General features: G+C 61.8%; 54 protein-coding genes and 6 pseudogenes. 41 read left to right on the top strand and 19 right to left on the bottom strand.

The annotated features are described in order from the left end of the window. Positions 1-425: S46 family peptidase (locus NKI08_RS22665; protein WP_352772241.1), on the top strand; the 425-nt coding region annotated here is incomplete at its 5' end. An 801-nt stretch (positions 426-1,226) separates the two neighbouring features. Here NKI08_RS22665 and NKI08_RS34730 read toward each other — a convergent pair. The 11 genes and pseudogenes from NKI08_RS34730 to NKI08_RS22720 form a co-directional block, all read right to left on the bottom strand. After that, positions 1,227-1,391: pseudogene (locus NKI08_RS34730) on the bottom strand (NrtR DNA-binding winged helix domain-containing protein); the annotation flags it as partial. A gap of 103 nt (positions 1,392-1,494) precedes the next feature. Then, positions 1,495-1,761 carry an aspartate 1-decarboxylase gene (locus NKI08_RS22675; protein WP_352772439.1) on the bottom strand — a complete coding sequence of 89 codons (267 nt, stop codon included), beginning with the start codon at positions 1,759-1,761 and terminating at the stop codon, positions 1,495-1,497. 68 nt (positions 1,762-1,829) lie between these two features. Next, complete coding sequence (bioZ, locus tag NKI08_RS22680) at positions 1,830-2,813, bottom strand: 3-oxopimeloyl-[acyl-carrier-protein] synthase BioZ (RefSeq protein WP_352772243.1); 984 nt, start codon at positions 2,811-2,813, stop codon at positions 1,830-1,832. After that, a complete protein-coding gene (locus NKI08_RS22685; protein ID WP_352772246.1) occupies positions 2,810-4,075 on the bottom strand; it encodes an adenosylmethionine--8-amino-7-oxononanoate transaminase in 1,266 nt (421 codons plus the stop codon). The genes bioZ and NKI08_RS22685 overlap by 4 nt, the downstream gene beginning before the upstream one ends. Further along, on the bottom strand, positions 4,075-4,710 hold the full coding sequence (bioD, locus tag NKI08_RS22690) for a dethiobiotin synthase (protein WP_023679599.1): 636 nt from the start codon (positions 4,708-4,710) through the stop codon (positions 4,075-4,077). Before bioD ends, NKI08_RS22685 begins: the two co-directional genes overlap by 1 nt. Before the next feature lie 11 nt (positions 4,711-4,721). After that, a complete protein-coding gene (locus NKI08_RS22695) occupies positions 4,722-5,861 on the bottom strand; it encodes an 8-amino-7-oxononanoate synthase (protein ID WP_352772249.1) in 1,140 nt (379 codons plus the stop codon). Continuing rightward, positions 5,858-6,856 (bottom strand): biotin synthase BioB, encoded by a 999-nt coding sequence (bioB, locus tag NKI08_RS22700; RefSeq protein WP_352772442.1) that lies wholly within the window; start codon positions 6,854-6,856, stop codon positions 5,858-5,860. Before bioB ends, NKI08_RS22695 begins: the two co-directional genes overlap by 4 nt. A gap of 95 nt (positions 6,857-6,951) precedes the next feature. Beyond that, a complete protein-coding gene (gene nadC, locus NKI08_RS22705; protein ID WP_352458523.1) occupies positions 6,952-7,806 on the bottom strand; it encodes a carboxylating nicotinate-nucleotide diphosphorylase in 855 nt (284 codons plus the stop codon). Beyond that, complete coding sequence (locus NKI08_RS22710; RefSeq protein ID WP_352772254.1) at positions 7,806-9,347, bottom strand: L-aspartate oxidase; 1,542 nt, start codon at positions 9,345-9,347, stop codon at positions 7,806-7,808. Before NKI08_RS22710 ends, nadC begins: the two co-directional genes overlap by 1 nt. After that, positions 9,344-10,318 carry a quinolinate synthase NadA gene (nadA, locus tag NKI08_RS22715; RefSeq protein ID WP_352610560.1) on the bottom strand — a complete coding sequence of 325 codons (975 nt, stop codon included), beginning with the start codon at positions 10,316-10,318 and terminating at the stop codon, positions 9,344-9,346. The genes NKI08_RS22710 and nadA overlap by 4 nt, the downstream gene beginning before the upstream one ends. Positions 10,319-10,384: 66 nt before the next feature. After that, complete coding sequence (locus tag NKI08_RS22720) at positions 10,385-11,353, bottom strand: NUDIX hydrolase (RefSeq protein ID WP_023722073.1); 969 nt, start codon at positions 11,351-11,353, stop codon at positions 10,385-10,387. 173 nt (positions 11,354-11,526) lie between these two features. Between NKI08_RS22720 and panB the strand changes: the two genes are divergently transcribed. The 8 genes from panB (at position 11,527) to NKI08_RS22760 (ending at position 18,964) form a co-directional block, all read left to right on the top strand. Next, a complete protein-coding gene (gene panB, locus NKI08_RS22725; RefSeq protein ID WP_352772257.1) occupies positions 11,527-12,387 on the top strand; it encodes a 3-methyl-2-oxobutanoate hydroxymethyltransferase in 861 nt (286 codons plus the stop codon). After that, positions 12,384-13,244: a pantoate--beta-alanine ligase gene (gene panC / locus NKI08_RS22730; RefSeq protein ID WP_352772260.1), complete on the top strand. Its 861-nt coding sequence runs from the start codon at positions 12,384-12,386 to the stop codon at positions 13,242-13,244. Before panB ends, panC begins: the two co-directional genes overlap by 4 nt. Before the next feature lie 94 nt (positions 13,245-13,338). Beyond that, positions 13,339-14,064, top strand: a complete 726-nt coding sequence (locus tag NKI08_RS22735) for a LuxR family transcriptional regulator (protein WP_352496586.1) — start codon at positions 13,339-13,341, stop codon at positions 14,062-14,064. A 93-nt stretch (positions 14,065-14,157) separates the two neighbouring features. Continuing rightward, entirely contained in the window at positions 14,158-14,802 is a 645-nt protein-coding gene (locus tag NKI08_RS22740) for an acyl-homoserine-lactone synthase (protein WP_352764637.1), read from the top strand. A gap of 3 nt (positions 14,803-14,805) precedes the next feature. Further along, positions 14,806-15,180: a transcriptional regulator domain-containing protein gene (locus NKI08_RS22745; RefSeq protein ID WP_352496584.1), complete on the top strand. Its 375-nt coding sequence runs from the start codon at positions 14,806-14,808 to the stop codon at positions 15,178-15,180. A 157-nt stretch (positions 15,181-15,337) separates the two neighbouring features. After that, the gene (locus NKI08_RS22750; RefSeq protein ID WP_245278728.1) at positions 15,338-15,649 is read left to right on the top strand and encodes a DUF2285 domain-containing protein; all 312 of its coding nucleotides are present in this window, start codon (positions 15,338-15,340) and stop codon (positions 15,647-15,649) included. Between the two features lie 815 nt (positions 15,650-16,464). Further along, positions 16,465-18,288 carry a glutamine--fructose-6-phosphate transaminase (isomerizing) gene (glmS, locus tag NKI08_RS22755; protein WP_352772263.1) on the top strand — a complete coding sequence of 608 codons (1,824 nt, stop codon included), beginning with the start codon at positions 16,465-16,467 and terminating at the stop codon, positions 18,286-18,288. A gap of 460 nt (positions 18,289-18,748) precedes the next feature. After that, the gene (locus tag NKI08_RS22760; RefSeq protein WP_352453550.1) at positions 18,749-18,964 is read left to right on the top strand and encodes a helix-turn-helix domain-containing protein; all 216 of its coding nucleotides are present in this window, start codon (positions 18,749-18,751) and stop codon (positions 18,962-18,964) included. 694 nt (positions 18,965-19,658) lie between these two features. Here the strand turns inward: NKI08_RS22760 and NKI08_RS22765 are convergent. After that, a pseudogene (locus NKI08_RS22765) lies at positions 19,659-20,997 on the bottom strand (IS1380 family transposase). A gap of 764 nt (positions 20,998-21,761) precedes the next feature. Between NKI08_RS22765 and NKI08_RS22770 the strand changes: the two are divergent. Both NKI08_RS22770 and NKI08_RS22775 read left to right on the top strand, forming a co-directional pair. Then, positions 21,762-22,037, top strand: a complete 276-nt coding sequence (locus NKI08_RS22770; protein WP_352458906.1) for an acyl carrier protein — start codon at positions 21,762-21,764, stop codon at positions 22,035-22,037. Beyond that, positions 22,038-23,243 carry a beta-ketoacyl-[acyl-carrier-protein] synthase family protein gene (locus NKI08_RS22775; RefSeq protein ID WP_352453892.1) on the top strand — a complete coding sequence of 402 codons (1,206 nt, stop codon included), beginning with the start codon at positions 22,038-22,040 and terminating at the stop codon, positions 23,241-23,243. Here the strand turns inward: NKI08_RS22775 and NKI08_RS22780 are convergent. The 3 pseudogenes from NKI08_RS22780 to NKI08_RS22790 form a co-directional block, all read right to left on the bottom strand. Then, positions 23,230-23,394: pseudogene (locus NKI08_RS22780) on the bottom strand (LysR family transcriptional regulator); the annotation flags it as partial. The gene NKI08_RS22775 and the pseudogene NKI08_RS22780 sit on opposite strands and share 14 nt — an antisense overlap. Positions 23,395-23,562: 168 nt before the next feature. Beyond that, positions 23,563-24,447 (bottom strand): annotated as a pseudogene (locus tag NKI08_RS22785) (IS1380 family transposase); the annotation flags it as partial. A gap of 674 nt (positions 24,448-25,121) precedes the next feature. Further along, a pseudogene (locus NKI08_RS22790) lies at positions 25,122-25,510 on the bottom strand (hypothetical protein). A gap of 611 nt (positions 25,511-26,121) precedes the next feature. On the opposite strand from NKI08_RS22790, the gene queC reads away from it, so the two are divergent. From queC to queE, 3 genes are read left to right on the top strand one after another with little or no spacing between them, the layout of a single operon-like run. Next, entirely contained in the window at positions 26,122-26,820 is a 699-nt protein-coding gene (queC, locus tag NKI08_RS22795) for a 7-cyano-7-deazaguanine synthase QueC (RefSeq protein ID WP_031194962.1), read from the top strand. Further along, the gene (queD, locus tag NKI08_RS22800) at positions 26,820-27,176 is read left to right on the top strand and encodes a 6-carboxytetrahydropterin synthase QueD (protein ID WP_023722053.1); all 357 of its coding nucleotides are present in this window, start codon (positions 26,820-26,822) and stop codon (positions 27,174-27,176) included. Before queC ends, queD begins: the two co-directional genes overlap by 1 nt. Further along, positions 27,173-27,907 (top strand): 7-carboxy-7-deazaguanine synthase QueE, encoded by a 735-nt coding sequence (gene queE, locus NKI08_RS22805; RefSeq protein ID WP_352453860.1) that lies wholly within the window; start codon positions 27,173-27,175, stop codon positions 27,905-27,907. The genes queD and queE overlap by 4 nt, the downstream gene beginning before the upstream one ends. Positions 27,908-28,468: 561 nt before the next feature. Here the strand turns inward: queE and hemN are convergent. After that, positions 28,469-29,818 (bottom strand): oxygen-independent coproporphyrinogen III oxidase, encoded by a 1,350-nt coding sequence (gene hemN / locus NKI08_RS22810; RefSeq protein WP_352772269.1) that lies wholly within the window; start codon positions 29,816-29,818, stop codon positions 28,469-28,471. Positions 29,819-29,972: 154 nt separating this feature from the next. Between hemN and NKI08_RS22815 the strand changes: the two genes are divergently transcribed. The 12 genes from NKI08_RS22815 to NKI08_RS22870 all read left to right on the top strand — a co-directional run bounded on the left by NKI08_RS22815 (position 29,973) and on the right by NKI08_RS22870 (position 43,139). After that, a complete protein-coding gene (locus NKI08_RS22815) occupies positions 29,973-30,719 on the top strand; it encodes a Crp/Fnr family transcriptional regulator (RefSeq protein WP_352453609.1) in 747 nt (248 codons plus the stop codon). A 256-nt stretch (positions 30,720-30,975) separates the two neighbouring features. After that, positions 30,976-31,278 carry a hypothetical protein gene (locus NKI08_RS22820; protein ID WP_352772271.1) on the top strand — a complete coding sequence of 101 codons (303 nt, stop codon included), beginning with the start codon at positions 30,976-30,978 and terminating at the stop codon, positions 31,276-31,278. Positions 31,279-31,323: 45 nt separating this feature from the next. Continuing rightward, positions 31,324-32,955 carry a cytochrome-c oxidase, cbb3-type subunit I gene (gene ccoN / locus NKI08_RS22825; protein ID WP_352772274.1) on the top strand — a complete coding sequence of 544 codons (1,632 nt, stop codon included), beginning with the start codon at positions 31,324-31,326 and terminating at the stop codon, positions 32,953-32,955. After that, positions 32,946-33,677, top strand: coding sequence for a cytochrome-c oxidase, cbb3-type subunit II (gene ccoO, locus NKI08_RS22830; RefSeq protein ID WP_352772277.1), 732 nt, complete (start codon positions 32,946-32,948; stop codon positions 33,675-33,677). Before ccoN ends, ccoO begins: the two co-directional genes overlap by 10 nt. A gap of 11 nt (positions 33,678-33,688) precedes the next feature. Then, complete coding sequence (locus NKI08_RS22835; protein WP_023679629.1) at positions 33,689-33,838, top strand: cbb3-type cytochrome c oxidase subunit 3; 150 nt, start codon at positions 33,689-33,691, stop codon at positions 33,836-33,838. Between the two features lie 2 nt (positions 33,839-33,840). Then, positions 33,841-34,704, top strand: a complete 864-nt coding sequence (gene ccoP / locus NKI08_RS22840) for a cytochrome-c oxidase, cbb3-type subunit III (RefSeq protein WP_352772280.1) — start codon at positions 33,841-33,843, stop codon at positions 34,702-34,704. A gap of 132 nt (positions 34,705-34,836) precedes the next feature. Further along, a complete protein-coding gene (gene ccoG / locus NKI08_RS22845; RefSeq protein ID WP_352772282.1) occupies positions 34,837-36,396 on the top strand; it encodes a cytochrome c oxidase accessory protein CcoG in 1,560 nt (519 codons plus the stop codon). Beyond that, complete coding sequence (locus NKI08_RS22850; RefSeq protein WP_352772285.1) at positions 36,393-36,890, top strand: FixH family protein; 498 nt, start codon at positions 36,393-36,395, stop codon at positions 36,888-36,890. The genes ccoG and NKI08_RS22850 overlap by 4 nt, the downstream gene beginning before the upstream one ends. Next, positions 36,887-39,175, top strand: coding sequence for a cation-translocating P-type ATPase (locus tag NKI08_RS22855; protein WP_352772288.1), 2,289 nt, complete (start codon positions 36,887-36,889; stop codon positions 39,173-39,175). The genes NKI08_RS22850 and NKI08_RS22855 overlap by 4 nt, the downstream gene beginning before the upstream one ends. Continuing rightward, positions 39,172-39,324 (top strand): cbb3-type cytochrome oxidase assembly protein CcoS, encoded by a 153-nt coding sequence (ccoS, locus tag NKI08_RS22860; protein WP_023679633.1) that lies wholly within the window; start codon positions 39,172-39,174, stop codon positions 39,322-39,324. Before NKI08_RS22855 ends, ccoS begins: the two co-directional genes overlap by 4 nt. Positions 39,325-39,746: 422 nt before the next feature. After that, positions 39,747-40,928 (top strand): 5-demethoxyubiquinol-8 5-hydroxylase UbiM, encoded by a 1,182-nt coding sequence (ubiM, locus tag NKI08_RS22865; RefSeq protein WP_352772445.1) that lies wholly within the window; start codon positions 39,747-39,749, stop codon positions 40,926-40,928. 303 nt (positions 40,929-41,231) lie between these two features. After that, the gene (locus NKI08_RS22870; RefSeq protein WP_352772291.1) at positions 41,232-43,139 is read left to right on the top strand and encodes a putative bifunctional diguanylate cyclase/phosphodiesterase; all 1,908 of its coding nucleotides are present in this window, start codon (positions 41,232-41,234) and stop codon (positions 43,137-43,139) included. 95 nt (positions 43,140-43,234) lie between these two features. On the opposite strand, the gene NKI08_RS22875 is transcribed toward NKI08_RS22870, so the two are convergent. Then, a complete protein-coding gene (locus NKI08_RS22875) occupies positions 43,235-43,504 on the bottom strand; it encodes a DNA -binding domain-containing protein (protein WP_352643034.1) in 270 nt (89 codons plus the stop codon). Between the two features lie 128 nt (positions 43,505-43,632). On the opposite strand from NKI08_RS22875, the gene NKI08_RS22880 reads away from it, so the two are divergent. The 15 genes and pseudogenes from NKI08_RS22880 (at position 43,633) to NKI08_RS22950 (ending at position 55,542) form a co-directional block, all read left to right on the top strand. Then, positions 43,633-43,884, top strand: a complete 252-nt coding sequence (locus NKI08_RS22880) for a helix-turn-helix domain-containing protein (RefSeq protein ID WP_023722035.1) — start codon at positions 43,633-43,635, stop codon at positions 43,882-43,884. A gap of 135 nt (positions 43,885-44,019) precedes the next feature. Continuing rightward, complete coding sequence (locus tag NKI08_RS22885; protein WP_352453620.1) at positions 44,020-44,247, top strand: hypothetical protein; 228 nt, start codon at positions 44,020-44,022, stop codon at positions 44,245-44,247. 138 nt (positions 44,248-44,385) lie between these two features. After that, the gene (locus NKI08_RS22890; protein WP_352772295.1) at positions 44,386-44,625 is read left to right on the top strand and encodes a sunset domain-containing protein; all 240 of its coding nucleotides are present in this window, start codon (positions 44,386-44,388) and stop codon (positions 44,623-44,625) included. A 487-nt stretch (positions 44,626-45,112) separates the two neighbouring features. Further along, entirely contained in the window at positions 45,113-46,075 is a 963-nt protein-coding gene (locus NKI08_RS22895; RefSeq protein ID WP_352772298.1) for an ArdC family protein, read from the top strand. After that, entirely contained in the window at positions 46,072-46,242 is a 171-nt protein-coding gene (locus NKI08_RS22900) for a hypothetical protein (protein ID WP_352706928.1), read from the top strand. The genes NKI08_RS22895 and NKI08_RS22900 overlap by 4 nt, the downstream gene beginning before the upstream one ends. Before the next feature lie 45 nt (positions 46,243-46,287). Beyond that, positions 46,288-46,695: a DUF2958 domain-containing protein gene (locus NKI08_RS22905; RefSeq protein ID WP_352772301.1), complete on the top strand. Its 408-nt coding sequence runs from the start codon at positions 46,288-46,290 to the stop codon at positions 46,693-46,695. Between the two features lie 177 nt (positions 46,696-46,872). Beyond that, positions 46,873-48,507, top strand: a complete 1,635-nt coding sequence (locus NKI08_RS22910) for a ParB/RepB/Spo0J family partition protein (protein ID WP_502899658.1) — start codon at positions 46,873-46,875, stop codon at positions 48,505-48,507. Positions 48,508-49,052: 545 nt separating this feature from the next. Beyond that, the gene (locus tag NKI08_RS22915) at positions 49,053-49,376 is read left to right on the top strand and encodes a DUF736 domain-containing protein (RefSeq protein WP_023672372.1); all 324 of its coding nucleotides are present in this window, start codon (positions 49,053-49,055) and stop codon (positions 49,374-49,376) included. Between the two features lie 151 nt (positions 49,377-49,527). Continuing rightward, complete coding sequence (locus NKI08_RS22920) at positions 49,528-49,797, top strand: helix-turn-helix transcriptional regulator (RefSeq protein ID WP_352468501.1); 270 nt, start codon at positions 49,528-49,530, stop codon at positions 49,795-49,797. Continuing rightward, positions 49,794-50,342 carry a signal peptidase I gene (gene lepB, locus NKI08_RS22925; RefSeq protein ID WP_352772305.1) on the top strand — a complete coding sequence of 183 codons (549 nt, stop codon included), beginning with the start codon at positions 49,794-49,796 and terminating at the stop codon, positions 50,340-50,342. The genes NKI08_RS22920 and lepB overlap by 4 nt, the downstream gene beginning before the upstream one ends. Beyond that, positions 50,330-51,016, top strand: a complete 687-nt coding sequence (locus NKI08_RS22930; protein ID WP_352772309.1) for a lytic transglycosylase domain-containing protein — start codon at positions 50,330-50,332, stop codon at positions 51,014-51,016. Before lepB ends, NKI08_RS22930 begins: the two co-directional genes overlap by 13 nt. Before the next feature lie 193 nt (positions 51,017-51,209). After that, positions 51,210-53,180, top strand: a complete 1,971-nt coding sequence (rlxS, locus tag NKI08_RS22935) for a relaxase/mobilization nuclease RlxS (protein ID WP_352772312.1) — start codon at positions 51,210-51,212, stop codon at positions 53,178-53,180. Positions 53,181-53,262: 82 nt separating this feature from the next. Then, positions 53,263-54,064: pseudogene (locus NKI08_RS22940) on the top strand (class I tRNA ligase family protein); the annotation flags it as partial. A 45-nt stretch (positions 54,065-54,109) separates the two neighbouring features. Then, on the top strand, positions 54,110-54,505 hold the full coding sequence (locus tag NKI08_RS22945; RefSeq protein ID WP_352453596.1) for an FMN-binding negative transcriptional regulator: 396 nt from the start codon (positions 54,110-54,112) through the stop codon (positions 54,503-54,505). Between the two features lie 893 nt (positions 54,506-55,398). Next, a complete protein-coding gene (locus NKI08_RS22950; RefSeq protein ID WP_352502718.1) occupies positions 55,399-55,542 on the top strand; it encodes a hypothetical protein in 144 nt (47 codons plus the stop codon). Positions 55,543-55,757: 215 nt separating this feature from the next. Here the strand turns inward: NKI08_RS22950 and NKI08_RS22955 are convergent, their stop codons facing one another. Together NKI08_RS22955 and NKI08_RS22960 are read right to left on the bottom strand one after the other, a co-directional pair. After that, complete coding sequence (locus NKI08_RS22955; RefSeq protein WP_352772317.1) at positions 55,758-56,267, bottom strand: GNAT family N-acetyltransferase; 510 nt, start codon at positions 56,265-56,267, stop codon at positions 55,758-55,760. Further along, positions 56,268-56,552 carry a type II toxin-antitoxin system TacA family antitoxin gene (locus NKI08_RS22960; protein ID WP_352453587.1) on the bottom strand — a complete coding sequence of 95 codons (285 nt, stop codon included), beginning with the start codon at positions 56,550-56,552 and terminating at the stop codon, positions 56,268-56,270. It abuts the gene before it with no gap. Positions 56,553-56,787 lie beyond the last annotated feature (235 nt).

Below are 56,787 nucleotides of genomic sequence, written 5' to 3' on the forward strand. Positions count from 1 at the left end.
ATGGCGGCGTCTCCTACTATCTCCTCCAGAAGCTCGAAATTGAGGACGTGCGCCTCGTCTATGCGCCCGCGCTCGGCATCGGCAACTTCGGCGGCCAAACGGACAACTGGATGTGGCTGCGCCACACGGGCCACTTCGGCTTTTATCGCGCCTATGTCGCTCCTGATGGTTCCTCCCGGCCATATGCGCGCGACAATGTGCCTTACCGGCCGAAGAGTTGGCTACCCATAGCCTGTGAAGGCGTCAAGGAAGGCGACCTTGTGATGGTCGCCGGCTTTCCCGGCGCAACCCACCAGTTCCTGACCGCGGATGAAGTCCGGTTCAACTTCGCGCAATTCGAACCGCGGTTGCAGCGTTCGCTCTCAGATTATCCCGCCCAGATCAATCAGGCAACGGCAGGCAATCGCGAGGCGCAGATCCATTGACCGCCCGCTTCACAAATTGGCTCGGCCTAAAACGCATGGGAAAAGCAGAAAAGGCAACAGATCGGCACCAGAATGAATATGGCCGCGCGAACTGACAGACGCGCCAACAATCGGCATCTCGCATGGTCGGTGGCACTGGACGTGGCTCCCACCCTGCTGGCGCGACTCCCCATCAGGTCGTCGGGGTTTCGCTGGCGAAAAAACTTCCGCGTGTCTCTGCGCGATCCATCCCGCTTGCGCGTGCCTAGTCAACCAAAAAACTGACCATCTGCAGGATCAGGATCAGCAAAAAAAGCCAAAGGCAGACGCCAAAACAGCTGCCAGCAGGACGATGCGTTGTTTCTTCACCCACAGTTCCCCCGGGAGAGAGTCTAATGATAATCCTTAAAAAAGGCGCCCTGGAACAGGGCGCCCCACGCTCAATTGTGCAAGTTTAAAGTTTAGCTTGCCAGCTTTATATAATTAGACGTTTCTTTTATGCAGCACTTTTCCAAGTGTTACTTGCACAAATCGAACGTATTGCACATTTATACGAACTGTACATTCGACAGAGACTTTGACGCACGCGTTTACTGGCGGTATACATCCTTCACCGTTGCCGCAAGGCATTGGCCCAGGCGCGCGGCACCTCCTTCACGACAAAGGTTGAAAGCCCGTCCTCGGGCGTTTCATTTCCAAGATCACTTCGATCCACCCATACGGGCTTCCCGAGCGAGACCGTGGGTTCGGACGGTGCGAATGAATTTCTCGTTATAATCGAATTGATTATAAGGGATATTTCTACGTTGAGTATAAAGGATGTCAAGCCCGCGCCAGCGGCAATTTTGTCCGGGCGACCTCCGTTTCGTCGAGGACATGGTGGCGGAAGCGATAAAGCTTCGCCGGCCGACCGCCGGTATCAAATGCACTTTCGCCGGTCTCCTCCACCAGTTCCTGCTGCTCCATCAACCGGCGAAAGTTCTGCTGAAGCGCCCCTGCCGATGTAATCGTCAACGCCGTCCGCGTCAGCGCATTGCCATCGGCGAGAAGCCGACGACATTGTTGATGACGAACGTAACGATCCGCGGCTTCAGACAGGAATGTGCGCTTCGTCCAGATGGATGGAGTGGGCTGGCAGGTTCCGGGCGGCCGCGCCGTTGAGGATGCAGCATCGAGAGCCGCGCTCGCCGAGGATGACATAGGTCGAGATTCGTGCGCCGGAAGTCTTGCTCCATGTCTCCACGAATCCATTGGCAGGATCCCGGGTTCTTCGCGTGGTCAGGGTCGAGCAGTATCGAACCGTGGTAGTTGAGCTTTGCTCGGTGACGTGGATGCCGTGCAGCTTGCCGGCGACTATTTTCGCATTGGTCCCGTTGTCCTATTCATCTCACAAAGTCAGTCCTGATGTTGAGCAGCTTCGCTGGGCTAAATCCCGACGACGAGCGCCCCGCCGCTGAGTCCCGCACCTGCCGCCGCCAGGAGTATTTTCTCGCCCGGCCGAAACGGCTCCGCTTGATTGGCGATCGACAGTGAGAGCGGGATCGTCGCGGCGGAAGAGTTGCCATATTCGGCGATCGTTTTGACGATCAGGTGATCGGCAACGCCGAGGTTTCGCCCGACCGCATCGAAAATGCGAGCATTGGCCTGATGCGGCACGAACCGGTCGACATCCTGCGGTCGCACTCCGGCAGCGGCTAGCGCGCTTGTCGAGCAATCGGTCATCATCTCGACGGCCTTTGCGAACACTTCGCGGCCGTCGGTCATCGTCATTCGGGTTTGCGCGAGGTCGAGGTTACCGTGGAACGGCTTGTTGCTTCCTCCTGCGGGAATCTGGATCAGGCCGTATCGCGAGCCGTCCGAATCCACGGAGGCACCGAGAATCCCCCGATCAGTATCCTCGCACGGACCGATCACGAGGGCGCCGGCGGCATCGGCAAACAGCACGGCGCTGGCGCGCTCAGAGGGATTGATGCGGCGGCTGAGGATATTGGCGGCGATAACAAGGCTCGCTTTGCCGTGCAGGCGGGTAAATCCGTCCGCAAACATCAGCGCATAGATGAAGCCGGCGCAGGCGCCGGTCAGATCGACAGCGCCGGCGCGGCCGAGCCCCAGCCGATGTGCGACCAGGGGCGCGCTGGGCGGCAGGAGGTGATCGGGCGTCGAGGTGGCAAGCAGCAGCAGACCGATGTCGTGGCGCGCAATGCCGGCGCTGGCCAGCGCCATGGCGCCGGCCTGCGCAGCAAGACCAGACAGCGTGTCTTCGTCCGTTGCCCAGAAGCGCGACCGGATTCCAGTACGCCGCTCGATCCAGCCCGGTTCGAGGCCGAGATTGTTCTCAATTTCGGCATTCGCCACCTTTCGGCCAGGCGCATGATGGCCAAACCCGAGAAGGCGCGACAACCTGCTCATGGCTTTGAGCCGAAGCGTTCGCCGGCCTCCTCGATCGCGTCATGGAGCCGATCGAGCTCGGCGCCGGTGACGCAATAGGGCGGCAGGAGATAAAGGACATTGCCGAGCGGGCGCACAAGCAGGCCGAGCTCGAGGAAAAAGGCCCGCAGCTTAGGTCCGATCTCGGCCAGATAGCCGGCAGAGCCGGCGCGCAGGTCGAGAGCCAGGATCGTGCCGATCGCGCGGCTGTCGGTGAAGTTGGCATTGTCGCGAAAGCGTCGAAACCCGGCGGCCTGTCTCTCGCTCAAGGCCGCGATCCGCTCGGCCACCGGCTCGTCACGCCAGATCTCGACATTGGCGAGTGCTGCCGCGCAGGCAATCGGATTGGCCGTGTAGGAACTCGAGTGGAAAAACGTCTTCTTGCGATCCGCTGAATAATGAGCCTGGAAGATCGCATCGGTGGCAAGCGTGGCCGCCAGCGGGATCACGCCGCCGGTCAAGCCTTTGGAGGTGCACAGGATATCTGGAGAAATCGATGCCTGCTCGCAGGCGAACATGCTCCCGGTGCGGCCCCAGCCGGTCATCACCTCGTCGGCAATCAGCAGCGTGCCGGAGGCTTCGGCAATCTTCTTCAATCCGGTCAGAACCGAGGCCGGATACATCAGCATGCCGCCGGCGCCAAGCACGAGCGGTTCGACGATCAGCGCGGCGGCGCGCCGGTCGCGGGAGACTGCCTCGAATCTATCCAGCGTTTCCTGCTCGCGGCCGGCGGCCGGGAAGGGAATGGTGTCGACCTCGAACAGCAAGGGTTCGTAGGCGGCGTTGAACACGCCACGCGCACCGACGCTCATCGTGCCGATCGTGTCGCCGTGATAGCTGTGCTCCATGACGACGATGCGCGAGCGGGGCGCGCCGATGTTGCGGAAATAGCCGAGGGCCATCTTCAGCGCGACTTCGACGCTGGTCGAGCCGCTGTCGGAATAGAACACCCAGTCGAGTCCGGCGGGAGCGAGCCCGACAAGCGCCTTGGCCAAGCATTCGGCAGGCTCGTGCGTGAAACCTGCGAAGATGATCTGGTCGAGGCTCGAGGCGGTCGTCTCGATTGCCTTCATAATGCTGGGGTGGCGGTGGCCATGTGTGACGACCCACCAGGAGGAAATGGCGTCCAGAATGCGCGCGCCATTGGCTTTGTGGAGGTAGGCGCCTTCAGTCAGGACGATTTCAGGGATCGCCGGCTCGAGCGCGTGCTGGGTGAAGGGATGCCACACACGGGATTGCGTCATCATTCGCCTCCGGCAATCAAAGCGAGGTCGAAGCCGGCAATCATCGCTTGTCTCAGCGTTTTGTCCGTCAGCGGATCGAGGTGCGGCAGCCTGCCGAGTTGCGGCACGTCGCCGAATTCCACGATCGTCCGTTGCGTATCGGTCATCTCATCGCCGATGAAGGCGATGCCAGCCAGCGGGATAGCGCGCGCCCGCAGGGCTTCGATCGACAGCAGGGTGTGATTGATTGTTCCGAGCGCGGTGCGGGCGCACAGAATGACGGGCAACTGCCATTGCTCGAATATGTCGATGAACCTTGTCCGGCGGTTCAGCGGCACCATCAGCCCGCCGGCGCCTTCGATGACGAGCGGTGTCGGCAGGACCGGAAACGAAAGATCGGCAGCCTCGATCGAAACGTCGTCGATTTCGGCCGAACGATGCGGCGAAAGCGGGCTCTTCAAGCGGTAGGCTTCCGGCAGCACGCGCCCCGACGGCAGCCCGGCAAGTCGCGCAACCGCCTCGCTGTCGGTCTCGCCGTCGAGGCCCGATTGCACCGGCTTCCAGTAGAAACCGTCAAGCAGGCCGGCAAGCCCGGCCGAAAACACCGTCTTGCCAATTCCGGTGTCTGTTCCGGTGATGACGATGCGCTTGGTCATGTCGCCTCCGGTCATGTGTGGGCCAACACCTCGACGAGCGCCTCGACCATGGCGGAAATGTCGGCTTCGCCGATATTGAGCGTCAGTGAGATGCGCAGCCGCGACGTGCCCTCGGGCACGGTCGGCGGACGAATGCCGCGTATGTCGAAGCCGCGGGCCTGCAGGCGCGCCGCCACTGCCATGGTGCGCCTGACATCGCCGATCACCAAGGGCTGGATCTGAGAGCCACTTGGTATCACGCCGCAGCGATCGACCAATTGGCGGGCTGCGAGGGCGACGCGTTCATGCAGCTGAAAACGCCGCATAGGCTCGTCGGCGAGCATTGCGAGCGCTTCGCGCGCCGCGACCGCCATCAGCGGCGAGGGCGCGGTGGCGTAGATGAATGGCCGGCAACGGTTGATCAGATACTGGCACAGTGTCCTCGGCCCGGTCACGAGCCCACCAGATGCGCCGAGCGCCTTGCCGCAGGTGTGGAGCGCGACGATGTTGTCGCGGCCCTCGAAAGCGGCGGCCAGCCCCCGGCCGTCCGGTCCCCAGACGCCGGTCGCGTGCGCCTCGTCAATGACCATGAATGCGTTGTGCCGATCGGCAAGCGCGGCCAGGCTCTCCAAAGGCGCGCAGTCGCCATCCATGCTGTATAGGCTTTCCACCGCAATCCAGACGCATCCCATGCCGCCTTCGGCGCGCCAACGCTTGATCGCGTCCTCGACAGCATCGACGTCGTTGTGCGCGGCCAGCTTGAACTCGGCACGTCCGGCCTGTGCCCCCTCATGCATGCTGGCATGGGCGAGCTCATCGAGGACCAAAAGGTCGCCCTTCTGCGGCAGCGCAGTCAGCAGAGCGAAGTTGGCGATGTAGCCGCTGCCGAAGAACAGCGCGCGGTCGGCTCCAAAGAATGCCGCCGCGTCTGCCTCGAGCTGTTCGTGTTCCGGTGCATTGCCGCGCAACAGCCGCGACCCGGTGGCGCCAACCGACGTGCCCCGCGCAATCGCCGCCGCAACCGCTTCGCCAAGTCTTTTGGAGGCGGCAAGCCCGAGATAGTCGTTCGACGAGAAGTCGCGCCCGGCGCGCGGCTTCAGCGTCCGCAGCCGGTCCTTGCGCGCCAGTCCCTGCAAGGTCGCCTCATAGCGGGCAAGCGGTGCCCCGTTCATTGCGCCTCGAGTTCCATCGGCTCGATGCCAAGGCGCCGGAACAGCAGGGTATCCTTGTCCTCACCGGGATTGTCCGCCGTCAGCAGCGTGTCGCCGACGAAGATCGAGTTGGCGCCGGCAAAAAAGCACAGCGCCTGCATCTCGTCGGTCATGGCCGTACGGCCGGCGGAAAGACGGATATGCGATTTCGGCATCATGATGCGCGCCAGCGCGATCACGCGCACGAATTCGATCGGCTCGATGGGCTTGGCGTCGGCAAGCGGGGTGCCGGGGATCGGGATCAGCATGTTGATCGGAACGCTTTGCGGATGTTCCGGCAGGTTGGCCAGCGTCACCAGCATGCCGATCCGGTCCACCGGCTCCTCGCCCATGCCGACAATGCCGCCGCAGCAGACCTTGATGCCGGATTGGCGAACGTGCTCGAGCGTCTCGAGCCGCTCGGCAAAGCTCCGCGTGCTGATGATCTCGCTATAGTAGCGTTCCGACGTATCGATGTTGTGGTTGTAAAAGTCGAGACCAGCCTGCTTCAGTCGAGCGGCTTGCTCACGATCGAGCATGCCGAGCGTCATGCAGGTCTCCATGCCCAGCGCCTTGACGCCTTCGACCATCGCCACCACCGCATCCATGTCGCGCGCCTTGGGGTTTCGCCAGGCCGCGCCCATGCAATAGCGGGTTGCGCCGGCGTCACGCGCTTTCTTCGCCTCGGCGACGACGCGCCGGACCTCCATCAGCTTCGACGCCTTCAGGCCGGTCTCGTGATGCGCCGACTGGCTGCAATAGCCGCAATCCTCCGGGCATCCGCCCGTCTTGATGCTGAGCAGCCGGCTGAGCTGGACCTTGTTGGGATCGAAATTCTGGCGGTGCACGGTTTGCGCGAGGAAGAGGAGATTGTTGAAGGGGGCATCGTGAAGTGCCTGAGCCTTCTCCAGGGTCCACGCTCCAGGGTCAGGGGATTGAGCCTGTGGCGATGTCTGCGTTGGACTGGCTGTTTGCATGTCCATGCTGTTCCTCCGGTTCTGCCTTGCTTTGCTGTCTGATTGACGACGATCGGAAAGGACAGTTGATTCGATCCTGTTCGTTCCTCAGACAATCATGAGCCCCAATAGTCGAGGCCGATATCCAGGATCGGCGCGCTGTGGGTCAGTCGGCCGACCGAAATCAGATCGACGCCGGTCGCGGCAATCGCTCGCGCTGTATCGGATGCGATCCCGCCAGAAGCCTCGGTGATAGCACGGCCGCCAACGATTGCGACGGCCCGGCGAAGATCGGCGAGGGACATGTTGTCGAGCAGAACCGCATCGGGAGCGAAGCCAAGTACCTCCTCCAACTGGGCCAGCGTATCGACCTCGACTTCGATCTTGACGAGATGACCGGCCCGTCTTCGTGCTCGCTCGAGCGCCGGGCGAACGCCGCCTGCGATGGCGATGTGGTTGTCCTTGATCAGAATTGCGTCGTCGAGGCCGAAGCGGTGATTGGATCCGCCACCTGCGCGCACGGCGTATTTTTCGACTGCCCGCAATCCGGGCGTCGTCTTGCGCGTGCAGACGATCTTCGCGCCATATCCACGAACCGCAGCGACGATCGATGCCGTTGCTGTAGCGATGCCGCTCAGATGGCACAAAAAATTGAGTGCCGTCCGTTCGGCTGTGAGAATGGCCCGGGCAGGGCCAACCACTGATGCAATGACCTCTCCATCCATGACATTGCAGCCGTCTGCCCGCTCCACCGAAATTTCGACATCAGGATCAATCAAGCGGAAAGCGAGCATCGCCAGATCGAGGCCGGCGACAACTCCGGACTGGCGCGCCGCCAGCACGGTTCCCGCTTGGTGTGCCTTCGGCACGATGGCCTCCGTGGTCAAGTCGCCGGCTCTGCCAAGGTCTTCAAGAAGAGCTGCCCTTACAAGCGGCTCAAGCATGACCGTGGGAAGCGGTGAGAGCGTCATCACTTTGCCCCTTCGAGGCTTGGCGAGTGTCCGAGTTCCCGCGCAGCGGCCAAGGCGGCTTCGAGGGTGATTTCGGACCGTCGGGCGACAGTCGCATGATGAGGAAAGTCTGTCCGGTAATGAGCGCCGCGGCTTTCTTCGCGCAACAGGGCGGCAACCGCGATCATTAGCCCGACAGCCGCCGGATCCGAGGCCGCGTCCTTGCTTTCGGCGAGCGGCAACAAGGTATATGCGGCTGCTTTCAAACCTTCACCATCCCGGACGATGCCCAGTGCACGCGACAGGAAAACACGCACGGGTGTCGGCGCGGGCGATGGGTAAACGTCCGCAAACGCACGCTTTGTTCTGCGAGCAGGCGTTCCGGCGACACTTTCAGCGACCCAGCGCGCGCACACGGCGGCCTCGGTCAAGGAATTGCTGGCGAGCCTGTTGGCGCCATGCAGTCCTGTCGAAGCGACTTCGCCGCAGGCCCACAGCCCCTTGACGGAGGTCCTACCGGAGCCGTCCACGGCAACGCCACCCATGTGGTAGTGTTGGGCCGGACGAATGGGGATGAGATCGCGCGCGGGATTGATGCCGGCTCCACGACAGGCTGATGCGATTGTCGGGAAGTGTCGAGCAAATTCCGGGCCAGGCCGTTGCCGCGCGTCTAGAAAAACACGGTGGCCGTTGGCAAGATGGTTCCAGACGGCGCGCGCCAAGACATCACGAGGCGCAAGTTCCGCCCCTGACACGCTCTGGAGAAAAGCCTGGCCGGTTTCGTCGATCAGGGCAGCACCTTCGCCGCGGACGGCCTCGCTGACCAGCGCCATAGGGCGTTCCGGGCCGTCAAGCGCGGTCGGGTGGAACTGGATGAACTCGAGGTCGGCAAGGACAGCTCCAGCGCGGGCCGCAAGCGCCAGGCCCTGTCCGCAACTGCCCGAAGGATTGGTGGTGTCGAGAAACAGTCCCCCGATCCCACCGGTGGCGAGGACGACCCGCCGTGAGCCGAAGAAGACAGGTCCTATCGAACCGCTCGCCCAGACGCCTCGGATCGCATTCTCTCGCACCGCCAGTCGGCGCGCTTCCACGCCCTCCACGACAACAATCGACGGAGTGGAACGCACAGCCGCGATCAGGGCACGCATGATCTCACGCCCGGTGCCGTCACCATGCGCATGAACGATGCGACGTCGGCTGTGTGCGGCCTCCAATCCGAGGCACAGTGATCCTTTCGACGTACGGTCGAAGGGAACCCCAAAGCCCGCAAGCCCCTCTATCGCCTTGGGCGCGGCTTGGAGGATGCGGCTCGCCACGTCTGTGTCGCAGAGACCATCCCCGGCGGCAAGCGTATCGGCCAGGTGCAGTTCCGGATCGTCGTCTTCGCCGAAACTTGCAGCCAGACCACCCTGTGCCCACGTGCTCGAATTGTCAGCTCCCAGCAGCGTCCTGGACAGAAGCAGCACCGGCTCCGGCGCCAGTTGAAGCGCGGTCATCAGTCCGGCGATGCCGCCGCCGATGATGATCGGCCGCCCGAAGATGCTGCGGACATCGGCGCTCAAATTGCCAGCATCCGTTCGACCGCAAGCCGCGCGCGCCCGGCGATCCCGGGTTCGATGGTTACGATATGGTGGTTCTGCTCGAGCGCCATGCGGATGTTGGCAAGCGTGATCCGCTTCATGTGCGGGCACAAATTGCAGGGCCGGATGAACTCGACCTCTGGGTGCGCTAACGCGACGTTGTCGCTCATCGAACATTCCGTCATCAGCACGACACGTGCCGGCCTTTGCCTTTCGACATAGTCGGACATGGCAGCGGTCGAGCCGGAAAAATCTGCTTCAGCCACGACGTCGGGCGGGCATTCGGGATGCGCGAGCACGATCACGCCGGGATGGCTTTCGCGCAACTCGCGGATGTCGGCCGGTGTAAAGCGCTCATGCACCTCGCAATGCCCTTTCCAGGCGATGATCTGCACATCGGTCTGGGCGGCGATATTCTGGGCCAGATATTCGTCCGGCAACATGATCACCTGGGGAACGCCAAGGGATTGGACGACCGCCTTGGCGTTGCCGGATGTACAGCAGATATCCGACTCGGCTTTCACTTCGGCCGACGTGTTGACATAAGTGATGATCGGCACGCCGGGATAACGCTGGCGCATCAAGCGCACGTCTTCTGCCGTGATCGATTCCGCCAACGAACAGCCTGCCCGCAGGTCGGGAATGAGCACCGTCTTTTGCGGATTGAGCAGCTTGGCCGTTTCGGCCATGAAATGTACGCCGGCCAGCACGATGACTTGCGCCTCGATCGTCGCAGCCGTGCGGGCCAGTGCCAAGCTGTCGCCGACGATGTCGGCCACGCAATGGAAGATCTCGGGGGTCTGATAGTTGTGCGCCAGGATGATGGCGTTGCGCTCGCGCTTCAGTGCAAGGATCGCCTCGATATCCTCGACGAAAGCCGGCCATTCGATCGGCGGGATCACTCGTCGGACGCGCTCGTAGAGAAACGCGGTCGCAGGCAGCACGGCGCTCATCGACCCCTCCAGCTTATACTCTAGTTGAAAATAACCAGCATATACTTGCTGTGAGTATAAGCGATGTCAACCCCGCGCCAGCGGCAATTTTGTCCCGGCGATGACCCTCTCGTCGAGAACGGCGTGGCGGAACCGGTAAAGCTTCGCTGGCCGGCCGCCGGTCTCCGCGGTTGCCTCTCCGGTCTCTTCGACCAGCTCCTGCTGCTCGATCAGCCGGCGAAAGTTCGGCTTACGCACGAGCCTGCCGGCAAGCGCCTCCACGGTTCGCTGCAGCTGCAAAAGCGTGAAGACCGGCGGCATCAGCTCAAAGACGACCGGCCGGTATTTGATCTTGGAGCGCAGCCGCGCAATGCCGGTCGCCACGATGCGGCGATGATCGGCGACCATAGACTTGCTGGGCACCAGCGGAGGCAGCGTCGCGTCCCGTCCGCTTCCGGCCTCTTGGACCAGGCCTGCTTCGTAGACTAACTCATAGCGTTGAAGCGTGAGTTCCTCGTTCCAAAGGCGGTCGTCGAAGCCGAAGGCTATCGTCGCCCGCTGCCAGCGTTCACGTCGCGTGGCCGCGTCGCTGACGCCGTCTGCCCATTCAATCAGGCGCGGTCGCAGAACGTCCAGCACGACCGGAGGCGTGCCGGAGCGGTGGTCCTCCCATGGAAAATATTCATACCAGCTCTGCCAGCCGCACTTGGGCGAGCCAGCTGCCTGTTCCTTGCGGGTCAATGCGAGATAGCTGATGGAGATGACGCGCTGCTGGCGCTCGGCGCCGATGCGATCCCGATCCGCGAAGGTGTAGAGTTGCTCAATATACCCCAGCGGATGGCCGGTCTGCTGCTCGACCCACCCCCTCAAACCGGATTGCAGCGATCGGTGCTCAAGCGCAAATGGTCCGGAGGGAAGGGTGTCCGCCTGGCCGATGGTGAGGACACAGGGTTCACTGTCGTTTACGGCGACGACAAAGGCGATCAGGTCCACTTTGACTTCGTCGGCCTTGACGGCGGCTCTGTCTTTCCTGGGTCCTTTTGCCTGATCGTCCATGTTCGCGAAAGTGGTTGGCCAGCTCGGGGGCGCCTGAATCGATTTAAGTGTAAGCGCGCCTGTCCGCACGTCAACACCGCACAGCTGCACGGCCATTTTTAGCTCTTCGCACTTGCACAAAAATGTGGCAAACGCGACACCCGCGGTTGGTAACGTTGGGGAAGGAGGGTCCATTGAGTGCGTTTGGTGACACCAAGGCGATCACACCGCCGGATATTCGTTCGCGCAAAGGTGGGACGCCGCTCGTCTGCCTTACCGCCTACACGACGCCAGTCGCCCGGCTTGTCGATCCCCATTGCGATGTGGTGCTGGTCGGCGACAGCGTCGGCATGGTTCTCCACGGCCTGCCCTCGACGCTCGGTGTGACGCTGGAGATGATGATCATTCACGGCCAGGCCGTGCGCCGTGGCCTCGAGCAGGCGCTGATGGTCGTCGACTTGCCGTTCGGTTCCTTCGAGGAAAGCCCCGAGCAGGCTTTCCGCAATGCCGCGCGCGTCATGGCCGAGACCGGCTGCGGGGCCGTCAAGCTCGAAGGCGGCGAAACGATGGCAGAGACGATCCGCTTCCTCGCCGCGCGCGGCGTGCCGGTCATGGCCCATGTCGGCTTGACGCCGCAGTCGATCAACACCATCGGTGGCTACCGCGTGCAGGGCAGAGGCGGGGATGCCGAGCGCATCAGGCGCGACGCGCTTGCGGTAAGCGAAGCGGGCGCCTTTGCGGTCGTGCTGGAGAAGGTTCCCGAGGCGCTCGCCCGCCGGATCACCGGGGAGGTGGCGACCCCGACCATTGGCATCGGTGCCTCGGCAGCCTGTGACGGCCAGATTCTCGTCGTCGACGACATGCTGGGCCTCTTCGGCGACTTCCGGCCCAAATTCGTCAAGCGCTATGCTGAAATGGGGGAGGCCGCTGCGGCTGCGATCGCGGCCTATGCGCGGGAAGTGAAGGAGCGCCAGTTTCCGGCCGCCGAGCACGTGTTTGCCGATGCGCGCAAGCCCGCCGACGCGGACGCCACCAAGAGCGGAGAAGCAGCGTGAGCGTGCCGATTGTCAGGAGCGTTGCCCAGCTTCGCGAAATTGTCGCCGCATGGCGCCGCGAGGGCGTGAGGATTGCCGTGGTGCCAACGATGGGCGTCCTGCATGAGGGCCATCTCAGCCTGGTGCGCGCGGCACTCGAGAAGGCCGACCGGGTGATCGTGACGCTCTTCGTCAACCCGAAGCAATTCAACAGCCAGGCCGATCTCGCCGCGTATCCGAGCACCGAGGACGAGGATGCCGCCAAGCTGGCACCGCTTGGCGCGCACCTGCTTTATGCGCCGGATGCAGAGGAAATGTATCCGGCGGCCTTCGCCACGACCGTTTCGGTGTCCGGTGTCAGCGAGGGCCTGTGCGGTGCCTTCCGGCCGGGACATTTTGATGGCGTGGCGACCGTCGTCGCCAAGCTCTTCCTGCAGACCAGCGCTGACTTCGGCTTCTTTGGCGAAAAGGACTTTCAGCAGCTTCAGCTAGTCAGGCGTATGGCCCGGGACCTGGATATTCCAATCACCATTGTTCCTTGTCCGACAGTCCGCGAAGCCGACGGTCTTGCACTATCATCGCGCAATGTCCGGCTCTCGCCAGCAGAGCGTGCTGTTGCCCCCGAGCTATCATCGGTCTTGCTCGAGACGGCTGAGCGGCTTGCCCGCGACTCGCCCGTCCTGCCAACGCTTGCCGAAGCGCGCGCAGCAATTCTGGCTGCGGGCTATCGCGAGGTCGAATACCTGGAACTTCGCGACGAGGCAGATCTGCGACCGATGACAAGCCTTGACCGACCTGCACGCTTGCTTGTCGCGGCCTGGCTCGGCGGTACACGTCTCATAGACAACGTCAGAATATCACGGGTTTCAACAGGTTAACGGGGTTCTCGGCACGCGCTGTATCCGTCCGGGATCGTTTAAAACAAGGTCTCTGCCTGGCATCGAGCGATCACGGAGGTTACGCAAAGCGCAAATGCATCGCGTGTTTGAGAACTTCGTCGAGCAACTGTCTGCAAGTGTTGATGCTGCCGATCTCCGTGAGGCAATGGCATCCGCTGCAGCCGGCTTCGATTTTCCGCTATTCGCCTATTTCACTTACCCGTCGGCCTCCGGCGACGCCCCGCAATTGATCTCAAACTATCCTTCATCCTGGACATCACGTTATCTGCAACAGCGATACCACAGTCTTGATCCGGTCATCCTGCGCGGGCTGCAAGGCTGGGATACCTTCGATTGGGGGGTGGATCGCGCTCGGCACTGTCTGCCGAATTCGCAGCAACAAATTCTGGAGAGTGCGGCTGAGTTTGGCATCCGCGGCGGCCTGACGATGTCCATGCATGATCATCGCGGCCGGTTTGCTGCCCTGACCTTTGCTTCCGACGAGTCCCGTCCGCCTCTGTTGCGGTCACTGACACGTTACGAAAAAGCATTGCAGCTGGTGGCCATCAACTTTCATATCCATGTCCGGCGCAGGCTCGCCGACGATCGCGTGGTGGATGGTGTAACGCTCACCCCGCGGGAGTTCGAGTGCCTGAAATGGGCGGCGCGCGGCAAGTCGGCTTGGGTTATCAGCCAGCTTCTCGGCGTCTCAAAGCGCACCGTGACCTTTCATCTGGAAAACGCCAAGGCAAAGCTTGGCGTTCGAACGATCAACCAGGCCGTTGCACGACTGGCTGCCTCCGGCCAGGCGAGATCCTGATTCGTCGGCCACGATAGCTGTAAACCTCTACAGGCTGCATCGCTGCCGGCTTTGCCCTTCGATGGCGGGAACACATCCCGCACGGAGGCGACCATGATGCAGCTGATAACACCAGACCTTTACGACGAGTTCGCAAGCGAGCTCAAAGACATGCACGGGCTGAGGTTTCGGGTGTTCAAGGAAAGGCTGGATTGGGAAGTTGATACCGAAGACCAGATGGAAACAGACCCGTTTGATGGTCTGAAGCCTGTCTATCTGCTCCTCAAGGGATCCGACTGGCGAATTCGCGGTTGCGTGCGTCTTTTGCCCAGCACCGGACCCACAATGTTGCGCGACACGTTCCCGGTGCTGCTGGGTGCTGACGTCGTGCCCTCGACCTCCGACATATGGGAGAGCAGTCGTTTCGCGCTCGATCTTCCTCCGTCGGCGCCCAAGGCAGCGGGCGGACTGGCCCAGGCAACCTACGAGCTCTTCGCGGGCATGATCGAGTTCGGCTTGGCCAAGGATCTGACCCGGATAGTAACGGTGACGGACACGCGCATGGAACGGATCCTTCGCCTCGCGACGTGGCCATTGTCGCGCATCGGACAACCCAAGTCCGTCGGCAAAACGGAGGCGGTGGCCGGGTTTCTCGAGATTTCCCGCGCGAGCCTTTTGCGCATCCGCAGCAGGGGACGTCTGAGCGGACCGGTACTGTGGCAACCGGTTCTAGGCCCGTGCGGCATTGTGGACACCTGAGCCGTGAAGGATGCTGGTCTGCCCAAGGAAGCGACGGTCGGTCTTGTATGCTGGCCGGACTGGCGTCGTCACGAAGCTTACCACTACGCCAGACGATTGCCACGCACTGCCTGGGCCTGGGAGTTTCTTCGGCGCAATCCACAATTCCAGCGCGACCACGCCAAAATGGCACCGTCCGCCTACATTGTCGGAGCCCAGGCCGACATGAAGATAATCGAGTTGACGACAGGATCATCTTTCCTAAGACAATGGAGCCTCCTTTTTCGCGGACGCGCCACAGTCGGACGCTACGTCGGCAAGGGTCTTTTGGGATCCGCGCGACTGCGCCCGTATTCTACGAGCGGCCGCGGAGCCGGTTGGGCTCGACCACGATTTTGAACCGCTTGATCTCCCTTCGCTCTCATGCTGCAAGGACATCCTGCTGACACCTGCCGGCGTGCAGCACGTGCTGCTGAGGGAGGACTGCCGGAGTCTGCAGATCGCCCTTTCCGGTGCATCCGTTCTCCGCCCGTTGCGGCTATATGTCGACGCGATCGTGCAGCCGCAGCACCTGAAGTTCCATGTCGCTGCCCTTCAGTTCCTGAACGACATCAATGGTTGCGGCCGCCTGGCAGCTGCTTGCTTTCCGCCGGAACCCCGCGGAGCGCGTCTGCGTATCGTGCTCCAGGCTTTGGATGGCTCGCTTGCGGGAGCATCTCATCAGGAGATCGCCATTGCCCTGTTCGGGAGACGCCGTGTCGAAGAAGATTGGTCTCATCCAGGTAGCCATCTTCGCGATCAGGTGCGTCGCGCCATCCAACGTGGCCGCTACCTGATGGGCGGCGGCTATAGACAGTTCCTGATGTAATTCGGGTGACAGCTTGGTGATCGTCTTATTCGAAAACGCGCAGGCATCAATCTCCATTTCTCACTGCTATTGTGCCTTGTACAAGACGTGACACGCGCCTAGTTCTTCCGCTGCGGGAATCGGGTTTGAGTAATACGGACGAAGCACTGAGAACCAACGTTTTCGTGATAGTGCATTCATGCCCCGAGAATCCTGATGACCGTTACGAACCCCGACAAAGCCGGCGCTGACTGAAACGGTCGCTGAACGTGCTCTGTGGCCTGCGCCGCCTGACTCTCGGTTTCGGCTATGCCGACTAACAGCGTATTGATAGGCCATCGCGGGCTAAGCTCTACCGGCGAAAGCCGCGTCAAAGCGGCAGGCAATCAGAAACTAGATCGGCGGCGACGATGATTATGATCAACGTGACGAACACGTGAATCATGCCGACGGCGCCGACGTTGCCGATGATGACGATGCCGACCATGCGTCGCTGATGCTGCCTAACTACAGTGCTGTGTGATCATGCCGATCACCGCGTGACCACGAGCGGCGGCGGTTCGTGGTCAGGTGCGTGGCCGGGATGATCGCGCATGGCCGATTGGTCCTTCGTGCCGCGGGGTGTGGGCTTGCGTTCGGTCATGAGGACGTCAGGCGCAACGAGGAAGTTAGATCAGGGCCCCAAACGCGGCTTATCCATGGGGTGGATGATAGCTATCCCTACAATCAATTATACCAATATTACCGAATACTACTACAAGATCCCCAATGAAAGCGGCCGGATGGGTATCCGTCTCGCGTGGGCTGAAGCTGCCGGCAAGAATGGGAAGACGAACATGTGCGGGATTGTTGGCATCGTTGGGCAACAGCCGGTGTCGGATCGGTTGGTCGACGCATTGAAGCGTTTGGAATATCGCGGCTATGATTCCGCCGGCGTTGCGACGATCACCGAAGGTGCCTTGCACCGCCGGCGCGCCGAGGGCAAGCTCGTCAATCTCGAGAGGAGACTGAAGGAAGAGCCGCTGAGCGGCAACATCGGCATCGGCCACACGCGTTGGGCAACCCATGGGGCCTCGACGGAACGCAATGCGCACCCGCACTTTACCGACGGTGTCGCCGTCGTCCATAACGGGATCATCGAGAATTTCACCGAGCTGAAGGACGAATTGGCGGCGGCTGGCGCCGAGTTCCAGACTGACACCGACACCGAGGTCGTCGCGCATCTCTTGGCAAGACACCGCCGGGAGGGCATGAGGCGGCAAGAGGCGATGCGTGCCATGCTGAAACGCGTCAGGGGCGCCTATGCGCTTGCCGTCCTCTTCGAAGATGATCCGTCGACCATCATGGCCGCGCGCAACGGACCACCGCTGGCGATCGGTCACGGCGACGGCGAGATGTTCCTGGGCTCCGACGCGATCGCGCTCGCTCCCTTCACCAATGAAATTACCTATCTCATCGAGGGCGACTGGGCCGTTGTCGGCAATTCGGGCGCCCATATCTTCGATTTCGACGGCCATCCCGTCGAGCGTCCGCGCCATACCTCCACGGCCGCGACCGATCTGGCCAACAAGGGCAGCCATCGCCACTTCATGGAGAAGGAAATCTACGAGCAGCCCGAAGTCATCGCCCATGCTCTCCGTCACTATAGCAACATCATAGAAAATCGCGCCGACACGGTTTCTGGCATCGATTTCGCCAGGATCCCGAGCTTGGCGATCTCGGCCTGCGGGACCGCCTATCTCGCCGGACTGATCGGAAAATACTGGTTCGAGCGCTATGCGCGCCTGACGGTTGAAATCGACGTTGCGTCCGAATTCCGTTACCGCGAGATCCCGTTGTCGCCGCAGTCCGCGGCTCTTTTCATTTCGCAGTCCGGCGAAACCGCTGATACGCTCGCATCGTTGAGGTACTGCAAGGAGCGTGGGCTGAAAATTGGCGCTATCGTCAATGCCTGCGAATCGACCATCGCTCGGGAGGCCGATGCGGTCTTCCCGATCCTTGCCGGACCGGAGATTGGCGTCGCCTCCACCAAGGCGTTTACCTGCCAGCTTGCCGTTCTAGCCGCACTCGCCATCGGCGCCGCCAGAGCCCGCGGGACCGTAACCGAAGACGAGCTGCAGGCGCTCGTCAGGAGCCTCGCCGAAGTGCCGCGCGTCATGGGCCAGGTACTCAACAGCATCCAGCCGGAGATCGAGTCCCTGTCGCGCGAACTGTCAAAGTGTCGTGACGTCCTGTATCTCGGCCGTGGCACCAGTTTCCCGCTAGCGATGGAAGGTGCGCTGAAGCTCAAGGAGATTTCCTACATCCATGCCGAGGGCTATGCGGCGGGTGAATTGAAGCACGGTCCGATCGCATTGATAGACGACAACATGCCAGTGATCGTCATCGCGCCCCATGATCGCTTTTTCGACAAGACCGTCTCCAACATGCAGGAAGTGGCTGCCCGTGGAGGGCGGATTATCCTCATCACCGATGAAAAAGGGGCAGCCGCATCGAAAATCGACACCATGCACACGCTCGTGCTGCCGGCTGTCGACGAGATTATCGCGCCGATGATCTTCTCGCTGCCGATACAGCTTCTTGCCTACCACACGGCGCTCTTCATGGGCACAGACGTAGACCAGCCGCGCAATCTCGCAAAATCGGTCACGGTCGAGTGATTGTGAACCTTTATAGGTAGCGATGCTTGTCCATCTTCGCTGCATCGGCGGTGGAAATTGGTCGAAGGTATCAGCGTCCGCGAGGCTGGGTGGACGGTGCCGCGAATAGCCACTGGAGGCGTCAGTGAGAGTTCGAGTTGCTGTTCAAGAAAGCCATCGGGGAGAATGAGTCGTGTAGGATCGCAGGTCGAATGCGCTACAGCCGATCAGGCCGTCTCATGGCGGGCAGGTTCTTAGAACTTGATCAGTAGCAGGTGAGCCGCCATATTCCGACCCGGCTGCCAATTTCAAGTGGCCCATTCCATGGATGAGGCCGGTCCGGCCGAATGGACGTCCATTTTTTTGATTTGCTGGGTGTGCGCCAGGGTCGGGGAGGAAATCTCCCGATTTGTCAGGCGCTCCCATCTTCTTGGAGATGTTTATGAAGGATTCGCGCATTCCCGAGCCAGTCTTGACGGCTATGTCGCAGGGGACCCACATCATCCGCGCTTATCGTGAGCACCTTGGGTATTCAATCGAGGACCTCGCGGTCGCGTGCGGGCTTGCCGCTCAGGAAATCCAAAACATCGAGCGGGGTCTAAAGTACAATAAGGGCTATCGGAATCGGATAGCGAGATCGCTGTCCATACCTGTGGGAATTCTTGAGGCAGAGTCGGACATATCGGACGCCGCCTGATCAGTCGGATAATCTGCAATGGGTGGAAGACCGCTCTTGTGATGTGACGTTTGCGGCTGATAGTCGTCGCTTGATTCCGTTGGACGCGAATGCCTTCTGGCGCAGTACCGCCAAGAGAATTCTCGTCCACTGTCCGAGTCAGGAACTGCACACGGGCTCGCCGAACAGGAAGTTGGAACGCTTCGTCATGCTGTCTTAGGCGATATAGCCGCCCGGAGTGCTGCGACACGTGCACGATAGCATTGGCTCGCGAGGATGGATTGCTAACGGCGAACCCATGCTGGTCGGCAAGGCGATACTGGCTGGAGCATCAACTCGGCCGACGAGAGTGGCCCCCCATCCTAGGCAGGATCGGCCGACATGGCCGGCATCGCGAGCCGCTCTGAAAAGAGCACAGCGGGCATCCAGACGCTGCCGGGTTGACTATGGGTGTCGGAACCGCAAAAAGGGGCCGCTCTTCATGAGTGGCGTGCGCCGGCAGTCCAACCCCAAGCCCCCCGCCAGGCTGCCGGCGCGCTTCTAGCCGCCTTGATGCACGGCGATAAGCTTTTGACGGCCTGAAGCGACATTGTGGTCGCCGTTGCGGTGCTTTTCCACGCGCCTCGTCAGGCGCCGGGATTGCTCCGTCGTGATGGCAGGCGAGGGTTTGCAGGTTGCGGTCGACGGGTTCGTTTCGGGGCGTCTGCCCCCATCGTTATGTCGCGAGTTGGGGGATGCGATCGAGGACGATGCGCAGGATGCGCTGGTCGGGGCACGATGTCGGCAGGTGCAGGCGGATTTGCGATTTCATCTCGACCACCCGCGCAGCGATTTTGATGAGGCGCAATCGCAGCGTGTCGAATTGGGCGACGGCAAAGCTCGAGCGCCTCGGCATCGCGGCCCGCAAGCCCCACATCAACCAGTAAGCACCGGCATGCAGGAATAGCCGGAACTGGTTGGCCGTCGCTCTGGTGCAGGATGTGCGGTCTGCGGCAAGATGCGTCTTCCACGACTTGATGTGGTTCTCGGCCGCGCCGCGCCGGCAGTAGACATCCTCGTAGAGCGCCTTGGCCTTCCCACCGGCAAGGTTGGTGACGACGAAGCGGATATCGCCACCTTGGGCGCCGACCTCGACCCGCGCGATGATGCGCTCGACGCGGCTCCAACTAGCGCGCCGTCAACGAACTCCTTGAACCTGCGACCTTGCCTGTCTTGGCCAACGCTTCGAAGCGCGCCGTCGTGCTGGCCTCCAGATCCGCGACATGCTTGCGCAGGGTCGTGGTGGGCGCGAGGCCAAAGATGAAGTCGACGTCGTTGGCGCGGCACCAGTCGATGACCTGCGGGTTGCAATAATGGTTATCGCCGCGGAGCAGGATTCGAATGTTCGGCCAGTTGATCCGGATCGCCCGCACCAGACGGCGCAGGTGGGGGCGGATCTCAGCCCCACTCGGCCGCTTGGCCGGTCGCAGGATCGCGCTGACGAACCGTCCCGCACCATCGAACACGACGATCGGCTGGAAGCCGTACTCGTCATGGTGGGCATTGAACAGGCGAAGCTGTTGGCCTCCGTGCACAGCGTCGAAGGTGTCGTCAATGTCGAGTACGATCCGCTTCGGCACCTGCCGGAACGAGGCGCAATAGAGATCGACCATCGCCCGTCCCATCGCGACCAGCTCCCGCACGCCGGGTAGGTTCTCCAGCCGGCACAGCGTCGATCGCGACGCCAGATCCCGACCCGACGGCAGCGCATCCTGGGCCATCTTGAAGACCGGATCGCGGCGCAGCCGGTTGGCGTCGTTGCCGTCCTCGTAGCCGGCGGCGATCATCTTCATGCGAAAGCCGATCATGTCCGCCAGGCTGTGGACGACCTGGTCCGGGCAGCGCGGATCGTCGATGCAACGCGCCAGACGCTCGGCCACCCGCAACCGCTTTTCCACCTCGGCCAAGGCCAGAACGCCGCTGTTGGACGACAGCATGCCGCCGTCGAAACGGGCGACGACGGACTTGCCGCCGACTGATGACAAACCGCTCAGCGGCAGCGCAAGATCGTTCATGGTGGGTGTGGTATGGTTCGGATCGGCTTAAGCAACCAAATCCTACGTCATTTCAATGGCTTGCGCCACATCCACCAACCCCCATGAATTTGGCTAGGTTGATGCGGCGTGCCGCCGCCGTGAGGCCGCGCTCGCTCAGCAGCGCGTCGAGAACGACGAGAAGATTCAGATCGAGCCTTTGAAACGCATGTCTTAGCTATCCATAGCGTGGATGCATTTGATTGAAACAAACGATTTTACCAATTTTCCGGAATGTCGCATGGACTTGGCAGGACCTCACGTGCGCCGATCACTGCCTCTATCGCGTGGCGAGTCCCTTGAGAAGAGCCCGAAAGAGGAAATCTGTCGCGTGCGGTGGAGATTGTACTGGGAATGAGAGGCAGCGCTCCGATCATGTCGAACTCTCCGACGAATGGCGGACCGGTACAATAGTTGATCGCAACTGGTCCGGAGCTATGAAACATCTCGATTACATATGAGGTGCCGAGTGAATACGCTGACAGCACCCACCGTCGCAGCGTTTAGCTGACGTTTGACGACGGTTCCTATCCATTTACACGCAGATTCTTGATGTGCTGGCGCAAAAGCGGGAGGCCGGCGACTTTTCTTCGTCATCGGGCTGACGCCGCAGAAGCCGGAACTCGTCCGGTTCCTATGGGCATTGGGCTTGGTCGGTCGCACAGGCTCTATGAGGGGCAATTTTGGCAACGCGACGCGACTCGGGTTTTGAACGACGCCGAAAACGCAAGCTGGAAAGGAACAAGATGGCAGATCAACTCGCCAACGAAATAATCGCCATTATCAAGAAGCGCGCCGCGTCGGAGGGCGGCATAGCGCCTGCCACAGGCGGCGAGATAACGGCTGCCACGGGACTGACTTCGCTCGGTATCGATTCACTGGGATTGGCGGACGTTCTCTGGGACCTGGAGCAGGCCTACGGCATCCAGATCGAGATGAATACGGCCGAGGCATGGTCGGATCTCCAGAATGTTGGGGACATGGTGGAAGCCGTGCGCAGCTTGCTCGCTAAGGGGGTGTGAATGGACAGGCGCGTCGTGATTACTGGGATTGGCGGTATTTGCGGGCTTGGGACCAACGCCGCCGCCATTTGGACAGAGATGCGAGAAGGCCGCTCCGCCATCGGCCCAATCGTCAACTCCGAGCTCCATGAATTGAGGGTCAGGATCGGTGCCGAGATCAAGGCGCTGCCGGAGCATGACATCGACGGCAAGCAACTCATCTCCATGGACCGCTTCAGCCTGCTCGCTGTGCTTGCGGCGCGCGAAGCCATGCGTCAGGCCGGACTTTCCTCCAAAGAGGGAAATAGCTATCGCTTCGGTGCGACGGTGGGCGTTGGCGGCTGCGGGTGGGATGCGATCGAGCAAACCTACCGCGCCATCCTTCTGGGCGGTAAGCGTGCCGCTCTCTTGACTGTACCCAAGGCGATGCCGGGTGCCGCTGCCGGCCAGGTCAGCATGAGTCTTGGTCTGCGCGGGCCGGTGTTCGGCGTCACGTCCGCCTGTTCCTCGGCAAACCATGCGATTGCCTGCGCGGTGGACCAGATCAGGCTCGGCCGGGCCGACGTGATGCTTGCCGGCGGCAGCGAAGCGCCGCTCATATGGGGTGTGCTGAAGGCATGGGAAGCGATCCGCGTGCTTTCGCCCGATACTTGCCGGCCATTCTCGGCCGATCGCCAGGGCCTGTCGCTTGGTGAAGGCGCCGGCATGGCGGTGCTGGAAAGCTACGAGCATGCCCTGGCTCGGGGCGCCACCATCCTTGCCGAAATTGCCGGTGCCGGCCTTTCCGCCGATGCGTCCGACATCGTCGCGCCGACTGTCGAGGGGCCGGAGGCAGCAATGCGGGCCTGCCTTGCCGATGCCAGGCTGGACGCCGAGGATGTCGACTATCTCAACGCGCACGGCACCGGCACCAAGGCCAACGACCAGATCGAGACGGCGGCGATCAAGCGCGTCTTCGGTCAGCACGCCTTCTCAATGTCCATTTCTTCTACCAAGTCCATGCACGCGCATTGCCTCGGCGCGTCCGGCGCGCTCGAGTTGATCGCCTGCGTGATGGCTATCCGCGAGAGCGTCGTGCCGCCGACTGCCAATTATCGTGAGCTGGACCCCGATTGCGATCTCGACGTCACGCCCAATGTGGCACGCGAGCGCAAGGTGCGCGTGGCACTGAGCAACTCCTTCGCCTTTGGCGGCACGAACGCGGTTCTGGCGTTCAGGCAGGTGTAGAAGCCATGAGAGATGCCTCCGGCAACATTATCTCTCGCATCCAGATGCTTGCCGGATAACTATTGTGAAGGGCGGGTCATTGACCGCCTCGGCGAATGCGGGAAGTGGCAGCGGAAGCTCGACGATGCGGGGGTATCGTCTTTGCGAAATTCTTAACTGTTGAAGCGGCTTGGACGTACCGCCGCCCCGTAAAAGGTAAGCGAGGCCCTGCGGGCTCGGCTTGAGGGTCTGAAGCTGTACACGACAATGTCTGGAAGCCGCAGGGTCGGCTCTGCGCCCGTTATAGTCGCCTGAGTGCTGCCGGCCCGGCCGCGCCGCGGGCGCCGTCAACGAACTCCTTGAACCTGCGGACCTTGCCTGTCTTGGCCGACGCTTCGAAGCGCGCCGTCGTGCTGGCCTCCAGATCCGCGACATGCTTGCGCAGGGTCGTGGTGGGCGCGAGGCCAAAGATGAAGTCGACGTCGTTGGCGCGGCACCAGTCGATGACCTGCGGGTTGCAATAATGGCTATCGCCGCGGAGCAGGATTCGAATGTTCGGCCAGTTGATCCGGATCGCCCGCACCAGACGGCGCAGGTGGGGGCGGATCTCAGCCCCACTCGGCTGCTTGGCCGGTCGCAGGATCGCGCTGACGAACCGTCCCGCACCATCGAACACGACGATCGGCTGGAAGCCGTACTCGTCATGGTGGGCATTGAACAGGCGAAGCTGTTGGCCTCCGTGCACAGCGTCGAAGGTGTCGTCAATGTCGAGTACGATCCGCTTCGGCACCTGCCGGAACGAGGCGCAATAGAGATCGACCATCGCCCGTCCCATCGCGACCAGCTCCCGCACGCCGGGTAGGTTCTCCAGCCGGCACAGCGTCGATTGCGACGCCAGATCCCGACCCGACGGCAGCGCATCCTGGGCCATCTTGAAGACCGGATCGCGGCGCAGCCGGTTGGCGTCGTTGCCGTCCTCGTAGCCGGCGGCGATCATCTTCATGCGAAAGCCGATCATGTCCGCCAGGCTGTGGACGACCTGGTCCGGGCAGCGCGGATCGTCGATGCAACGCGCCAGACGCTCGGCCACCCGCAACCGCTTTTCCACCTCGGCCAAGGCCAGAACGCCGCTGTTGGACGACAGCATGCCGCCGTCGAAACGGGCGACGACGGACTTGCCGCCGACTGATGACAAACCGCTCAGCGGCAGCGCAAGATCGTTCATGGTGGGTGTGGTCTCCGGGAAATGGTTCGGATCGGCTTAAGCAACCAAATCCTACGTCATTTCAACGATCAGATCCCGAGCAGCCAGTCAGTATTCGACCGTCGCTGGCGCCTCCGCCCACTGAGGCCTTGTGCTTCCTCCAGCGAGTCAAGCCGATCACCATGCGTGTCGCCAGTTCTGGTGCTCACCCACGTGCCATTTGCGATCTTGTGTCGGTGAGAGCACCGCAAGCACCTCCCCTGCTAGAGCGCAAGGCGGCTCGCGTCGCCGTGTTGTTACTATTCTTCGCTGTGGTCGGAGTTTTTTCCTTGGCTTCGGAATCGGGACTTTCGGCTTTGCAAAAAAATAGGCCATCGTGGTCGATCGTCACGCCCCCGAGTTCGGCGGCACGATGGGACGACAACGGCAGCGCAAGCTCCATTTGCGCGAGGGGCTCGTCCCTTCAACTACTTGATGCATTTGCGCTTTGCGTACCTCCGTGCATGTTGCTCGATGCCAGGCGGAGATCTCCGTCTCAAACGATCGCGCATCGATGCAACGCCCACGCGTTGATCGCCATGATCGCGGCGATCGCTTTGCCGCGATCGCCGCCGCCGTTTTCGAGCACGACAATCATGCCGGCGGTTCGGCAGCGATGCGCATGCAAAAATTCACAGATGCATTCTAGCCAAATGCTAGCTGCCCAGCAAATGTCGGCATTTCGCAAGGCCCCTAGGAAGAGACTGGCATGGCCGTTGGCATCGATCTTGGCCTGCATCGACAGGGGCATGCTGTGCCAGTTCTCCAAGGGCGCAGTGAAATGTGAGAACGTACCGTTGACGATGCAATGGTGGGTAACAAGGCCCTGTCTGTCCAACGCCAGCACCCCGATCTGGTCGCCCTGATATCGGATGGCTGCGACCCGCTGGACCTCCGCGTCACCGTCGACCCGCACGTCGAAAAGCAGGATGCCGCGGCTCCTGGTGGCTACCTCGGCGGCCTTTTCAGCGAAGCTTAAGGAGAGCGAGCGGACGCTTTCGACCGCCAGCTGTAAAACCATCAAATCCAGTTCATCCACTGCCATAAGGTACCTGCGCGCAACAAATGGGTGATAGCAATCGACCACACCGCTTGTTCACAGATGTCGGCTCACGACCGATCATTCAGGGTTTGCCGGACGTCCATTGACCGAGGGCGTGCTCCGGTTCGAACCGATCCTGAAGCGGAATGCGCTGGATGTACGGAACCCGAGGAGCAGGCCAGCCAAAGTTGCCGCGACAATTGATGTCGTGATCATTCCAGACATCTGCATCGGCGTCGCTGAACATCCCACTGGCAATTCCGGTCTTTGCGGCAAGCCCATCCTTGGGCCGTCTTGTACCTGAAACCCTCGCGGTGGCGTCCCTCGAAACTCGGTACCGCCGGGCGCTTGATCGTCGAGAACTTTGTTTACGGAGGTCCGGACCTCCTGCAGATGATATTCTGGTGCGCTCGCCTTTGAGCATTCCGCTGAAGCGTGACGTTTCGCTAGTCCGTGTTCCTTGCAGGCTCACTGCGAGGGGCGCCTTGCACACAGCGGCACGTCAGCGCATGAAACTCGTCCCCCGTTCACTTCACAAAATGGATTTCCTGAAGTACTGGGAGCGCAGAGAAATCTCCGGTCGCAGCCTACCCGGTTAAAACAAGGACCCAAAAATGAAGACTCTCGTCGTCTGCTCCGGCGGATTGGACTCCGTTACCCTTGCTCACAAGGTGGCAGCGGAGCACGAACTCGCCGGCCTCCTATCTTTCGATTACGGCCAACGGCATAGGAAGGAATTGGGCTTCGCCGCCCTTTGCGCGGAGCGACTGAGCGTCCCGCACCGCATCATCGACATCCACGAGATCGGCGGCGGCCTTTCCGGCTCCGCGCTGACCGATAATGTGGACGTGCCCGACGGGCACTACGCCGAAGACACGATGAAGGTCACGGTGGTGCCGAACCGGAACGCCATCATGTTGGCCATTGCCTTCGGCTTCGCCGCAGCGCACGGCGCTGAGGCGGTGGCGACGGCCGTGCATGGTGGGGATCATTTCATTTATCCCGACTGCCGTCCGGCCTTCATCGACGCTTTCCAGATGATGCAGGACCACGCGCTCGACGGCTACGCGGAGATTCGCATTTATGCACCCTATGTGAATCTCACGAAGGCGGACATTGTTAGGAATGGAGCAGCATACGGCACGCCGTTTGCGCAGACCTGGTCCTGCTACAAGGGCGCCGAGCGTCACTGCGGGAGGTGCGGGACCTGCGTCGAGCGGCGCGAGGCGTTTCATCTCTCTGGGCAGCCGGACCCCACCGACTACGAGGACTCCGACTTCTGGCTCGATGCGCTGCGAAGGAGGACCGCGTAATGTTCCGCATCACCAAGGAATTCCACTTCTCAGCCTCGCATCAGCTCACCTCGTTGCCACCCGATCACCAATGCGCGCGCCTGCACGGGCATAACTACATCGTTGAAGTGGAGCTTTCAGCGAATGGACTGAACGACAACGGCTTCGTGCGCGACTATCACGATTTGGCGCCATTCAAACGCTACATCGACGAGAGCTTCGACCACCGACATCTCAACGACGTGCTGGGACATGAGCAAGTCACGGCGGAATATCTGGCCAGACATTTTTATGAATGGTGCAAGGCACGCCTGCGCGAAACCTCGGCCGTGCGGGTGAGCGAAACGCCGAAAACCTGGGCGGAATACCGGCCATGACCGATACGCATCCCGCAATCCGCGTGAGTGAGATTTTCGGGCCGACGATCCAGGGCGAGGGCGTGCTCATCGGTTTGCCGACGGTCTTCGTCAGAACCGGCGGGTGTGACTATCGCTGTTCCTGGTGCGACAGCCTGCATGCGGTGGACAATCAATTCCGCCATGAATGGGAGATGATGTCCATTGGCGCGGTGTGGCAAAACGTGCTTGCGCTTTCCGGTGGCCGCCCGCTGATGGTGTCGCTGTCAGGCGGCAATCCGGCCATCCAGCCGCTCGGCGCGCTCATCGAGCGAGGCCATGGTGAAGGTTACCGTTTTGCGCTGGAAACCCAAGGTTCGGTGGCCAGGGACTGGTTTGCCGACCTCGACGTGCTAGTCCTCAGCCCAAAGCCGCCGTCAAGCCAAATGACGACCGATTGGGCCGCTTTCGAGGCGTGCCTCCAGGCGGCACAAGGCAGGCCGCAAGTCGTGCTCAAGCTCATTGTTTTCGACGAAAGGGACTACGCCTACGCGAAAGACGCCGCTGCGAGATTTCCGCGACTTCCGATCTATCTGCAACCCGGCAATCACACGCCGCCACGCCCCGCAAATGAAGACGCGCCTGTCGACCTTGACGGAATATTGAAGCGCATGGAGTGGCTGGTTGATAGCGTGACCCGCGACAGGTGGTTCGAAGCCCGTGTGCTGCCGCAGCTGCACGTTATGCTCTGGGGTAACAAGAGAGCCGTCTAGCCCTGGGCCCGCTTTTCACTGAAACTGCGCCGGCGGATATTCGGGTGGACGGGTTGTCCCACGCTTGACGGCGCTGCCGGGGTGCTTGCGGACTTTCTGCCACCGGCACCAGGAGCGTGGCCAGCCGCTTACGACTCGGAATGTTGCCGAGGCTCGGTTTCGACGGGCGTCGGCTTGGCGCGAACCAATCAAAGGGTTAGCGCGAGCCACGGGTGGATAGTGTGGTGGTGCGATGCGGCGGCGCCTGCTGCAGCTGGCAGGGTCCTTGCGGATTCTTGTTGCAAGGCCGAAGGGAGCTGTCGGCCGACAACCATGATCTGGCCAGGACGATTGTCGACTGCTTCCGATACAGAAAAGAGGCCGGACTCGACGTGGCGCTTCAGGGACTGCGAAATGGAATACGGCGCCGGAAGGCACGACCGGACGATATCGTCGCTATACCAAGACGCGTCTGGTCCGCTCCGAATCCTGTCTCGACACGACGGTCGCCGATCAACAGTGAAAAATGTAGCGCAATCGGTTCACGATCGACTGAGAACCATGACCGTTCCTCTGCGGTGCTCAGACTGCCGCTGAGTGCCTGGCCGTTCCACTTTCGAAATATTTGTCGAACTTTGCCGCGATGCTCCTGACAAAGGGCCGGCTTTCCGCAGGCACGACGAAGCGGTCACCATCAAGTTCAAGCAACCGCGCAGGATCTTGGAGGGCCGTGGAACTCGCTCGGACGAGAAGTCTTTGGCCGGCTTCGCCAAAGCGCTCCACCAGCTCAATCGCCGAGAAGGCGAAGTCACACATCAATCGCTCGATGATCCAGCCGCGAACACGGTCGTCGTCAGAAAGCGCGATACCCCGAACAGCGGCCAGCCCGCCATGAGCAACCATGCGTCCATACTCGGCGGTCGAAGGCATATTCTGTGCATAGCCCTGGCGAAACTGGCTGATGGACGATGGGCCGAGGCCGATCAATGTCTCGTAGCAGTCCTCGGTGTAGCCTTGGAAGTTCCGGTGCAAAGTCCCGGCGCGGGCCGCAAGCGCCAGCGCATCGCCGGGCTTGGCGAAATGATCGAGCCCGATTGCTTCGTATCCCTGGTCCATGATCGCCCGCGCTGCCAATTGCGATTGGGCAAACCGCTCCGCCGGACCCGGCAACCAGGCCTTGTCGATCATCGTCTGATGTTTCTTGAACCACGGCACATGGGCGTAGCCAAAAAGCGCGATCCGATCCGGTTCCAGGGTCAGTGCCTGTGCAACCGTGGAGGCGACGCTCTCCCTGGTCTGATGCGGCAGGCCGTAGAGCAGATCGAGATTGACGGATTCGACGCCGCGCGAACGAACGCCATCAACAACCGTCTTGGTCTGCAGAAAGGTCTGCTCGCGGTTGATCGCTTTCTGCACCTTCGGGTCGAAATCCTGGACGCCGAGGCTCGCCCTTGTCATGCCGATTTCGGCAAGTGCATCGAGGCGGGCATCGTCCATATCGTTGGGTTCGATCTCAACGCTGATCTTTGCACCGGGGAGAAACGTGAAGCTGTTGCGCAGGACGGTTCCCAGCGCCACGATATTTTCCGGTTTGAGCATCGTCGGCGAACCGCCGCCGAAATGAACCGCGCGAACTCGGCCCTTGCCGGTGACAAGACTGGAGACGGTGGCGATCTCGGCATGCAGTGAACGGAGATATGTGGTCACTGGTTCGTAGTGGCGCGTCTGTTTGGTATGGCACGCGCAGAACCAGCAGAGCCTGTCGCAATAGGGAATATGCAGGTAAAGCGATATCTCGTCACCACCTTCGAGCGCCTCCAACCAGCCTCGGTAAACGACGGCATCGACCCCCGCATGGAAATGCGGCGCGGTCGGATAACTGGTATAGCGCGGGACGTTCTCGCCAAGTCTGGCAGCTAGCTCCAGTCGCATGTCGTGGTCCACCGTGTTTGCGTCGCCGGAACTGTGGATGCTTGGATGAGCCTAAGCCCTGATTTCGATCAGCGTTCAGCACGGACAAACTGCCGCAAGGATTTTTCTACCGTCGATTGCTATCCTGCCCGCACTGGACAAGTAGAGCGATCGAATGACATTACGGCAGGACATTCACAGTTCCGGCATTCCCGTTCTTTGCCTGTCTTGCGAGGCACGGCACCGCGGTGTCTGTGGTGCGCTCGAACCAGACCATTTGGCTCAGCTCGCCAAGACGTCGTCGCGGCACAATATCGAGCCGGGGGTCGAACTGATCGGCGACGCCGAGGCGGTCGACTGTTATTCAAACGTGCTTTCAGGCGTGGTGAAGCTGACGAAGAGCCTTTCGGACGGCCGCCAGCAGATCGTCGGTCTCCAGTTCGCGCCGGATTTTCTGGGACGGCCCTTCAAGATGAAAAGCGCGATCAATGCGGAAGCGGCAACAGCTGTCTCGCTATGCTCGTTTCCGAGAGCGGCCATCGAACGGTTGATGAAGGAATCACCGGAATTTGTGCATCGCCTGTTCAAGCAGGCGCTGAACGAACTCGACGAGGCACGCGAATGGATGGTGACTCTGGGGCGCAAGACCGCACCGGAGAAGGTGGCGAGCTTTCTCCTCATGATCGCCCGGAACATCGATTCCAGTGTTGACCCGGCGGCTAGGTCGGCGTGCTTCGAGCTGCCGATGACGCGTGCCGACATCTCTGATTTCCTTGGAATTACAAACGAGACCGTGAGCCGTCAGCTGACCAGCCTGAGAATGGACGGCGTGATTCGGATCGAGAACAACCGCCGTGTCACCGTGGACAGCATGAGCCGGCTGGAACGGCGCTGCGGCGGCCGAGGCGCAACCGCCCTTTGAATGACACCGAAGCTGCATGGCCTACGTCACTTATTTCGTTCGGGGCAGGGCATGCTCGCGTTGGGCTTAGAAGAAGCCGCATAGCGACAGCCCGCTCTCCATCCGATCGCCTGAGCCAGGTGTGTTTCGGCCAACTCGTCGGCGAAGCATCCATCCTCGAGGTGCTCGACGTGCAACCGGCTGTTCCAGGCAGGATTGCACTCGGCCGAAGTCAATACGCCTCATACGCAGGGGAAAATCGCCGTCTCCCCGAACCATGAATGTCACGAAGGCAGCGCAACGCTGGCGCTGGATGTCCCAAGGCATTGAAACGATCGACGTTCGGCAAGGCATCGGCCTACTTTCCAGCGTCACAGAAGGCGCGCTTCCCCACACGCCCGCGATCGCCTCCATACCCGGCCCGACCGGGGACGCGGGGCCTGTCCATAAGCGTGGCGGCCGGTGCTGCGCTTCCACATTCGATCGCCACAGTCTGATCGCACCGAACTCGATGCTGCTCGAAGCAAAATCGTGCGGCTCTGACATGGATCAGGGCGAGCAGGCCACGGCTGCGCAATAAGGCACTGCGGTTGGCGCCCGCCGGAATTGGAAATCGGGGCTTGCGATGAAATTCGGCACAGAGATCGTCCTTCTAAGCCTGTTTGCGTTTGCGGCCCTGATGGCTGCCGGCTTCGGCGTAGATGAACCTTTTCGCCGGCATATGTGGGTTTTGTTCTTCGCCGTGGCTGGCTTCACTGCGATTCTGTTGCGCAACACGGAGTTCAAGCCGGCAGTTCCGATCGACCCCGCCGCTTACATGGATGGGCCGATCCGCTACGGTGCCATCGCCACCGTATTCTGGGGCGTCGTCGGCATGCTGGTCGGCGTGGTCATCGCCCTGCAGCTCGCCTACCCCGATCTCAACATCCAGCCCTGGTTCAATTTCGGCCGACTGCGGCCTTTGCATACTTCCGGCGTGGTTTTTGCCTTCGGCGGCAATGCACTCATCTGCACGTCACTTTATGTCGTGCAGCGGACCTGTCGTGCCAGGCTGTTCGGCGGCGATCTCGCCTGGTTCGTGTTCTGGGGCTATCAGCTGTTCATCGTCATGGCGGCAACCGGCTACCTGCTCGGTATCACCGAGAGCCGCGAATACGCCGAGCCCGAATGGTATGTGGACCTGTGGCTGACCATTGTATGGGTCGCCTACCTCGCCCTGTTCCTCGGCACGATCCTGAAGCGCAGGGAACCGCACATCTACGTCGCCAACTGGTTCTATCTGTCCTTCATCGTGACGATCGCGATGTTGCATGTGATCAATAACCTATCGATGCCCGTGTCGTTCGTGGGTTCAAAGAGCTATTCAGCGTTTTCCGGTGTCCAGGATGCCTTGACGCAGTGGTGGTACGGCCACAATGCCGTCGGCTTCTTCCTCACCGCCGGCTTCCTCGGGATGATGTATTATTTCGTGCCCAAGCAGGCCAACCGACCGGTCTATTCCTACCGGCTGTCGATCATCCACTTCTGGGCTTTGATCTTTCTCTACATCTGGGCCGGTCCGCACCACCTCCACTACACCGCCCTGCCGGACTGGGCCCAGACGCTCGGCATGGTGTTCTCGATCATGCTGTGGATGCCGTCATGGGGCGGCATGATAAACGGCCTGATGACGCTCTCGGGCGCCTGGGACAAGCTGCGCACCGACCCGATCATCCGTATGATGGTCATGGCCATCGCCTTCTACGGAATGTCGACTTTCGAAGGCCCGATGATGTCAATCAAGGCCGTCAACTCGCTCTCGCACTACACCGACTGGACCATCGGTCACGTCCATTCGGGCGCGCTCGGATGGGTTGGCATGATCTCGTTCGGCGCGATTTATTTCATGGTCCCGAAATTATGGAACCGCGACCGGCTTTATTCGCTGCGGCTCGTCAACTGGCACTTCTGGCTGGCGACGCTTGGGATCGTCGTCTACGCCGCTGTCATGTGGGTGTCCGGCATCATGCAGGGCTTGATGTGGCGCGAATACAACGAGCAGGGCTTCCTGGTCTACTCCTTCGCCGAAACCGTCGCCGCCATGCATCCCTACTACATCATGCGTGCCATCGGCGGCGCGATGTATCTGTCGGGCGCCCTCATCATGGCCTGGAACATCGCCATGACCATCCTCGGCTACCGGCGCGAGGAGGATCCGATGCCGCGCTCCATCCCCGCCCTCCAGCCTGTGCGATCAGGAGCCAGAAAATGGGCTTGATGGACAGACACGCGGTCATCGAGAAGAACGCCACACTTCTTCTCCTCGGGTCCCTGCTGGTCGTAACAATCGGCGGTATCGTCGAGATCGCGCCGCTCTTCTATCTCGACAACACCATCGAGATGGTCGAAGGCATGCGGCCCTATTCGCCGCTCGAGCTTGCCGGGCGCAACATCTATGCGCGAGAGGGCTGTTACCTCTGCCACAGCCAGATGATAAGGCCGTTCCGCGACGAGGTCGAGCGCTACGGCCACTATAGCCTGGCGGCCGAGTCGATGTACGACCACCCGTTCCAGTGGGGCTCGAAGCGCACCGGGCCGGATCTCGCCCGGGTCGGCGACCGCTACTCGAACGGATGGCACGTCCAGCATCTCACCGAGCCGCGTTCGGTGGTGCCGGAATCAATCATGCCGAGCTATGCCTTCCTGAAGGACATGCCAATCGAGGTGAAGGATTTCTCGACGCATCTGATCGCCAACAGCCGTGTCGGTGTGCCCTATTCAGACGACATGATCGCTCATGCCAATGCCGATCTCATGGCGCAAGCCGATGCGAATGCCGACACATCGGGCCTGGAGAGACGCTATCCGAAGGCCAAGCTTGGGGACTTCGACGGCGATCCGCAGCAGGTCACCGAAATGGATGCGCTGGTCGCCTATTTGCAGATGCTCGGCACGCTGGTCGATTTCAGGACCTATGACGAAGCCGCCGGTTACCGCTGAGGAGAATGGCGATGACCTACAATTTCATGCGGGAGTTTGCCGACAGCTGGGGCCTGCTTGCCATGGCGCTTTTCTTCCTCGGATGCGTTGCCTTTGCACTTCGTCCCGGCAGCCGAAGGCAAGCCGAGAGAGCCGCTCACATTCCTCTCAAGGACGACTGATCATGGGCAGCGAGCATATCGACGAGGTTTCGGGTATCTCGACGACCGGCCATGAGTGGGACGGCATCAAGGAACTCAACAACCCGCTTCCGCGCTGGTGGGTCATTACCTTCTACATCACCATTGTCTGGGCGATCGGATACACCATCGCCTATCCGGCATGGCCGATGCTGACTTCCGCGACCAGGGGTGTGCTGGGGTATTCGAGCCGCAAAGACGTCAAGAATGAACTGGCGGCGGCCGAAGTGGCCAAAGGCAAATATGTCGCTGCCATTCAGGCGAAGACCGTCTCCGAGATTACTGCCGACGATACGCTACGCGACTTCGCCGTCGCCGCAGGTGGCGCCGCGTTCAAGGTCAATTGCGTGCAGTGCCATGGCTCGGGCGCTCAAGGGTCCAAGGGGTTTCCCAACCTAAACGACGACGATTGGCTGTGGGGTGGCAACGCCGAACAGATCCAGCAGACGATTGCGCACGGCATCCGCTTCGCATCAGACCCGGATACGCGCCTGTCGGAAATGCCTGCTTTTGGGGACATCATCACGACGGATCAGATCAAGCAGGTCGGCGCCTATGTCGCAAGTCTCTCCGATCCTGTTCAGGACACAAGCCTGATCGAACCCGGCGCCAATATCTTCGCCGAGAATTGTGCCGCCTGTCATGGTGAGAATGCAAAGGGCAACAGGGAGCTCGGCGCACCCGACCTGACCGACGAGATCTGGCTATACGGGTCTGGCGAAACAGCCATCGCCGCGCAGGTCCGCGCCCCGAGGCATGGCGTCATGCCGGCCTGGATCGGGCGTCTCGGCGAGATCAAGGTCAAGGAACTCGCGGTCTATGTCCATTCGCTTGGCGGCGGAGAATAGGAACGCAAGCCTATTCTCGTCCTCCCCCCAACCGCCAAGCGACGAGGCCCGGCGCGAGCCGGGCCTCGGCATCATCCAGAAACCGATGGGTCGGGCTTCCGGCGAAATCGTCGCTGGTGACTGGAGCTTCTCGTGCTCGATAACACGCAAATAGAACGGCTCGAAGCCGATGCGGTCAACTCCGCCAAGACCCGTCAGCCGCTCTATGCCGGACGCAAGAAGATCTTCCCGAACCGGGCTTCTGGCAGTTTCCGCCGCTTCAAGTGGTCGGTGATGGCAATCACGCTGGGGATCTACTACCTGACCCCCTGGCTGCGGTGGGATCGCGGGCCATTTGCCCCTGACCAGGCCGTGCTGGTCGATCTTGCCAACCGCCGCTTCTACTTCTTCTTCATCGAGATATGGCCGCAGGAATTCTACTACGTCGCCGGCCTGCTGGTCATGGCCGGTGTCGGCCTTTTCCTGATCACATCCACCGTCGGCCGGGCCTGGTGCGGCTATACGTGCCCGCAGACCGTGTGGGTCGATCTGTTTCTGGTCGTCGAGCGAGCCATCGAGGGCGACCGCAACGCGCGCATCAAGCTCGATGCCGGTCCCTGGACTGCGCGCAAACTCGTGCTGCGAACATCGAAACACGCCATTTGGCTGGTCATAGGGGTGCTGACCGGCGGCGCCTGGATTTTCTATTTCGCCGATGCGCCGATGCTGCTTGGGGAACTCTTCACCGGCACCGCCGCCCCCGTCGCCTACATCACCGCCGCCGTGCTGACGGCGACGACCTATACGTTCGGCGGGCTGATGCGCGAGCAGGTCTGCACCTACATGTGCCCATGGCCGCGCATCCAGGCGGCCATGCTCGACGAGAATTCCCTCACCGTCACCTATAATGACTGGCGCGGCGAACCGCGCTCGCGTCACGCCAAGAGGGTCCTTGCCGCCGGGCAGCCCGTCGGCGACTGCGTCGACTGCAATGCCTGTGTCGCGGTGTGCCCGATGGGGATCGACATTCGTGATGGCCAGCAGCTTGAATGCATCACCTGCGCGCTCTGCATCGATACCTGTGACGGTATCATGGACAAGCTCGGCAGGGAGCGCGGACTGATTTCCTATGCGACGCTGGCCGACTACAACGCCAATGTGATGCTGGCGACCCCGGGCGGCTCCGGTTCAGTCAACCCGTCACTGGTCAGGAGCGCTGACGGCCTGTTCTCCGACAAGGTGGCCCGTTTCCATATTCGCAAGATCTTTCGCCCGCGCACCTTCATCTACATGGGCGTCTGGTCGGCGGTCGGTCTCGCGCTGCTCTATTCGCTGCTGACCCGCGAACGGCTCGAATTGAATGTCCTGCACGATCGCAACCCGCAGTTCGTGACGCTGTCCGACGGTTCGATCCGCAACGGCTACACCGTCAAGCTGCTCAACATGATCCCCGAACCAAGAACGATCATTGTCACGATGCAGGGCCTGCATGGAGCCGAAATAAGCGTTGTCGGCATCGACCTGCCGGCGGATCGCTCCTTCGCCGTCCCGGTCGAACCCGACCGGCTGAAGATGCTCAAGGTTTTCGTGCGTCAGCCGGCAGATCAGGTTCGGGGTGCAGCGCAAAGCTTCAAGTTCCGGGTCGAAAACAAGGCAACGTTCGAGTCGGACGAATATACGGCCACTTTCAACGCACCGGAGAGCGCCAGATGAGCGACACCTCGCGACAATCCCGCGAATTCACCGGCAGGCATATGCTGTTCACCATCCTTGGCTTCTTCGGCGTGGTCATAGCGGTCAATCTGACGATGGCGACGCTCGCCAACACGAGCTGGACCGGCCTTGTCGTCGAAAACACCTATGTGGCGAGCCAGCAATTCAACAAAAAGGCCAAGCAAGGGCGAGCTCAGGCGGCCCTCGGCTGGACTGGCAAACTGACCATCGCAGGCGGTGAGGTCCGCTTCAGCCTCACCGATGCTGTCGGCAAGCCGGTTGCCTTGCATGGCGTCAAGGTGCTGTTCCGTCATCCCGCCTACGAGGCCGAGGACAAATCCGTCACTCTTGAGGCTGCCTCCGGTCAGATATTCGCCGCGCACCACACGCCCAAGGATGGCCTCTGGATCGTCGAAATCGACGCCGATGCGAGCCTTGCGGAACCCTATCGCGACGTTCGCCGGATCATGATTTCCCACGGGGCGCTGCAATGAGCTGCTGCGCGCCAGGCGCCCAAATGGCATTGGACCTGGAAAAGGTCACACTGGTCCTGCCTTCTGGCCAGGAAATCAGACTGGCGAGCCGCTCGATTGGCGAAAATCTTCGCCAGACCGACCTCTCGGTGCCGGCTGTGCATTGTGCCGCCTGCATCCAGACGATCGAGACGGCGATCGGCAAGCTAGATCGCGTCGAAGGCGCTCGTGTCAATCTTTCGACGAAACGTGTTTCGGTCCGGTGGCGCGGCGAGGAGGTTCCGCCATTCGTCGCCACACTTGGACGGCTGGGCTATGGCGCGCACCTGTTCGATCCCGAGGCTGACGGGAAGGACAAGACGCTCTCGGAACTGATCCGCGCCGTCGCGGTCGCCGGCTTTGCGGCGGGCAACATCATGCTGCTATCAGTCTCCGTCTGGTCCGGCGCGCAAGGCGCGACCCGCGACCTGTTCCATTGGGTCTCGGCCTTGATTGCCATTCCTGTGCTCGCTTTCGCCGGCGGCATCTATTTTCGCTCGGCCTGGAATGCGCTGCGCCACAGCCGCATGAACATGGACGTGCCGATCGCGGTCGGGGTATCGCTCGCTTACGCCATGAGCCTCTACGAGACGATCAACCATGGCGACCATGCTTATTTCGACGCGTCGGTGTCGCTGCTGTTCTTTCTGCTGATCGGCCGCACGCTGGATCACGTGATGCGGGAACGGGCACGGACGGCCGTAAACGGACTGGCTCGGCTGGCGGCGCGCGGCGCCATGGTGCTGCGCGAGGATGGTTCGCGCGACTACTTGCCGGTTGGCGAGATCGAACCAGGAATGGAGCTCTTGATTGCGGCTGGCGAGAGGGTGCCCATCGACGGCAGGATCATTGGCGGGGCATCGGATCTCGACTGTTCCCTGGTTTCCGGGGAAAGCACGCCCAGAACGGTGGGCCCGGGGGCGCAGGTCCAGGCCGGTACACTCAATCTCACCGGTCCGCTGACCATCGAGGCGACGGCCGCCGCGAAGGATTCATTCCTGGCCGAAATCGTTCGGCTGATGGAAGCGGCAGAGGGCGGCCGCGCCCGCCATCGCAGGATCGCCGATCGCGTCTCCGCGCTCTATGCCCCCGTGGTCCACCTCACCGCCTTTGCGACGTTCCTCGGCTGGATGGCGGCGACCGGCGACTGGCACCGGGCGATAACCATCGCCATCGCCGTTTTGATCATCACATGCCCGTGCGCGCTCGGTCTCTCCGTGCCGATCGTACAGGTGGTCGCTGCGCGCCGGCTGTTCGAAAGCGGCGTCATGGTCAAGGACGGCTCCGCCATGGAGCGCCTGGCGGGGATCGACACGGCATTGTTCGACAAAACCGGCACGCTTACGCTCGGACTGCCAAGGCTGATCAATGCGCCGTCCATCGATCCGATTATGCTCGCCATGGCGGCCGAGATGGCAGCGCATTCCCGCCATCCCTTTTCGAAGGCAATCGCTGGCCATGCAGCCTTTGCCGGCCAGCCGAAACTCGCGTCCGTCAGCGAGCATCCGGGCTTCGGCATCGAAGCCATCGCCGAGGGCAGTACCTGGCGGCTGGGTCGCCGCGGATGGGCTGAGTGGAAAGCCCGGACCGGCGGCGAAGGCAAACAAGGCTATGGCGGAACCGTTCTGACGAAGGACGGGGTCATTGTCGCGACTTTCGATTTCGAGGATGAGCTGCGTGCCGATGCCAAGGCGGCCATCGAGCAACTGAACGGCGCCGGCGTGTCGGTGGAGATGCTGTCGGGCGACACAGAAGCTGCCTGCGGCGAGGTCGCGGAAGCACTGGGCGTCGAGCGCTTCCTTCCCGCGCTGCTTCCCTCCGGGAAGGTCGAACACATCGAAGCATTGACGCGAACTGGCCACAAGGTGCTGATGGTCGGTGATGGGCTCAACGACACGCCTGCATTGGGTGCCGCACACGTTTCGATCGCTCCGGCCACGGCGGCGGATATCGGTCGCAACGCCGCGGATTTCGTGTTCCTGCGTAAAAGTCTTCTGGCGGTCCCACTTGCTTTAGACATTTCGCGGAAGGCCGGACGGCTGATCCGGCAGAACATCGCCATCGCGATCGTTTACAATGGCATCGCCGTGCCGGTCGCCATTCTGGGGCACGTTACGCCACTGATCGCGGCGGTCGCGATGTCCGCCTCGTCCCTCCTGGTCATCGGCAATGCGCTACGCTTGCAAGGTTTCGTGTCAAATGCATCGGTGCAAGATGCCCGACATGACAGGCACTCCGACATTGGCGCACTGGCACAATCCTCATGACGACGCTCGCCTACCTCATACCTGTGGCCCTGTTCCTCGGAGCGCTTGGGCTGGCCGGGTTCCTGTGGGCCTTGAGGAGCGGCCAATATGAAGATCTCGATGGCGCCGCCGAGCGGATCCTGATCGACCGCGACGAGCCGCGCAGTTGACCCAGCCAGCCCTGCGACGTCTCGCTCGAATATTTTCCGCGGTTGCTTCGCGTCATGCCGATTTCGGCGCGCGACGGGTGCGAACGGATCAGCCAGAATACGTTGCCGAACTTTCGGCCAGGAAAGGGCCGCACCGAACGGGAAGCCGGCCATTCCATGATGACCTGACCAGATCATGGTGTGGCGGTCGACCAGTCGACCGTGAACCCGCCGTTGCCGCGTTTATCGAGCCTGGTTGATCCACATCAGGGTTATCTCTTCATAGGCATGGTTTATTGAGCATTTTTGAACGGAGAACGGATGTCTAACGGACGGTTAGGTCGCGTGGAGACGCTTGGGGAGATGAGCCGCAAACCGTGGATCGATTGCGATGCGTTCCAGTGCCCTTCGTCGCAGATAGCCGACGCAATGGCGGCACGCTGATGGCCGGCTCTGTCGATAGATTCGACGTTATTGTCGTCGGAGCCGGGCCGGTCGGACTTTCCTTCGCCGCGTCGCTTGCCCAGAGCCGACTCAACGTGGCAGTGGTTGAACGGCAGTCGCTCGAAAGCCTGGCGAATCCGGCTTTCGACGGTCGCGAGATCGCGCTGACCCACGCATCGGTTGGAATCCTTCGCGAGCTCGGCGCCTGGGATGCCATCCCCGCTTCGGACAAATCACCGCTACAAGGCGCGCGCGTGCTCAACGGATCGAGCCCTTTCGCCCTGAGCTTCGATTCTCCCAGCGGATCTGGGGAACCACTCGGAATTCTGGTCCCAAATTGTCGGATCCGCGACGCCCTGTTCAAGCTTGTCCACTTCCAGGATCATGCCCAGCTGCTGTGCGGCCGCTCGGTCGTCAATGCAACAACCAGCCACAAAGAAGCAGTCATAACGCTCTCTGATGGCAGGCAATTGGCCGCTCGGCTGCTCGTTGCAGCGGATTCGCGTTTGTCCGCGACGCGCGACCTGCTCGGCATTGGCGCCGACATCAATCGGCTTGGCAACTCCATGCTGATTTGCCGAGTGAGGCACGAGCGCGCCCATCACCAGATCGCGGTCGAATGGTTCGATCACCATCAGACGATAGCGATGTTGCCGCTCATGGAAGGCGTGTCGTCGCTGCTTCTCACTTTGCGCTCAAGCGAGGCCGACAGACTGCTTGCTCTCGACGACGATTTGTTCCTCATGGAATCGACGAGCCGGTGTCGAGGACGCTTCGGAGAGATGACCTTGGCAAGCACCCGCCATGCCTATCCGCTGGTCACGACCTGGGCGCACAAGTTCTGGGCTCCGAGTGCGGCACTGATCGGCGATGCTGCCCTCGGCATGCACCCGGTGACCGCGCATGGCTTCAACATCGGCCTCAGTGGCCAGAAGCAACTCGCCGATAGAATCCTGGCGGCATGTCGCGAGCGCCGCGACATTGCTGATCCCGACATACTCGGCAGATACGAAAGCCGGCTGCGTCTGTCGGCGGCACCGCTCTATCATGCTACGAATGCACTTGTCGCTCTCTACTCAGGCGAGCACCCGGCGGCACGGCTTGCAAGACATGCAGGGCTTCGCTTTGCCCAATATCTTCCCTTTATCCGCCATGGCATTTCGGCCATGCTCAGGCGGTGAATCGCAGGCAGCGCTGCCGCTCTGGAACGCTATCTCGGCCCGGCTTCCTTTTGTCTCGCCGGGCGCGTTGATACCGTTGGCAGGGCTGCTTCCATGGTGACGTTGCCGATCCTGGGATGATTCGGATCAAGGCACGCGTGCGGGCAAGAGCTCGATGGTCAGACGGCAAGGCCAAGAGGCAGACGTGCGCCCCGAAGACATGGTGAGCACACTGGTTATCCCCGCTGGATAGTTAACCCGTCCTTCAGTGGGCCTGCGTAGGCTTGTCCTCGCGAACAACGATGGGAGCAAGCTGGTCCGTCCATGGCCCCGAAGAATGAAGACACGCTGGAGGCCAAAATCCGTCAGGATCAGCTTGCTGACCTGAGGGCCGGCCTCTTCGTGTCGATGCCGATAAGCGCTATCCTGTCAGGCCTGATTTGGGCGGTGCACGCCCTTTCTGGCAGCGGCTTTGCCCCTGCAATCTGGTTCCTGGTCGTCAATGCGATAAATGCCGCCCGCCTTGCACTCGCGCGTTATCAGCTAAAGGAAACGGGGCGCCATGACGGATTAGTGGGGGTTTTGCCGCGGCTTCGCTGGTTTGGCATCCTTGCTCTTCTGGCAGGGTTTGCCTGGTCCTTCCTGGCCGTCCTGACTGTTGGATACACGACACCTCAAGCACCGCTGCATCTGGTCATTCTGGCGGGCATTTCAGCTGGTGCGGTTACATACGGCAGTTCGTATGCCGCGGCGGCGATCAACTTCATCACACCTCCGCTCCTCATCACGGTGGGTTGCCTTTTGGCGAAAGGCAATTTTGAAGACTACATTCTGGCTTTTACCGTTCTGCTCTTCATGGGCGGCTTGGTTCGAGCTTCGTTTGTTGGGCAAGCACGGTTCCGCGAAGCGAGCCGCCTGAGGCATGAGGCCGAGCGGCTTGCGGCGGAGATGAAGGCCAGTTCCAGGCAGGACCACCTGACGGCCCTTCTCAACAGGCGTGGCCTCGAAGACGCTATCGGACGGTTCGAGACCGCGGATGGCCCCTTCGTGGCAATGCTGGTTGACCTGGACGGGTTCAAATCCGTCAACGATACCTACGGTCACAGGACCGGTGATGAACTGCTTGTCAGGATCGCCCGCCGCATAGAGGAGGAAGCACCGGAAGGCTCAACGCTCGCTCGTATCGGCGGCGATGAATTCGTGCTGTTTTTTCCCTCAACGAGGGTTTCGCTTTCTGCCAGTGATCTCGCCTCCAATATCATAGCCAAAATTGCCCGCCCCTATATCGAGGTCGCGTCCGTCCGGGTCGGGGCATCAATAGGAATATACCTGGCGGAAAGCCCGGGCCTGACCCAAATGTTGTTGCGGGCGGATATCGCCCTTTATACGGCCAAGCGTCGTGGCAGGAACGAATTTTGCCTGTTCGATGCCGAACTCGACAGGGAACTGCAACGCCGCCAGTCCGTCGAACGGGACCTTCATTCGGCGATAAAGACGAGAAGCTTGCAACCTTGGTTCCAGCCGATCGTGAAACTCGACACCGAGGCCGTGGTCGGTTTTGAAGCCTTGCTGAGGTGGTCCCATCCGACTCATGGTGCCATCTCTCCACCCGAAATCATCACAGCTGCACGCGAAACCGGTATGCTTCAGCTGCTGACGCAAACCGTATTCGCCGACTGTTGTGCTTTTATCGACGGCTTGGTGAAAGCTGACTGTCGTGATCTCCGTGTGGCGATGAATGTTTCGCCGCGCGAACTGGAAGCCGGCGATATCGACGACATGGTTCTGGATGGTCTGGCGGCAAGAGGTCTGCCTGCAACAATGTTCGAGATCGAGATTACCGAAGAATCCCCGGTGGACCCGGACAGAGTGGATGAAAAGCTCGGACGGCTTTCACATGCCGGCATTTCCATCGCGCTCGATGACTTCGGCACCGGCTTTTCTACGTTGGCATCGCTCAAGGACAGTCGGATACGCAAGGTGAAAATAGACCAGGGCTTCATTCGCGGCTTGGCCAAGTCCCGAGAGGACCGACTGCTTGTCAAATCGGTCATCGATCTCGGTAACATGCTCGGGATCGAGGTCATGGCCGAGGGCGTCGAAACGGAGGCGGATCGGCAAACCCTGCACAAGCTTGGCTGCCGAACCGCTCAAGGCTTCCTGTTCTCCAAGGCTGTGCCTCTGAGCCAAGCACTGGAAATGGCAGTCAAACAGCACGCGAACCAGTTGTGACCGCTCCCGCCGCGCCGTCTCTCGCGGCCGTGCGCTCATGAGTGGCGGGTATCTGAACTTCCTTGTTTGAAGAGCATGATAATCCGTGCTGTGCGTCAGCCGGCGAACAGTTCCTTGTAGCCGGTCGTCACCATCCAGTTCGCCCGGTCGATATGGCTGCGAAGAGCCTTGCGGGCGCGGACCGGTTCAAGGGCCGGGTCGATGCCGAGAATGAGATCGGCCATTTCCTCTTCGCTGGCATTGTCGGCGCAGGCATCCAAAATCTTCAGATAGATCGTGAAATGCTGCCTGTCGTAGGCCGTCAGGCTCTCCGACCAGGGGACTTCGTCGCACAGAGTTGAGTTTCGAGTCTCATCTGTTCCCATTGATCGATTCATGCCTGTTGCGAGCCTCGGCTGTTGAGCGCTGGATGCAACGCAGCATATCCCAAAATGGGATAATCCGAAACCGGGATTAGTCGCTGATCCGGTCTTTACCCGACCGGTTCGCCTACATGCCCAAATCTCTTCGCTCGCCCCGCCACCAGCGGTTTCTGGCCCAGCTGGTTTCCCTGCGCAAGGCCAAAGGCCTGACTCAGGCGCAGGTGGCCGAGAAGCTTGATCGTCCCCAATCCTTCGTGGCCAAGTACGAGGGTGGAGAGCGGCGTCTCGACGTCATCGAGTTTCTCGACTTAACTGCGGCGCTTGACGCTGATCCGTGCGAGATTCTGTCCAGCCTGCGGGCTAACGGGCGCCTGCGCGTCTAACGGCTCGCGCCGGTACCGTGAACCGAGCGTGCTTTTCTTCGGCAAGCTGCCATTCCGCTGCGGGTGGGTCTTTACCAACCCATGCCGATATAGGATGATAATCCTAGGTTGGGCGATTCCTCAACGGAGATCGCAATGGCTAGGACCAAACTTTCCAAGCAGCTTTCACAGGCTGAAATCGAGCGCTTTCTCGCGGAGGCGGAACGGCTGCACCAGAGCATCGTCCAGCCGCTTCTATCACCTACCAGCAACCATTACCGGGCTCTCCAACGCACCCATGAAGCGCTGTTGAAGACGGTGAAGGATATCACCGGTAAGGATGCGCCGTTCATTCAATGGTTCGGAACAGGACCGGTGAATTAGACCAGACTTATAGACTCCAGGCTGCAAACGTCGCATTCTCTCTTCGGGGAGAAGGGGCGTGGGCAACCATCGCTATCAAGACAATCGGTACAACCGTCGCAGGTATGGCGAGCGCCATCGTTCGAAGGACGTTCCGTTGTGGGCAAAGATCGTTGCTGGTGGAACAATCTGGCTGGCTTTCTTGCCTTCGAAATCGGCCCTGCCGCTCTCGGCTGCAACATCAAAGCCAATATCAGCTACAACACGGGCGAGCGCATCTATCATGTTCCCGGACAGGAATATTACTGGGAGACGCGCATCAACCTGTTGAAAGGCGAGCGCTGGTTTTGTTCGGAGGAAGCCGCGCGCAAGGCTGGGTGGCGGAAGTCTCGGGTCTGAGCGTCCGTGGTAAATGCTTGCGAAAATGCTGCATTGCACATGTTTTCGGTGCAGCATTCATTTGAAGTATTTATCGCGATCCGTTCGAAAAATCTGTCCAGCCTGCCGTCCTGGCGGGCGCCCGCGCGCCTGACGACGCGCACCAGGTGCTCGTGAACCGAGCCCGCTTTTGTTCGGCAAGCTCAGGCGGTCTCGGCCATTCGGCTTCGCCCCTTGGCGTGGGCAGCCCTTCGGGCTGAGACGGCCGCCGCCCTTGCGGGCGGCGGGGTTCGTCTGTTGGCCTTTCCCGGTGGCGCGGGGTGGGCGGCACTCCCTTCTAGGCCCGCCGCGGCAGCCCGCAACCCTTCGCGTGCCGCTCAGGGTCCTCCTCTTCGTTCCGGTCCTTCGGATGCGGTCCGCCTCCCACGGCGGGCCTTTCCGGTCGCGACTCGCCGCCCACCCCGCTTCCGGGGAAAGGCGCGGCGATTGGCGAGCGGAGGATGAGACGATGCATGCAAACAGCAAGTGTACCCCCAGCGGAGAGGCTGGCGCAGGCAAGGGCGGGCGCCCCGGCGCCAGCCTTTATCAGGAGATCACGGACCGCATCATTGCCGAACTGGAGCGCGGCACCGTGCCATGGGTCAAGCCATGGGGCAGCGCAAAGGCAGGCCTTGGCCTGCCGAGAAATGCATCCTCTGGGCGCATCTATTCCGGCATCAATATCCTCATCCTGTGGGGCGCGGTCATCGAGCGCAGCTATCCCAGCCAGAACTGGCTCACCTTCCGGCAGGCGCTCGTCCTTGGCGGCAATGTCAGGAAGGGCGAGCGCGGCACGACCATCGTGCATGCCGACCGCTTTGTCCCCAAGGACGAGAAGGAGCGCGCACGCCACGAGGGCGATGAACCACAGGCCGTGCCTTTTTTGAAGCGCTTCACCGTCTTCAATGTCGCGCAGTGCGATAATCTTCCGGAAGACCTCTATGCCGCCGCCGAGCCGCTGCCTCAGTGCGAGATCGTGCCGCAGGCCGAGACGCTCATTCGCGCCAGCGGTGCGGATTTCAGGGTCGGCGGCGATCGCGCTTTCTACATGCTGGGCAGCGACCACATTCAGGTGCCGCCGCAGCCGGCGTTCCATCACCAGATCGACTATTACCGGACCTGCTTTCACGAGCTTGGCCACTGGACCGGCCACCCGACGCGGCTTGCTCGCGACCTCTCCGGCTCGTTCGGCTCCAAGGCTTACGCGCGTGAAGAATTGGTCGCCGAAATCACTGCCGCCTTCGTCTGCAGCAATCTCGGTATCGAGCCGACCGTGCGTCATGCCGATTACGTCGGCTCATGGCTGAAGGTGCTGCGCGAGGACAACCGCGCCATCTTCCGTGCCGCCAGTCTTGCCTCCAAGGCCGCCGATTTCCTGCTTGGCCTTCAGGCCGATGCCGAAGGCGAGGCGCAGGAAGGGATTGCGGCATGACGATGCGCGATCCTCAACTGACCGCGAGCGAGCCGACGCCGCAAGGCGAGCAGATGCTCATTCCCGGTGTCCGGCCGATCACCACGCGCGATCGGCTCACCCTCCTGATGGACGCCGATGTGTCCGCGCGCGGCGCAAAAGCCGCTCGATATCGGCCTCTTCGATGAAGCCAGCAGAAATCAACTCGACCTGTTCTGACAAGGAGTCTTTCCATGATCCTGATCACCGATCCACTGCGCGCACGACTGCTCGCCAATGGCGCCGCCGACGCCGACATCGACCATTTTCCCGTTGTGAAACTGTTTAATCCCACAGGTGCCGCGACGTGGCTTCTGAGCGAACTTGACGCCGATGGCGGCACGCTGTTCGGTCTTTGCGATCTCGGCTTCGGCTTCCCCGAACTCGGCAGCGTCAGTCTGGCCGAGCTTGCATCCGTAAAAGGTCCGCTTGGCCTCGGCATCGAGCGCGACCTGCATTTCCAGGCGCGCTTTCCGCTCTCGGTCTATGCCGAAGCCGCTCGCATTTGCGGCCACATCACCGAGGCCGAGCGACCTCTGCGGCAGGCAGCAGACGCCCTTTCAAAGCCCCATTCCGAGCTTCCGCCCGACACGGCGGAATAGCAGCGCCGATAGGCGCAAAAACCGTCCCGCCGCGCCGGCCTTCGGCCTCTGCGGCCGGGACACCCTCAACCAAAGCGAAGGAGAGTAACCATGCAGCTTGCCCACATCCCCCTAGATCAGCTCAACATTTCCGCGCTCAACATGCGCCATTGAAAACGCGCGCCCGACATATCCGACATCCTGCCGTCCGTGCGCGCGCGCGGCGTGCTGGTGCCTCTCCTTGTGCGGCCCAACGGCCAGCCGGAAACCTTCGAGATCGTTGCCGGCAGGCGGCGCTATTTCGCCGCGAAATCGCTTGCCGACGAGCGCGGCGAAGGCGATCCCTTGCCCTGCGCCATCATGGAGGACGGTGACGACGCCGATGCGCTGGAAGCTTCGCTGATCGAAAACCTCGCCCGCCTTGATCCTGACGAAGTATCGCAATGGGAGACGTTTTCGCGGCTCGTCAGGCAAGGCCGCACCGTTCCAGACATCGCTGCGACCTTCGGCATCACTGACCTGAAGGTCAAACGCATTCTGGCGCTTGGCGACCTCTTGCCCAAAATCCGCGAAGCCTATCGCCGCGAGGAGATCGACGCCGAGACGGTGCGCCATCTCACCATGGCGTCCAAGGCGCAGCAGAAGGACTGGCTGGCACTGTCTGCCGATCCCGATCAATACGCGCCGCGTGGCTTTCAATTGAAGCAATGGCTGTTCGGCGGCCAGTCGATTTCCACCAAGGTGGCGCTGTTTGCCATCGACGAATACCCCGGCCTGATCACGTCGGACCTGTTCGGCGAGGACAGCTATTTCGCCGATGCCGACCTGTTCTGGCAAAAGCAGAACGAAGCGATTGCCGCCAGACGCGACACCTATCTGAACGACGGCTGGAGCGAGGTGGTGCTGCTGGAGCCGGGCCAGTATTTCTACCCATGGGACCACAAGAAGACCCCGAAGAAGAAGGGCGGCAAGGTCTTCATCGCGGTCACGTATCGCGGCGAGGTCGAGTGTCACGAGGGCTGGCTGTCACGCAAGCAAGCCCGCCGCGCCCGCGAGGGCGGCGAGCAAGAAGAAACAGCCGCCAAGCCGCCGCGCCCCGAACTCACCGGCCCGATGCAGAACTATGTCGATCTGCATCGCCATGCTGCCGTGCGTGCGGCCATGCTCGACCATCCCGCCGTGGCGCTGCGACTCGTGGTGGCGCACGCCATCACCGGTTCCGGCCTGTGGCAGGTGCGCCGTGAGCCACAGCGCGCAGTCAACGAGACGGTGACTGCCAGCCTTGCCGGCTGCAAGGCTGAAGCTGCATTCGGCAAAAAGCGGCGCGAGGTGTTGGCCCTGGTCGGATCACCGGATGAGGATGGAGTGGTGGCCGGCAGCAATGGCGACGCCTTTGCTATCGCCGGCGTGTTCGCCCGCCTCTTGGCGCTGTGCGACGACGATGTCATGCGCGTTCTCACCCTTGTCATGGCCGAGACGCTTGCAGCCGGCAGCGCCGTCATCGAGGCGCTCGGCAACCATCTGAACGTGGATATGGGCGCATGGTGGGAACCGGACGATGCGTTCTTCGACCTCTTGCGCGACAAGGAAATCGCCAATTCGATGCTGGCCGAGGTCGGCGGCAAGCTGGTCGCGGATGGCAATGTCGCCGAGAAGGTCAAGACGCAAAAGAAGATCATCCGTGACTTCCTGGCGGGCGAGAATGGCCGCCAGTGGGTCGAGACCTGGCTGCCGCGCTGGATGAAATTCCCCGCCGAAAGCTACACCAGCCGCGGCGGCTTCCGCACCGCCGATCAATGGGCACAAGTGCAGCCGCTGTTCGTCCGCGAATAATCGATCAGGGCCCGAGCGGCGGTTCTCTCGAGTACCGCCGCTCAGGTCTCGCGCGCCGCTCCGGGCCGCGCCGGCTGGCGATTGGTCGTCTTGTCGAGCCAGTGCCGCGCGCGAGAAATCCCGACGCCAACTCGCCCCCATTTCGGCAGCCCTGCACCACGCCGGGTTGCTTGCCGAGGCGCTCCGCGCATGGGCCAATTACCGATCCGGTTGGCGACAGAGCCCCCGCAGCCAGCGCCCTGTAATGCCGCCTGCTCGTTTGTGTCATCGGATCGCGCCACCTGTCTCCATGTGTCTCAGGAACCATTCCCCTGCGGCTGGCTTGACGACCTATGGGCGGATCCGGCCCGCCCGAAACCCTCGCCAGCAGCTTTTTTCCCCGCCGCCTGCGGCGGCTTCCTCGCGCCGCTTCACTTCAAAAAAGCTGCCCGCTCGGGTCCTCCGCTATCGCTGCGGCCGTCCCGGTTCCGGCGGTCCGGACGCGCCCATCACGGTCCGCCATCGCAGGGGAATGGTCCCCGGCGAGCACCAAAAGGAGACTAAAAATGACCGCGATCGGATACGTCACCAAACAGGAAAACGGCGGCTACAAGGGCCAGCTCAAGACGCTTAGCGTCCGCGCCGACATCGACATCGTGCCCAATCAGGCAAAGAGCGCCGACACCCATCCCGACTTCCGGGTGCTGACGCAAGGGGTCGAAGTAGGGGCCGGCTGGATCCGCACCGGCGAGACCTCCGGCAAGGACTATGTGAGCCTGTCGATTGCCGCCCCGGAGTTCGGCCCGCGCAAGCTCTACGCCAATCTCGGCCGCGCCGCCGGCCAGGATGACGACGACACATACGCCATCATCTGGAACCCGGTCGACTGAACCGCCAGCCTCGAGCCCCGCCCCGCAACCGGCGCGGGGCTCTTCTCAAGAAGGGGCGGCGAAAACTCGCCCCCCACTCTTCACCCGTCCCCAAAACGATCTCGCTCGCCGATCCTCGCCTTCGCTTGTCCGTAACGAAACGAGGATCATCATGGACGACGAAAACGAACGCGCGGCCCGCGCGAAGAAGGGCAGTCCGTTTCTCAACACCGCGCAGGCCGCATTCTACATCGGGCTGTCCCAGCGCACGCTGGAGAAGATGCGGCTCAAAGGCGGTGGCCCGCAATTCCGCAAGCACGGCCGCTATGTTCGGTATCACATCGACGAGCTCGACGACTGGTCGAAAGGGCGCGCGCAGGAGACCAGGCCCGAGGATGGCGGCCACGATTCCGGCTCGGCCGGTGCGGGAGGCCGCTCATGAGCCGGCGTCCCACCATCCGTCTGATCGGCAGCCATCTGCGGCGCATTCGGGCGCGCAAGACGATCGCCCTGGCCACAATAGGCCTCGGCCTGATCGGCTTCGCCGCTTTCGACAACCCATCGCCCTGGCTGGTCTGGAACGCCTCGGTGAGTGCGCCGGTCGGCCTCTATCGCGTCGCGTCCGGATCGCCGGCTCGTGGCGATCTGGTGCTCGTCCGCCCGCCAAAACCGGTCGCCGATCTCGCCGCCGAACGCTTCTATCTGCCCAGCAATGTGCCGCTGGTCAAGCGCCTTGCCGCGCTGCCTGGCGAGCATGTCTGCGCCTTCGGCGACGCCATCATCATCGGCGGCGAGATTGTCGCGCGCCGGCTGGCAACCGACACGCAGCACCGTCCGCTGCCTTGGTGGAATGCCTGCCGCAAGCTCGCCGCCGACGAGTTTTTCCTGCTCGGCAACGATAGAAACCGCTCCTTCGACAGCCGCTATTTCGGGCCGGTGCCGGCCGAAAATATTGTCGGGAGGCTGGTGCCGCTATGGACCGAGTAACCCTCCTGATGCTGGGCATGGTCGCGATAGCGCCATGCGCCTGTTCCGCCGCGACCGACGCTCAGCCGGCCGCCATCTCCCGTGGTCCGCAGCTGGCAAGATGGCAGCCCTTGGTAGCCGAAGCAAGCCGGCGTTTCAGCATTCCACAGCCCTGGATTTATGCCGTCATGGATGCCGAAAGCCGGGGGCAGACAATGCTGGACGGACGGCCGATCGCCTCACACGCCGGCGCTATTGGCCTCATGCAGGTGATGCCCGGCACCTACGAGGAGATGCGCGCAGAGCTTGGCCTGGGAGCCGATCCGCACGACCCTCGCGATAACATTCTGGCAGGCACTGCCTATCTGCGCGCCATGTATGACCGCTTCGGCTTTCCCGGCCTGTTTGCCGCCTATAACGCTGGGCCGGACCGCTACGAACAGCATTTGCAGCGTGGGCGACCGCTGCCCAGCGAGACGGTTTCGTATCTGGAAGAGCTCAAGGCGGCGGGGATCGCGGCCGCCGACATGGACGCGTTCACCGGCAAATCCCGTTCCGGAAAAGCGCCGGAAATCCCGTCCGGGCAGTCGCTGTTTTTCCTGCGAAACGGTGTTTCCGCGACCGATCCGAATGGCCAAATTGTGGTGCCGCTCGGATCGGAGCGAGCAAGGTCAGGCCGGCCGGATCGCAGGTGAGGGCAGGGGTACCGTGGGTCGGGCGGGGCAGGGATGCAGGGAGGCAGGTCCGCGGAAGGCAAGATAAAGGCATCGCCTCCTGGAGGCGGCGAAGTCTTTGTCTGCACATCGTGTTCCACGGAGGCTGCCTTCAGCGTCAGGAGAGCTGCTGCCGACAAACCTCTGATATTGCTTAAGATTGCTAGGAGGCTCAATGCAGGATGAAGAGTTCAAGCCGAGCCTGGGCAAAATCGGATCGCGCGGCTCGAAGGCAGGCAAGCGTTTCGCCGGCCAGATCCGCGCCGCGATCAACCGAGCCGGCGGCGGCAGCGGTCGCCGTGGCCGCTTCATCGGAAGCCGGGCGGGGCGCGGCGGGGCTGCTGCCGCCGTTCTCAGAGCGCGCGACCCCCACGCGGCGTTTCGGCAGCGGCGCGCCGTCGTCAAGGCGCGTATCGTCAAGCTGGCCGGCAAGGGTGTTGACGGGGCACGTGCACACCTTCGCTACCTCCAGCGCGACGGCGTCACCCGCGAAGGCGAGCCTGGCGAGCTCTATAGCGCCGACAGCGACCGCGTTGATGGCAAGGCCTTCATCGATCGTGCCGATGGCGACCGGCATCAGTTCCGCTTCATCGTCGCCCCTGAAGACGGCATCGAGTATGATGACTTGAAGCCGCTCACGCGGCGCCTCATGGCGCAGATGGAAGAAGACCTCGGCACTAGGCTCGACTGGGTGGCCGTCGATCATTTCAACACTGGTCATCCGCATACCCATATTATCGTCCGCGGCAAGGACGACCGCGACGAAAACCTCGTCATCGCGCGGGACTACATCTCGTCTGGAATCCGTGAACGGGCGGCCGAGCTGGTCAGCCTCGACCTTGGCCCGAGAACGGACCGCGAGATCGTGCAACGCCTGCGCCAGGAAATGGAGCGGGAACGCTTCACCAGCATCGATCGGCAGCTGCTCCGCATGCGCGACCATGAGGGGCATGTCTCACCGGCCAGCCGAGACACGTTTCGCCAGACGCTGCACCAGGGCCGCCTGCGCAAGCTCGAGCGGATGGGTCTGGCTGAGGAAGTCGGCTCGGGCCACTGGCGCCTTGATGGCGAGCTTGAAGCGACACTGCGCCGCATCGGCGAGCGGGGCGACATCATCAAGACCATGCACCGCGAACTGACCGGCAAGGGGCTCGCCCGCAGTGCCGCCGACTATGTTGTCCATGATCGATCTGCAGAGCAGATGCAGCCTGTCGTCGGCCGCATCATTGCGCGCGGCCTGGCCGACGAAATCACTGACCGCCATTACCTCGTCGTCGACGCCGTAGACGGCAAAAGCCACTATGTTGATATCGGCAAAGGCGAGGCAACCCAACCGACGGCAGAGGGCTGCATAGTGCGGGTCACGCCGAGGGACACCGGGCCAAGGCAAGTCGACCGCACAATTGCCGAGATCGCCACGGCCCATGACGGGCGCTACAGCATCGATATCCATCTCAAGCATGACCAGTCGGCCACCGAACGCTTTGCCGAAACGCACGTGCGGCGACTGGAGGCGATCCGCCGGGCGACCGGTGGTGTCGAGCGCGAGCCGGACGGTACATGGACTATCGCGCCGGACCATCTCGACCGCGTCGCGGGCTACGAGCGTCAGCGAGCGAGGGCCGAGCCGGTTGTCGTCGACAAGCTCTCATCAATGCTGCTGGAGAGCCAAGTCAGCTTCGACGGCGCCACCTGGCTCGATCGAGAGCTGGTTTCCGACACACCGGAGGCCTTGCACAGCTCTGGTTTCGGCCGCGATGTCCGAGAGGCGCAAGGCCGCCGACGGCAGTGGCTGATTGCGCAAGGTCTTGCTCGGGAAGAGCAGGACCGGATCGTCTATCGCGCCAACATGCTTTCTATCCTGCGTCAACGTGAGCTGAACCGTGTTGCCGGTCAACTGTCTGACGAACTCGGACTCTCGTATTCCGAAGCGCAGCCTGGTGATCGAATAGAGGGTCGATTGCGCCGCTCGATCGACCTTGCCAGCGGCAAGTACGTCATAGTCGAGAAGGCGCGCGAGTTCACGCTGGTACCATGGAGGCCAGTGCTTGATCGGTCTGTTGGCAAGGAGGTGTCTGGTGTCATGGGTGGGGAGGGGATTTCATGGACCATCGGCCGGCAGAGAAGCGGACCAAGCATTTCGTGACATGGCCTACACAACTTCTTTTGCCCGCGTTGAACTTAGTCCGGACGGAGTTCGCCTGCTAATCGCCCGCGGCATTGATTTGGCGAGGGATAAATGGCTGCAGGACATTCTGGTGCGCTTCGAGCGCATGCGCGGCAAGAACGTGCTGTGGCAGCCCGGCATGGATCACGCCGGCATCGCCACGCAGATGGTGATCGAGCGCCAGCTTATGGAGAAGCAGATCCACCGCCGTGACCTGACGCGCGACGAGCTCATTGAGAAAGTCTGGGAGTGGAAAGCCGAATCCGGCGGCGCGATCTTCAACCAGTTGAAGCGGCTGGGGGCCTCGGCCGACTGGAGCCGAGAACGTTTCACCATGGACGAGGGCCTGTCCAGGGCGGTGCTCGAAGTGTTCGTCACGCTCTACAAGGAAAGGCCTGACCTACAAGGACAAGCGCTTGTCAACTGGGACCCGAAGCTCTTGACCGCGAGTCCGACCTTGAGGTCGAACAGCAGGAGGTCAACGGCAATCTCTGGCATTTCCGCTACCCCGTCGAGGGCGAGGTTTTGGATCCGGAAAATCCTAAAACCTTCATCACCGTGGCGACGACCCGCCCGGAGACGATGCTGGGCGATATGGCGGTCGGCGGTGCATCCCGACGACGAGCGTTTCCGGCATCTTGTCGGCAAGAACCTCATCCTCTGCCGATCGTCGGCCGCAGGATCGCGGTGGTGGCGGACGAGTATTCTGATCCGGAGAAAGGCAGCCGCGCGGTCAAGATCACGCCGGCGCACGACTTCAACGAATTTGAGGTCGGCAGGCGCCAGAAGTTGCCGGCGATCAATATTCTCACCATAGAGGGGCGGTCACCCTCACGGACAATGACGACTGTCTCGCCGGGCTGGAGGTGGCGCCGTAGCGCCATGCGGTCCGGGACGAGCTCGACGGTCTGACGCTTACATCTCGCCGAACTGGTCCAAGCAAGCATGAATTCCATAACCAGGCGCCGACGTGGAACTATCTCGTCGTCCACGCCCACGGACGCATCACTGTCCGGGATGATGAGCGCTATGTGCGCCGTAACGTGGCGAAGCTCACTCACATGCATGAAGCCTCGCAGCCTGCCCCGTGGAAGATGGGCGACGCGCCGAAGGACTTCATTGACACGATGGTGAAGGCGATCGTCGCCCTGGAAATCGAGATCACCAGCCTGGTTGGTAAATCAAAACTCAGCCAGAACAAAGAGGTGCGCGACATTCAGAACGCTGGTGAAATGCTGAATGCCCGAGGCGTCAATGGGATGGGAGAAGCGATGCTCGCGGTTGCGGCGGCCAAATCCCAATAGCAACTATCTTGTCCCGACAAGCCGCTGGTGCTGGATTTCCAACGGGTGACCTTGAGAGACAAATGCTTCGGCTCGCCGGAAACGCGACCAGCATCTGACCACCCGCTATGCGGCAGATGGACAAGAACTCAGGCCGCCATCGCCAGCCACATCCGCAATGCCGCCGGATCGATGGAAGCTGCTTACCCCGCCAGTCTCTCCGGTCATGCCGCCTGCGTCGTTAATACCTTGAACAGCAGCCTGGCGGTTAAACCGCCTTGCGTGTTCGGTATGGCGGCACAGCGGTTTGGAGATCGGCGAACGCCACGCCCCACGGTAGCGATGCCTCGCATGACCAAGCAGCGGCATGTGCGGCAGGCTTGCACCCGCTTCAGATGCGAGACGGGTCAAGACAATCATCCTGCACAACGCCACGCGGCGGTGAGCCGGTTTCGAAAAGGGCCGGCCCCGGCCGTTCATACAAGTGGAGTTGGGGGCGCGGGGCCGGATCAAGCCTATCGCGTTGGACCCGCCGGGACCGCGCGTACATCATCCCGGCAACGCCAGGCGCTCGCCTCGCGTCATGCGGGCTTCGGCTTGGCGCGCCGAATGTCTGGACCGGCATCGCGGAGCAATGGCGCACCAGTCTACGACATGGTGCGTAGTCGCCATGCTGCCCCTGGCCAGATCGTAGATGACCTCGGCTTGTTCGCCATGGCGAGCCGAAGCACGTTGACGGCCGTGCCGGGTGATGCGCCGTCCCAGACTATCATCCCAAAATCGGCGCGCGCCATCTCCCGGTCTTTGGCGGCGTAGATCCAGTATCCTCTAGCACCTTCAGGAGACGGGACCCGGTAGGCAGCCCAGTCGCCCAGATCATTGCGGGGTTCCTTGGCCGCATGGAAGACCCCGACATGTTTGTAGCCGTAGCCCGCGAGCAGGCCCTGCGCCTCGGCATCGGCTCCAGACGCGTCGCCAATCAGCACGCCGTGCACGGCAACAACGATTGGGCGGATCCGAGCGATGGCAGGTTCCGTCAGCTCAAATATCTCGCGTGAACCCCCTATGAATATCATCGACGTTCATGACTTTCCCTTCTCTCCAGGGCTCCCTCGCTCTGACCGCCGTCTCCCTCTGGCCCTGCGTGAGGGGTCACCCGAACGCCGAGACGGCGAAGCCGGCTCGGGGAGCGGCGGGACGCCGCAACTAGACCCCGGTCGGCGGCAGGCCGGCGCGCAGACCTGCCGTTTCCGGAGGCGCTACGCGCGCGGAGCTAGTGGCCTTTGTCGGCCAGCCAGAGGCTCACGTCCTGGATCGAGCGCATGAGCACCGACGGATTGTCCCGCGCGGGAATGAAGCCCCAGCTCTGCCAGTAGCGCTCTGCCTCGTGGTCGATCGCCCGCACCACCACCGCGCGGCCGCCGACGATGTCGGCGCCGGCGACGCAGCGATACAGCGCGTCCTTGACCAAGCCGCTACCGACGCCTTGTCCGGCATAGCGGTGGTCGACGGCGAGTTGTCCGATCAGCAGGCAGGGGATCGGATCGGGCGGGCGTCCGGTGCGGATGGCGCGCGGTGCGCTATTTGGCTGGATCACGCCCGGCGCGAGGCCGCAATACCCGACGACTGTTCCCTCGTCGTGAACGACCAGGACGCGGGTAAACCCGCGGGCCTGGTTCGTTCGCGCGAAGCCGGCCAGCCAAGCATTGAGCGCCGGCTTGCCGCAATCGAAGCTGTCGAGGCGGTGTGCGTGGTCGAGGAGTTCGATGCCTGAAAGCGCCACCTAGCGGTCCCAGGGCGGGGACCGACGCAGCCGCTCGGCCGCCTTCGCCGGGGGCGCAGCGGCCGGGGCTGAGATCGCCTGCATGAAGGCGTCATAGGCTTCCGGGGACACGCGGATGACGGTTTCGTTGAGGATGGCCGCCTGCGCCTCGTGCAGCGCGGCGCGCCGCATGAACTCCGTGCGCGACAGGCCGAGCAGCTCCGCGCCGCGGTCGATGATGGTGAGATCATCGTCGCGAAACCGCATCGAGACGGGTGCTTCCTTCCTGGTGGGTGTGGTGGCCATGGCGCGCTCCTGTGCTGCGGACGTATATACGTTAGTGTAACGCGGAACGCAATACTACGTTCCCTGGCGACGTCTCGTGGCGGATGGTCTCAGGATTTCTCGCCGCATCGGTTCTTCTCGGCTTCTCGCCCCAGTCGCCATTGCCGCAACCCAGAGCAAGGTGGCTTTGGTCAGCTCCGGCGGATCAATTAGTTAGAAAGCGCATTTGTTTTTGGCGGCCGGATGAGCGGGTCCA

The organism is Mesorhizobium sp. M0768 (assembly GCF_040320195.1).
Classification (GTDB): domain Bacteria; phylum Pseudomonadota; class Alphaproteobacteria; order Rhizobiales; family Rhizobiaceae; genus Mesorhizobium.

Excerpts from the sequence above, each read along its gene's own strand:
- NKI08_RS22875 (WP_352643034.1), bottom strand. The coding sequence starts at position 43,504 with ATGGGAACAGATGAGACTCGAAACTCAACTCTGTGCGACGAAGTCCCC.
- NKI08_RS22850 (WP_352772285.1), top strand. The coding sequence starts at position 36,393 with ATGAGCGACACCTCGCGACAATCCCGCGAATTCACCGGCAGGCATATG.
- queE (WP_352453860.1), top strand. The coding sequence starts at position 27,173 with ATGACCGATACGCATCCCGCAATCCGCGTGAGTGAGATTTTCGGGCCG.
- NKI08_RS22685 (WP_352772246.1), bottom strand. The coding sequence starts at position 4,075 with ATGACGCAATCCCGTGTGTGGCATCCCTTCACCCAGCACGCGCTCGAG.
- NKI08_RS22770 (WP_352458906.1), top strand. The coding sequence starts at position 21,762 with ATGGCAGATCAACTCGCCAACGAAATAATCGCCATTATCAAGAAGCGC.
- NKI08_RS22900 (WP_352706928.1), top strand. The coding sequence starts at position 46,072 with ATGACGATGCGCGATCCTCAACTGACCGCGAGCGAGCCGACGCCGCAA.
- NKI08_RS22775 (WP_352453892.1), top strand. The coding sequence starts at position 22,038 with ATGGACAGGCGCGTCGTGATTACTGGGATTGGCGGTATTTGCGGGCTT.
- NKI08_RS22720 (WP_023722073.1), bottom strand. The coding sequence starts at position 11,353 with ATGGACGATCAGGCAAAAGGACCCAGGAAAGACAGAGCCGCCGTCAAG.
- ccoN (WP_352772274.1), top strand. The coding sequence starts at position 31,324 with ATGAAATTCGGCACAGAGATCGTCCTTCTAAGCCTGTTTGCGTTTGCG.
- NKI08_RS22930 (WP_352772309.1), top strand. The coding sequence starts at position 50,330 with ATGGACCGAGTAACCCTCCTGATGCTGGGCATGGTCGCGATAGCGCCA.
- hemN (WP_352772269.1), bottom strand. The coding sequence starts at position 29,818 with ATGCGACTGGAGCTAGCTGCCAGACTTGGCGAGAACGTCCCGCGCTAT.
- NKI08_RS22880 (WP_023722035.1), top strand. The coding sequence starts at position 43,633 with ATGCCCAAATCTCTTCGCTCGCCCCGCCACCAGCGGTTTCTGGCCCAG.
- NKI08_RS22885 (WP_352453620.1), top strand. The coding sequence starts at position 44,020 with ATGGCTAGGACCAAACTTTCCAAGCAGCTTTCACAGGCTGAAATCGAG.
- queD (WP_023722053.1), top strand. The coding sequence starts at position 26,820 with ATGTTCCGCATCACCAAGGAATTCCACTTCTCAGCCTCGCATCAGCTC.
- bioD (WP_023679599.1), bottom strand. The coding sequence starts at position 4,710 with ATGACCAAGCGCATCGTCATCACCGGAACAGACACCGGAATTGGCAAG.
- NKI08_RS22735 (WP_352496586.1), top strand. The coding sequence starts at position 13,339 with ATGCATCGCGTGTTTGAGAACTTCGTCGAGCAACTGTCTGCAAGTGTT.
- NKI08_RS22695 (WP_352772249.1), bottom strand. The coding sequence starts at position 5,861 with ATGAACGGGGCACCGCTTGCCCGCTATGAGGCGACCTTGCAGGGACTG.
- ubiM (WP_352772445.1), top strand. The coding sequence starts at position 39,747 with ATGGCCGGCTCTGTCGATAGATTCGACGTTATTGTCGTCGGAGCCGGG.
- rlxS (WP_352772312.1), top strand. The coding sequence starts at position 51,210 with ATGCAGGATGAAGAGTTCAAGCCGAGCCTGGGCAAAATCGGATCGCGC.
- NKI08_RS22920 (WP_352468501.1), top strand. The coding sequence starts at position 49,528 with ATGGACGACGAAAACGAACGCGCGGCCCGCGCGAAGAAGGGCAGTCCG.
- ccoP (WP_352772280.1), top strand. The coding sequence starts at position 33,841 with ATGGGCAGCGAGCATATCGACGAGGTTTCGGGTATCTCGACGACCGGC.
- nadA (WP_352610560.1), bottom strand. The coding sequence starts at position 10,318 with ATGAGCGCCGTGCTGCCTGCGACCGCGTTTCTCTACGAGCGCGTCCGA.
- NKI08_RS22820 (WP_352772271.1), top strand. The coding sequence starts at position 30,976 with ATGAATGTCACGAAGGCAGCGCAACGCTGGCGCTGGATGTCCCAAGGC.
- NKI08_RS22835 (WP_023679629.1), top strand. The coding sequence starts at position 33,689 with ATGACCTACAATTTCATGCGGGAGTTTGCCGACAGCTGGGGCCTGCTT.
- NKI08_RS22815 (WP_352453609.1), top strand. The coding sequence starts at position 29,973 with ATGACATTACGGCAGGACATTCACAGTTCCGGCATTCCCGTTCTTTGC.
- NKI08_RS22740 (WP_352764637.1), top strand. The coding sequence starts at position 14,158 with ATGATGCAGCTGATAACACCAGACCTTTACGACGAGTTCGCAAGCGAG.
- bioB (WP_352772442.1), bottom strand. The coding sequence starts at position 6,856 with ATGCAAACAGCCAGTCCAACGCAGACATCGCCACAGGCTCAATCCCCT.
- queC (WP_031194962.1), top strand. The coding sequence starts at position 26,122 with ATGAAGACTCTCGTCGTCTGCTCCGGCGGATTGGACTCCGTTACCCTT.
- ccoO (WP_352772277.1), top strand. The coding sequence starts at position 32,946 with ATGGGCTTGATGGACAGACACGCGGTCATCGAGAAGAACGCCACACTT.
- NKI08_RS22950 (WP_352502718.1), top strand. The coding sequence starts at position 55,399 with ATGTTTGTAGCCGTAGCCCGCGAGCAGGCCCTGCGCCTCGGCATCGGC.
- NKI08_RS22905 (WP_352772301.1), top strand. The coding sequence starts at position 46,288 with ATGATCCTGATCACCGATCCACTGCGCGCACGACTGCTCGCCAATGGC.
- nadC (WP_352458523.1), bottom strand. The coding sequence starts at position 7,806 with ATGACGCTCTCACCGCTTCCCACGGTCATGCTTGAGCCGCTTGTAAGG.
- NKI08_RS22855 (WP_352772288.1), top strand. The coding sequence starts at position 36,887 with ATGAGCTGCTGCGCGCCAGGCGCCCAAATGGCATTGGACCTGGAAAAG.
- NKI08_RS22895 (WP_352772298.1), top strand. The coding sequence starts at position 45,113 with ATGCATGCAAACAGCAAGTGTACCCCCAGCGGAGAGGCTGGCGCAGGC.
- glmS (WP_352772263.1), top strand. The coding sequence starts at position 16,465 with ATGTGCGGGATTGTTGGCATCGTTGGGCAACAGCCGGTGTCGGATCGG.
- NKI08_RS22760 (WP_352453550.1), top strand. The coding sequence starts at position 18,749 with ATGTCGCAGGGGACCCACATCATCCGCGCTTATCGTGAGCACCTTGGG.
- ccoS (WP_023679633.1), top strand. The coding sequence starts at position 39,172 with ATGACGACGCTCGCCTACCTCATACCTGTGGCCCTGTTCCTCGGAGCG.
- bioZ (WP_352772243.1), bottom strand. The coding sequence starts at position 2,813 with ATGAGCAGGTTGTCGCGCCTTCTCGGGTTTGGCCATCATGCGCCTGGC.
- NKI08_RS22960 (WP_352453587.1), bottom strand. The coding sequence starts at position 56,552 with ATGGCCACCACACCCACCAGGAAGGAAGCACCCGTCTCGATGCGGTTT.
- lepB (WP_352772305.1), top strand. The coding sequence starts at position 49,794 with ATGAGCCGGCGTCCCACCATCCGTCTGATCGGCAGCCATCTGCGGCGC.
- NKI08_RS22915 (WP_023672372.1), top strand. The coding sequence starts at position 49,053 with ATGACCGCGATCGGATACGTCACCAAACAGGAAAACGGCGGCTACAAG.
- NKI08_RS22870 (WP_352772291.1), top strand. The coding sequence starts at position 41,232 with ATGGCCCCGAAGAATGAAGACACGCTGGAGGCCAAAATCCGTCAGGAT.